Genomic DNA, 57671 nt, shown 5'->3' on the forward strand with positions numbered 1-57671 from the left:
GACCTCGACGGTGATGGTCCCGTTGGCGGAGGCGATCTTGCCCACGTAGTCGGCCTTGGCGGGGAACGCGGGCGGTGGCGGAGTGGCCGGTGAGGGTGGTGGGGCGACCGCCGTCGCGGTGGTGGTCTGCGCGGCGGGTTGCTCCGGCGGTGGCGGCTCCTCCTTGGAGATGTTGACCAGCAAGATGGCCACCCCGAGCACCGCGACTGCGGCGAGGGTCAGTATCGGACCGCGGATCTTCATCATCCCCTCCTGGGAATCGAGCAAAACACCTCTGACGAGGTTTTGTCTGCACAACGGGCGATGCCGGGGGAAGGTTCAGCGCGAACCTCAAAGCCGGCGAATGCCGGCCCCACAGGCGGTACCGTCATTCGTTGCCAGGGACGGGAGACATCTATGAAGCGCTGCATCGCCGCAGGATCGGCGGCCGTCCTGACGGCCGCCGCGATGATCGTCTTGGCGCCGCCGGCCGCCGCCGGGTGCCTGTACGGAGGACCGTTCATCAGCAAGTGCGACGGGCCCGTGCAGCCCGACGGCACCTGGCAGCGATGCACGGCGGTGCCGCAGGTGGTTCCGCGTGGCGCCAGTTCCTATCTGGTGCCGGTCAAGCGCTGCGACATGATGGGCCCTGGCCAGCCCGCGTGGGATTTCGCGTTCGCCGACCCGCCGACGCACATCGACTAGGTACACCTAGCCGGGCAGCACGGGTAGCGCGTCGGCCACCATCAACGGCCGCACCTCGGTCCACGCCGGGTCGTTGTCGGCCGCCGAACCCGACAGTTGCAGCACCCCCCGCGCGTCGGCGACGTACACCGTGGACGGGTTTGCGGTGACGGTGGTGACCGGCATCAGCAGGTTGCGGCTGGGGCCGTCGGAGTTCACCCCGTCGAGGTTGACGTAGGACACCGGGTGCTGCGGGTCGGTGCGGCTGACGACGATGTCGTCGCCGGTGCGCCAGGACAGCGACACGGCAGTGTTGCCGAGGCCGAAGCCCAACCGCCGCGGATAGGTCAGCGCGTAACCGCCACCCGCGGTCTGCTCGACACCGGCGAGGATCACCTGGCCCTCGATGACCATCGCCGCGCGGGTGCCGTCGCGGGACAACTGGAGTTCGGTGATGGCACCCGGGTAGCGCGCCGACACGACGCCGGAGTCGACCGGGATCCGGGCCGGCTGCCCCGAGGCGTCCTGGATCGCGCGCACCACGTTGATGCCGTCGACCACCACCCAGATCGCGTCGTCGAGCGCCCAACTCGGCCGCGACAGCGTGCGCCCTTCCATCGCTTGTGTCGCATTGCCATTCAGCGGTCCAACCCACAGCGACGAGGCCATGTCGGGCGCGCCGGGCCGCAGGGTGACGATCGACGCCACCTCCTGGCCGGTGCGCGACACCGCGGCGGCGGTCTGGCCCGGCAGCTGGCCGAATTGACCTGCCACCCTGGTCGCCCGTTGACCGTCCAGCGACATCAGCGTTCCGCCCACCAGCGCGTGCAGACCGGCGGCGGCGCCGTCGGCCGCGCCGGGGTCGGTGGCCGCGACGTCGGAGGTGTTCCAGCCGTCGGCGAACCGATCGTCGAGCGCGGCGCCGTCGGCGTTGATCACGTAGGGGCCGTTGATCCCTGCCCGCGACAGCGTCCAAATGATCTGTGCGGCAAGCAGTTGCCTGCTGTGCGGGTCGGTGGTGGACAGGTTCTCCAGGTCGACGCGGGCGCCGCCGTAACCGCGGCCGACGCCGGTCTTGCCGCCGTCGGCGCGCGTCACCGGCCCGCGGAGTTTGAGTGGCGGGCCGAGCAGGTTGCGCACCGTGTTGGTCATCTCCGGTCTCGGGCCCGCGATGAGCTTGCTGACCAGTTCGGTGGCCAGTTGATCGGCGTCGGACACCGCGACATAGCGGGGGTCGGGTACGACGGTGTGCCCTGTCGGGTCGGCGAAGTACAGCGTGTTGCGTTTGTAGGTGGACTGAAACTGTTGCCAGTCGAGGAAAACACCGTTGGGCAGGCGGTCGATGCGCCACCCGCCCGGGGTCTTGATCAGTTCGATGGGGCCGGGGTCCGGCAGCGCGCCCTCCCCCGTCTCGAAGACGCCGACGTCCGACAGTGATCCGAGGATGTCGGCGCGCATGCTCACCGACACGCGTTCGGGTCCACGGGTCTCGACGAAGACCACGTTGTCGATCAGCAACGCGCTGCCTGCGTCGTCCCATGCGCGAGAAGCGGATTCGGTGAGGAACTGCCGCGCCGCCAGGTGCCGGTTCGCGGGATCGGCTGTCGCCTTGAGGAACTCACGCAGCAGGACGTCGGGATCCATGCCGGGCGTCGGTTTGGGCAGGCTTGGCGGCGCGGGCCGGTCCACGGTGCCGATGGCTTGCGGCGCAGACGAACTCGGCACGCCGGCGCAGCCCGCGAGCACGACCGCCAGCAGCCACACGACTGCCAGCAGCCGTTTCACACGTTCTCCGTCGCGGGTTCGCGATCGCGGGATCGGCGCGGGGGGCGTTCGCGCCCAATGGGTTTCATCGGCAGCGGGCTTGTGGTGACCTTGTGGCCGCGGACCAGCGGCAGGGTGAGCCGGAAGCAGGCGCCCTTGCCGGGTTCGCCCCACGCCTCCAGCCGGCCCTGGTGCAGGCGCGCGTCCTCGATGCTGATCGCCAGGCCGAGGCCGGTGCCGCCGGAGCGCCGCACCCGCGACGGGTCCGAGCGCCAGAACCGGCTGAACACCAGCTTCTCCTCACCGGGCCGCAACCCGACGCCGTAGTCGCGGACGGTCACCGCGACGGTGTCCTCGTCGGCGGCCATCCGGATCCGCACCGGTTTGTGCTCGGCGTGGTCGATGGCGTTGGCGATCAGGTTGCGCAGGATGCGTTCCACCCGGCGCGGGTCGACCTCGGCGATCACCTCTTCGGCGGGCATGTCTTCGATCAGCTCGATGTCGGCTTCCTGGGCCAGGTGGCCGACGTTGTTGAGTGCGCTCTGCACCGTCGAGCGCAGGTCCACCGACTCCACCGACAGTTCGGCGACGCCGGCGTCGTGGCGCGAGATCTCCAGCAGGTCGTTGAGCAGCGTCTCGAACCGGTCCAGCTCGCTGACCATCAGCTCGGTCGAGCGGCGCAGCGCCGGGTCCAGGTCCTCGCTGTGGTCGTAGATCAGGTCGGCGGCCATCCGCACCGTCGTCAACGGGGTGCGTAGCTCGTGGCTGACGTCGGAGGTGAACCGGCGTTGCAGGTTGCCGAACTCTTCGAGCTGGGTGATCTGCCGGTGCAGGCTCTCGGCCATGTCGTTGAACGACACCGCCAGCCGCGCCATGTCGTCTTCACCGCGCACCGGCATGCGCTCGGTGAGATGGCCTTCGGCGAAGCGTTCGGCGATGCGCGACGCCGACCGCACGGGCAGCACGATCTGGCGCGCCACCAGTAGCGCGATCGCGGCCAGCAGGCCGAGCAGCACCACGCCACCGGTCAGCATGGTGCCCCGCACCAGCGCGATGGTGGATTCCTCGCTGTTGAGCGGAAAGATCAGATACAGCTCGAGATTCGTGACGGGCGAGGACGTCGGGCTGCCGATGACCAACGCGGGGCCGGAGAAGCCGTCGGTGTGCACGGTCGCGTACTGGTAGCTGACCTGGCCGGCCTTGACGAAGTCGCGCAGCGCGTTGGGCACCTGTTGCACCGGGCCCGCCGCGGTCGCCGCGCGGGGGCCGTCGCCGGGGACGACGAGGACCGCGTCGAAGGCGCCGGCGAGTCCGGCGCCGGTGTCGGCCTTGCGGTCGATCAGGGTGTTGCGCGCCAACTGCAGGCTGCTGTCCAGCGAGCGGGTCTCCTCACCGCCGACGATGCCGCTGACGGTGTTGCGGGCCCGTTCGATCTCTTCGGTGGCCGCGCGCACCTTCACCTCGAGGATGCGGTCGGTGATCTGGCTGGTCAGCACGAAGCCGAGCACCAGGATGACGGCGAGCGACAGCCCCAACGTCAACACCACCACCCGCAACTGCAGGGAGCGTTTCCACGCCAGACCCATCGCTCGACTCAGCGCAGCGAATCCGCGTAGAAGTGGTGCCGAACGCCGATGGATGCGCCGCCGCGAGCTGAAGATCACCGCGACCGCCGAGCGGTCAAACTCACGGCGGTCCGGCCTTGTATCCCACTCCCCGAACGGTCAGGACCACCTGCGGGTTCTCCGGGTCTTTCTCAACCTTGGCCCGCAAACGTTGGACATGTACGTTCACCAAACGGGTGTCGGCGGGGTGCCGGTATCCCCACACCTGTTCGAGCAGCACATCACGAGTAAACACCTGCCGTGGTTTGCGCGCCAACGCCACCAACAGGTCGAACTCCAGCGGCGTCAGGGAAATCTGCTCACCCTGGCGAGTCACCTTGTGTGCGGGCACGTCGATGTCGACGTCGCCGATCGACAGCATCTCGGCGGGCTCGTCCTCGTTGCGGCGCAACCGGGCGCGCACCCGGGCGACCAGCTCTTTGGGCTTGAACGGCTTCATCACGTAGTCGTCGGCGCCCGACTCGAGGCCGAGCACCACGTCGACGGTGTCGGTCTTGGCCGTCAGCATGACGATCGGCACACCGGAGTCGGCGCGCAGAACGCGGCACACGTCGATGCCGTTCATGCCTGGCAGCATCAGGTCAAGCAACACCAAATCGGGCCGCAGCTCGCGGACCGCCGTGAGTGCCTGCGTGCCATCGCCGATGACCGCGGTGTCGAAACCTTCCCCGCGCAGGACGATGGTGAGCATCTCGGCCAGCGACGGGTCGTCATCGACAACCAGAATCCTTTGCCTCATGGTGTCCATGGTGGCACCAGATTGCAATAAAACGCCGGTAGCGCACCCGCGAGTCGGCTATTGACCCAGCTCTGCGGCCAGCGCGGCGGCGTTCACGTCGGATCCGGCTGTGATCCAGCGCCCGCACCAGTGCGCCGCGGCCAGCGCGGAGTACACCTCGCCAGTGCGGCGCTGCAGCCCGTCGTCGCGTTCGTAGGCGTCCTTGGCCCGGTCGGATTCGGTGTTGGCGCGGTGCTCGGCGCGTTCGGCGGCGAGTTCGGCGGGCACATCGAGCAGCACCTGGACGTCGGGCTTCGGCAGGTGCAGACGCTCGTATTCGAGGGTGCGGACCCATTCGACGACGTCGCCGTCGGCGCCCTGATGCAGGCGCGCGGCGCTGTAGGCGGCGTTGGATGCGACATAACGGTCGAGGAGCACGACGTCGTAGGCGGCGGTAAGGTGGCCGATCTCGTCTTTGGCGCCCGCGCGGTCGAGGGCGAACAGGACGGCCATCGCGGATACCGACTCGGCGAGGTCGCCGTGTTGTCCGCGCAGCGCCTCTGCGGCGAGGTCGGCTTCGATCGAGCGCCCGTAGCGCGGGAAGGCCAGGCTCGCGACGGACTTGTGGGCGGCTTCGAACGCCGAGCGCAGTCCGTGGGTCAGCGTGCGCTTGCCCGCGCCGTCGACACCCTCGATCACGATGAGCACGTCGGGAGCCTAACCGGCGACCTGGCTGGCGCGCCCTGGCTGGCGGGAACGACTTGGGTGTCGGAAGGGACGCCGCGGCGAAACCATCGCGTTGATGGTCGCCCCTGGCCGTCAGCAACGGACCGACGGATTACGAAGAGTACTACCGATTGAACCCGGAACAATACGAACGGTTCCCCGCAGAGAAGAGTGCAGCGGTTGAATTCGCCGAATCCTGACTGGTCCTTTTGACTTAACCCTGTATGCCGCGGAAGAAGTTTCGCGAATCATGGAAGTAATGTCCAGCGACCGAGAATTGCAGAGCCGACGCGAGCGCTACTTCGTAGTCGCGGAGTGCGAAGCGAAGATGGGCCGTCGACTCCAACGCCCGCCGCCTGTGGACCCGAACCGAATGTCCTGTGAAACTGCTTGCGACTAGGGCGCATTAGCGCCAGTTGTGCGCAAACTGTGAGCCATGATTCTCACTCGCCTCGTCACCACCGTGTGCGCCGGCGCCGGGATCGGCGCGGCGCTGTTCATCGCCAGCCCGCTCGCCCACGCCAACCAGGATCCCGCCGCCGATCCCCCGAACTGCACCGCCGCCGACCTCGAAGGCGTACGCGCGGGAGTCGACGCCTCCACGTCGGCCTACTTGTTCACCCACCCCGACCTCAACAACTTCATGTCCAGCCTCAAGGCCTTGCCGCGCGAGCAGGTCGCGGCAAAAGTCAAGGGCTACATGGCTTCTCACCCAGACGAGCAGACCGACATGAAGAACATCCGCCAGCCGCTCCTCGACATCAAGAACCGCTGCGGCGCACCATCGAGCGCCTAGGCCGCATACCCGCGCGCTGTCGCGAAGTCCATCAGCAGCGCCCGCAGATTGGCTCGGCCACGGTGTAGCCGCGACATCACCGTGCCGAGCGGCACATCCAGGATCTCGGCAATCTCCTTGTACCGGAAGCCTTCTACGTCGGCGTAGTAGATCATCAACCGCTGAGCCTCGGGCAGCGTCTGCAGAGCGTCGCGCACCTCGTCGTCCCCCATCTCCTCGAGCACGGCCAGCTCAGCCGACGGGTTCCTCACCGGCGTCGGCCAGACCTCGGCCACGTCGGCGGACAGCACCTCCTCCACGCGACGTTGCGCGCTGCGATACGAGCTGATCCAAATGTTGGTCATGATGCGGAAAAGCCATGCGCGAACATTTGATCCGTCGCGGTAGCCATGAAAACCCGTGTACGCCTTGACCATCGTCTCCTGCACCAGGTCCTCAGCGTCCGCGGGACGCCGCGTGTACCGCAGCGCCGCGCTGAGCAGCGTGGCACCTCAACCGTAGTTGAGGTCAAGGCATATTTCGCTCGGGCCCCAAACGCGAGACTGAGGAAGGATCAGTAGCGGTAGTGCTCCGGCTTGTACGGGCCCTCGACGTCGACGTTGATGTACTCCGCCTGCTCCTTGGTGAGCTTGGTCAGCTTGCCGCCGAGCGCCTGAACGTGGATACGCGCCACCTTCTCGTCGAGATGCTTGGCCAACCGGTACACCGCGTTGTCGTACTCGTCGTTCTTGGTCCACAACTCGATCTGCGCGATCACCTGGTTGGAGAAGCTGTTGCTCATCACGAACGACGGGTGGCCCGTCGCATTGCCCAGGTTCAGCAGTCGCCCCTCGGAAAGCACGACGATCGACTTGCCGTCGTCGAAGATCCACTGGTCGACCTGCGGCTTGATGTTGAGCTTCTTGGCGCCCGACCGCTCGAGTGCGGCCATGTCGATCTCGTTGTCGAAGTGGCCGATGTTGCCCAGGATCGCCTGGTCCTTCATCGCCTTCATGTGGTCGAGGGTGATGATGTCCTTGTTGCCCGTGGCGGTGATGACGATGTCGGCCTGGCCGATGCCGTCCTCGACGGTCACCACGTCGAAGCCGTCCATCAGCGCCTGCAGCGCGTTGATCGGGTCGATCTCGGTGACCGACACCCGTGCGCCCTGGCCGGCCAGCGACTCAGCACACCCTTTGCCGACGTCGCCGTAGCCGCAGATCAGCACCTTCTTGCCGCCGATCAGCACGTCGGTGCCACGGTTGATGCCGTCGATCAGCGAGTGCCGGGTGCCGTACTTGTTGTCGAACTTGGACTTGGTCACCGAGTCGTTGACGTTGATCGCCGGGAACGGCAGCTCACCGGACGCCTCGAACTGGTACAGGCGCAGCACGCCGGTGGTGGTCTCTTCGGTGACACCCTTGACCGACTCGGCGATCTTCGTCCACTTGTTCTTGTCGGTCTCGAAACGCTCGCGCAGCACGCCGAGGAAGACCTTCCACTCGGCCGGATCGTCGTCCTCGGCAGGCGGTACCACACCGGCCTTCTCGTACTGCGCGCCGCGCAGCACCATCATGGTGGCGTCACCGCCGTCGTCGAGGATCATGTTGGCAGGCTCGCCCTCCCAGGTGAGCATCTGCTCCGCGGCCCACCAGTACTCCTCGAGCGTCTCGCCCTTCCACGCGAACACCGGAGTGCCCTTCGGCTCCTCCGGGGTGCCGTGCGGGCCGACGACGACGGCCGCGGCCGCGTGGTCCTGAGTCGAGAAGATGTTGCACGACGCCCAGCGAACCTCAGCGCCCAGCGCGACGAGGGTCTCGATCAGCACCGCGGTCTGCACCGTCATGTGCAGCGAGCCCGAGATCCGCGCACCCTTCAGCGGCAGCACATCTGCGTACTCGCGCCGCAGCGCCATCAGCCCCGGCATCTCGTGCTCGGCGAGCCGGATCTCCTTACGGCCGAAGTCGGCCAGGGAAAGATCGGCGACCTTGAAGTCGATGCCGTTGCGAACATCGGCGGTCAGCCGCTGCTCAGTCGTGGTCATAAAGGTTCCTTCTCGTGGCTCGTGGGCGCGTCGCACTTACTTAGCTTTGTTACATATTAGGCCGCGATCGGGCGCGGCGCCGTCGCGCTAGCTCTGCTCGATCACACCGTAGCGTTCGGCAAACGGCGTCATGAGTCTAGCGAGGTCCCGCGCGACATCGTGGTCGGCCTCCGGCGGCATGGAGACGTAGCTCATCGCGAGCCTGACGATGGCCCGGGCCAGCACGCCGGCATCCTCCTCGCTGGTGCGCACCCAGCTATCCATGAACGACTCGGTCAACCGCGCCGAGCAGCGCGTGATGATCGGCGCCGAGTCGGTGGTGATCAGCTGCAGCAGATCCGGTTTGGTGGTGCCGGTGAGAAGCGAGATCACCAGGGGGTCGGCGGCGGACTCGGCGAAGAAATCGCGGAACCCCTGCAGGAACGCGGCGTAGATGTCGCCGACGTTGCCGCCGATGGCTTCCTCGATTTGGTCCACCAGCCGGTCGGCGAGCCGCAGCGCGTAGCCCTGCGCAAGACCCTGCCGCGACCCGAACTCGTTGTAGATCGTCTGTCTGCTGATGCCGGCCGCCTTCGCGACGTCCGACAGCGTGATCGAGGACCAGTCACGGCTGAGCAGCAACTCCCGCATGCCATCCAAAATCGAATCGCGCAGCAGCACTCTCGACGCCTCGGCGTACGGAATGCGCTGCGCGCTTCGACTTTCGTTCACAGCCGCAACCGTAGCGGTCACGGGCGGACAACCTCCACCATCTCGAAATCGGATTTCGCCGCGCCACAGTCCGGGCAGCTCCAGTCGTCGGGGATGTCGTCCCACCGAGTGCCGGGGGCGATGCCGTCCTCCGGCCAGCCCTTCGCCTCGTCGTATTCGAATCCGCACTGCACGCAGACGAACAGCTTGTAGTCGGTCATTGGTTCACTCCAATCATTTCGAAGTCGACTTTCTCGCGTACTGCACAGTCGGGGCAGCACCAGTCGTCGGGAATATCACTGAAGGGCGTACCTGCCGGAAACCCTTCCCGCGGAGCGCCTTTCGCTTCGTCGTAGACGTAGTCGCAGCCGGGGCAGCGGTAGGCGGTCATGCCTGCGCTCCATACTTCGCCAGCACCTTGTCGCGGACCCGCGGGTGCACGTTGACCCGGGTGATGTCGCCGTCGTAGTGCGCGAGCACCCGATGGTCCATCACCCGGCGCCACAGCGGCGGGAAGTACGTCAGCGCGATCATCGACGCATAACCGCTCGGCAGGTTCGGTGCGCCCTCCATGCTGCGCAGCGTCTGGTAGCGCCGCGTCGGGTTGGCGTGGTGATCGCTGTGCCGCTGCAGGTGATACAGGAACAGGTTGGTCACGATGTGATCGGAGTTCCAACTGTGCACCGGCGCGCACCGCTCGTAGCGGCCGCTTCGGGTCTTCTGCCGCAGCAGTCCGTAGTGCTCGAGGTAGTTCACCGTCTCCAACAACGAGAACCCGAACACCGCCGAGATGACGATGTAGGGCATCAGCGCCCAGCCGAAGACCGCGATCAGCGCGCCGTAGAACACCACCGACATCGCCCACGCGTTGAGCACGTCGTTGGACCAGTGCCACGGACTCTTGCCGGCCCGGCGCAGCCGCTGCGCCTCCAACTGCCACGACGAGAGAAGGCTGCCGAACACGCTGCGCGGCAAGAATTCCCAGAATGTCTCGCCGAAGCGGGCCGACGCGGGGTCCTCGGGCGTCGCGACGCGGACGTGGTGGCCGCGGTTGTGCTCGATGTAGAAGTGGCCGTAGCACGTCTGCGCCAGCGTGATCTTGCTCAACCAGCGTTCCAGCGAGTCCTTCTTGTGGCCCATCTCGTGCGCGGTGTTGATTCCGACGCCGCCGAGCACACCCACGGACAGCGCCAGGCCGATCTTGGCGGGCCAGCCAAGACCGCCGTCGAAACCGAGCCAGCTCAGATCCGATGAGGTGAACAGGTACGCGCCCAAAATCACGCTCGCGTACTGGAACGGGATGTAGATGTAGGTGCAGTAGCGGTAGTACTTGTCGTTCTCAAGCCGCTCCATCACCTCGTCGGGCGGATTCTGCCCGTCCGGGCCGAAGCGCAGATCAAGTGCAGGCAGCAGCACATAGAGCAGGATCGGCCCGATCCAGAACGGCACCTGCGCCGCGACAAGCCAGCCCCACTGGTTGAAGGCCCATACCAACGGCAGCATCACGAACAAGGCCGTCGGGGCGATCAGCCCCATCAGCCACAGATAGCGCTTCCTGTCCCGCCACTGGGCGATGTCGATATCGGACATTTGCGTGGTCACTGCGTGCCTCCTCGGTGAGTCCCATCACGACGCTGACTTGACTCTATAGACGATTTTGTCGCCTGTCTAGACACGGAGATAGGTTTTGTAAAACACCGTAGGCACGCCGGACTCCCGATTTCGGTGTGATTAGTCGCGCTCAGCGCTACCGATCACACCGAAATCGCAGCCAAAGCGCGCAACTCGCCGCCAGCTGACCTGATCACGCGGAGACGGCACGCTCCCGGCGGCCCAGCACCGAATGGCTGCGGCCGTACACGAAGTAGACGATCACGCCGATTGCCATCCAGATCAGGAACCGGATCCAGGTCAGCCCGGTCAGGTTCAGCATCAACCAGACGCAGGCGATGATCGACGCGATCGGCAGCAGGGGCACCCCCGGCGCCCGGAACCCGCGCTCGAGGTCCGGCCGCGTGCGACGCAGCGCGATCACGCCCGCCGAAACCAGCACGAACGCGAACAGCGTGCCGATGTTGACCATCTCCTCGAGCTTGCCGATCGGGAACACCGACGCCGTGATCGCGACCAACACCCCGACCAGCAGGGTGATGCGCACCGGCGTGCCGTGCGTACCGGTCTTCGCCAGCGGACGCGGCAACAGGCCATCGCGGCACATCGCGAACAGCACGCGGGTCTGACCGAGCACCAGCACGATCACCACGGTCGTCAAACCGGCCAGCGCGCCGATCGAGATGACCTTGGCGGCCCAGTCCACACCGTTGACAGCGAACGCCGTCGCAAGGTTTGCCTTCTCCCCCGCATCGCGCAGTTCCGTGTAGCTCACCATGCCCGAAAGCACCACGGCCACTGCGACATACAGCACCGTGACGATCGCCAGCGACGCGAGGATGCCGCGGGACACGTCGCGCTGCGGGTTCTTGACCTCCTCGGCCGTCGTCGCGACGATGTCGAAACCGATGAACGCGAAGAACACGATCGACGCACCGGCAAGCACGCCGTACCAGCCGTAGTGGCTGCCTTCGGCGCCGGTCAACAGCGAAAACAGGGACTGTTCCGTGCCGCTACCGCCTTCGCCCGCCTCCGCAGGCGGGATGAACGGCGAGAAGTTGGCTGTCTTGATGTAGAACGCGCCGACCACCACGACCAGCAGCACCACCGCCACCTTGACCACGGTGATGGCCAGGCTGACCTCCGCCGACAGCTTGGTGCCCCACGCCAGGATCACGGTGACGAAGGCGATGATCAGCAGCGCTCCCCAATCGAGTTGCAGCCCACCGAAATCCGCCACACCGCCACCGAATCCGAACACCGTGCCCAGATAGCTCGACCAGCCCTTGGCCACGACGGCGGCGGCGACCGCGAATTCCAAAATCAAATCCCAGCCGATGATCCACGCGACGAACTCACCGAACGTCGCATAGGAGAAGGTGTACGCGCTGCCTGCCACCGGCACCGTGGACGCGAATTCGGCGTAGCACAAGGCGGCCAGCCCGCACGCGATCGCCGCGATGACGAACGAAATGGAAATCGCCGGGCCGGTGATGTTGCCCGCCGTCGACGCGGTGATCGTGAAGATGCCCGCCCCGATCACCACGGACACGCCGAACACGGTCAGGTCCCACCACGTCAGATCCTTGCGCAATCGGGTGTCGGGCTCATCGGTGTCAGCGATGGATTGTTCAACCGACTTCGTTCGCCATCTGCCGGCCATGAGCACGCCTTCCCTGGTCCGTAGTCCGGAATGTACCGAGTACTGTGCACCCGATGGGGCGGACTACTAAACACGCAGTTGTCATCGGGGCCAGCCTCGCCGGCCTGTGCGCGGCCCGGGTGCTGTCGGACTGTTACGAGCGGGTCACGGTCTACGAGCGCGACGAGTTGCCCGACGCCCCCGCCCACCGATCCGCGGTACCCCAGGATCGACACGTGCACCTGCTGATGGCGCGCGGCGCCCAGGAGTTCGAATCACACTTCCCCGGCCTGCTGGCCGACATGGTCGCCGACGGTGTCCCGATCCTGGAGAACCGGCCCGACTGCATCCACTTCGGTGCGGCCGGCCATGTGCTGGGAACCCACCATCGACTGCAGAGTGAATTCACCGCCTACGTGCCGAGCCGCAAGCACCTCGAATGGCAGATCCGGCGCCGGGTGAAGGCCATCGACAACGTCGACGTCGTCCGGGCGGGTGTGCGCGAACCCCGTTTCGACGCAACGCGACAGCGGGTCACCGGCGTCCTGCTCGATTCGGGAGACGCGGTGGAAGCCGACCTCGTCGTCGACGCTGCGGGGCGCGGCACCCGACTGCCGGCGTGGTTGGCGCAGTGGGGTTTTGAGCGGCCCCGCGAAGACGTCATCTACGTCGGCATCGGTTACGCCACCCATCAACTGCGCATCCCGGACGGCTTGATCGCCGAGAAGGTCGTCGTCGCGGGCGCCTCTCGTGAACAGCCGCTCGGGCTCGGCATGCTCTATTACGAGGACGGCACCTGGGGCCTGACCACCTTCGGGGTCGGCAAAGTCGAACCGCCGCACGATTTCGCGGGCATGTGCGCACTCGCCGACCAGATCGTGCCGCCGCACGTCGCCGCCGCCATCCGGCGGGGCGAGCCGATCGGCGAGGTCGCGCTGCACAAATACCCCGCCAGCCGGTGGCGTCGCTACGACAAGCTCAGCCGGTTCCCCGCGGGCATCATCCCGTTCGGCGACGCCGTCGTCAGCTTCAACCCGACGTTCGGTCAGGGCATGACGATGACGTCGCTGCAAACCGGACACCTGCGCCGCCTGCTGCAGACGCCGGCCGCCGATCTCGAACGCGAATTCAGCCGCGCCGCGGCCAAGACCACCTTCCCGGTCTGGACGATGAACGCGATCGGCGACCTGGTGCTGCACCGCGCCACCGGGCCGACACCGTGGTGGTACCCCATGGTGGGCAACCTGTTCGACCAATTCCTCGGCGCCGCCGAAACGGATCCTGTTCTCGCCGAATGGTTTCTGCGCCGGTTCAGCCTGCTCGACAGCCTGTACATGGTGCCGTCCGCCCGACTGGTGGGCCGCACCATCCGGCACAACATGCGACTCTGGCTGGCCGAGAAGCGGCGCCCGGCCGTTGCGCGTGCAACCACCCCTGTCAGCTGACCTGCAAACCGGTACTCCCCCGCCGGCAGTTGGAGTTACTGTCGAGTAGGTCCAGTTGCTTGGGGAGGCAGACATGACCGCTACCGGGGAAATCAGCGAGAAGCACGCCAGGGAGGTCGCCGAACACGCGCGAGCGGCCGAGTGGCTGGCGCCCAGCTTCGGCAAGGAGTTGTTCCTGGGCAGGCTGCGGTTGGACCTGATTCACCCGCATCCGACCGGGTCTGCGCAAGCCGCCGAGCGCGGTGAGGCATTCCTGGCCAAGCTGCGCGACTTCCTGGACACGCATGTCGACGCTACGGTGATCGAACGCGATGCGCAGATCCCTGACGACGTGATCCTCGGCCTGAAAGAACTCGGCGCGCTCGGCATGAAGATCGGCACCGAATACGGCGGCCTCGGCTTGTCGCAGGTGTACTACAACAGGGCGCTCGCGCTGGCCTGCTCGGTTCACCCCGCCTTCGGCGCATTGCTGTCCGCGCACCAGTCCATCGGGGTGCCGCAGCCGATCGCGATGTTCGGCACCGAGGAGCAGAAGCAAAAGTGGCTGCCGCGGTGCGCGCGGGAGATCAGCGCGTTCCTGCTGACCGAGCCCGACGTCGGCAGCGACCCCGCGCGTCTGCACGCCACCGCCGTCCCGGATGGCGAGGACTACGTGCTGAACGGGGTGAAGCTGTGGACCACCAACGGCGTGATCGCCGACCTGATCGTGGTGATGGCCAAGGTCCCCAGGAGTGAAGGTCATCGCGGCGGCATCACCGCATTCGTCGTCGAGGCCGACACCCCGGGCATCGTGGTCGAGAACCGCAACGCGTTCATGGGATTGCGAGGCATCGAGAACGGGCTGACCCGGTTCACCGATGTGCGGGTGCCCGCCGCCAACCGGATCGGCGCCGAAGGCGACGGACTGCGGATCGCGCTGTCCACGCTGAACGTCGGGCGGTTGTCGCTGCCCGCAACGTGCGTCGGGGGGGCGAAGTGGTCGGTCAAGATCGCCAGGGAATGGTCGAAGGCGCGCGTGCAGTGGGGCAAGCCGGTCGGTGAACACGACGCTGTCGCAGGCAAATTGGCCTTCATGGCCGCCACTGCCTACGGCCTGGAGGCGATGGTCGAACTGTGCAGTGAACTCGCCGACGCCGGCCACAACGACATCCGCATCGAGGCGGCGCTGGCGAAACTGTACGGCTCCGAGATGGGCTGGCTGGTCGCCGACGAACTCGTCCAGATCCGCGGCGGCCGCGGCTTCGAGACCGCCGAATCGCAGGCCGCCCGCGGCGAGCGGGGAGTGCCAGCCGAACAGGTGTTGCGCGATGCGCGCATCAACCGGATCTTCGAAGGCTCGACCGAGATCATGCATCTGCTCATCGCGCGGGAGGCGGTCGACGTTCATCTCTCCGTGGCAGGCGACATCATCGACCAGGACGCCGATATGCGGCGCAAGGCCCGCGCCGTCGCCAACGCGGGCCGCTTCTATGCCCGCTGGCTGCCCAGCCTGGTCGCCGGAAAAGGGCAGCTACCAACATCATTCGGCGAATTTGGGCCGCTTGCGACGCACCTGCGGTACGTCGAGCGCGCCAGCAGGCGGATGGCTCGCAGCACCTTCTACGGGATGTCGCGCTGGCAGGGCAGGCTGGAGCACAAGCAGCGGTTCCTGGCCCGCATCGTCGACATCGGCGCAGAGTTGTTCGCGATGACGGCCGCGTGCGTGCGTGCACAACGCGACCGGACCGATCCCTCGGCGGTCGAACTCGCCGACGCGTTTTGCAGGCAGGCCAGGATGCGGGCCGACCGGTTGTTCGACGAACTCTGGCACAACACCGACGACAGCGACCGCCAGCTGTCACGACACCTGCTCGACGGTCGGTTCACCTGGCTGGAGGCAGGCATCCTCGACCCGTCGATCGAGGGTCCCTGGATCGCGCAGGAGGGGGCCGCCGGTTCGACAGCGGACGTGCACCGCGTCATCGGTGGTGCGTCGAGTCGGGGTGCGGCCTGATACTGGTGACATGGCCTCGCAGATCCGGCCGCTGGAGGACGTGGGCGGCTTCGGCATCGCATACTGGTTGCCGCCGGGTGGCAGGGACAATGGTGTGTGGGCCGATATCTGGGTGGCCATCGCCGATCTCGACGCAGAGGACGCCGGCACATTTCTCGATCTGCTGGCCGGCGCGGACGTCGGTGGCTACGTCGCGGTGCCCGGCGGCAGGCGGGCGCGAGCGCGAGGGCCGGTCTGCTCGCGGGTGTGGGTCGACGCGATGCAGTACGGGCTCGCCGAGGACGTGCTGATCCGGTTCATGCGGGCCAGGTAGCCTTCGGTGCCATGAGGACGACGCGATGAGCGCTGGTCTGTTCGGACTTCTCGACGACGTCGCCGCTCTGGCCCGGTTGACCGCGGCGTCGGTCGACGACATCAGCGCGGCCGCGGGGCGCGCCACGGCAAAGGCGGCAGGTGTCGTCATCGACGACACCGCGGTGACACCGCAGTACGTGCACGGCGTCACCGCGGACCGCGAACTGCCGATGATCAAGCGAATCGCGGTCGGGTCGCTGCGCAACAAGCTCCTCTTCATCCTGCCCGCCGCGCTGCTGGCTAGCCAGTTCGTTCCGTGGGTCATCACGCCGATCCTGATGCTCGGCGCGACCTATCTGTGCTACGAGGGCGCGGAGAAGGTGTGGGGGTGGATCACCGGCTACGACGCGCATGCCGCGCCCACGGCCACCGGCGGCGGGGATGCCGAGAAGAAGATGACGGCAGGCGCCATCCGGACCGATTTCATCCTGTCCGCCGAGATCATGGTCATCGCGCTGAACGAGGTGTCCGACCAGCCTTTCTGGCCGCGGTTCGTGATCCTGGTGATCGTCGCGATTGTGATCACGCTCGGCGTGTACGGCGTCGTCGGGCTGATCGTGAAGATGGACGACATCGGCCTGAACCTGGCGCAGCGGACGTCGAACTTCGCCAAGAAGGTAGGGCGGGGTCTGGTCTCGGCGATGCCCAAACTGCTGTCGGCGCTGTCGATCATCGGCACGGTGGCGATGCTCTGGGTCGGCGGGCACATCCTGCTGCAGGGCACCGACACGCTGGGGTGGCACGCCCCGTACGGCCTGGTGCACCACGCCGAGGAATGGGTGCATCACGCCGTGCCCGGCGCCGGTGCGCTGCTGGCCTGGCTGCTCAACACCGCGGTGTCAGCGATCGTCGGCATGGTGATCGGCTCGATCGTGGTGGCGATCATGCACCTGCTGCCGTTCGGCAAGAAAGCCGAACACTAGATCCCGACCGTCGCCCTGAACAACTTCGTCGGCGTCTGCGCCACCAGGCGGATCGGACCGTCATCGGCGGAAACCCACGCCGCCGCTCCGCGTTCCAGTGTGACCGCGGTCGACTTCGCATGTACCACCGTCGAACCCTCGGTGCAGAGCAGGATCTGCGGCCCGTCGTGATGCGCCGGCGCGTCGATCTCGTGGCCGAGGTAATCGCCCTGGATGCACACCACCGACACCGCGAACTCGGGGGCAGGCGTGTTGTACACGAGTTCTGTTCCGTCCCTTGTGATTCGGGGATGGATGACAGCGTCGGTGGCGGGGGTGAAGTCCAGCACCCGCAACAGTTCAGGCACATCGACGTGTTTGGGTGTCAACCCGCCGCGCAGAACGTTGTCCGAGTTGGCCATCACCTCGACACCGACGCCGTGCAGATACGCATGCAGATTTCCCGCAGGCATGTAGATGGCTTCACCGGGTTTCAGGCTGATCCGGTTGAGCAGCAACGAGGCCAGCACCCCGGCATCGCCGGGATACCGCTCGCCGAGTTCGAGCACCGTCCTGGCTTCCGCCGCGAACTTCTTGTTGCCCGACCGAACGTATTCGATGGCACCCTCGATCACCGCGGGCACCAACACGTCGAGGTCGGGCTGCGGCGCGGTGATCCACGTGGTGAACAGCGCGCGTAGGCCGTCAGCGTCGGACTGACCGGACAGCAGGTGGACAAACGGATCGAGGTCACTGACCGCCAGCGCACGCATCAGCTCGACGCTGCTCTCGGCGGAGCGGAAACCGGCCAGCGCTTCGAAGTCCCCCAGCGCGACCAATAATTCGGGTTTGTGGCTGCGGTCGCGGTAGTTACGGGTGGGCGCCGAAACCGGAATACCCAACTTCTCCTCGCGCGCGAATCCTTCCGCCGCCTGTTCCGCGCTCGGATGAGCCTGCAGCGACAGCGGTTCGTCGGCCGCGAGCACCTTGACCAAGAACGGCAGGCAGTCACCGAAACGCCCCCGCACCGCGGTACCCAATTGGCCTTCCGGATCGGCCCGCAGCGTGTCGAGCAGCGACACTTCACCGTCATCGGTCTGCAGCCACGCCGGATCACCCGGATGCGCGCCGAACCACAGTTCGGCCTCGGGATGCGCTGTCGGACTTGGCCGCCCGGTGAAATCGGCAATCGCGGTCCGCGAACCCCATGCATAGGTTCGGACCGCTCCGCGTAGCAGATGCACTCGCTTAACCTCGAACCAGTCGCAGGTATGTCGCCGTCATCTCCAACCGTACGGCCAACATCGCCAGTTGTTGTTCCGGTCGCCCAGGGGGTGCGACGGCCGGCGGCGCGTCCACCATCCCCAACGCTTCGGGCACGTCCTCGGCGTTGACCACCGAGACGTCGTCGAGCCCGCCTACTCGTGCGAGCACGACGGGCCGCTCGCTGTCAGTGGCCAACACGAAGGTGCGAAGCCGCCTCGGCAGCGGACCGTCGATCTGCTCATCGTGAAAAATCGACTGTGCGCCACCGGGTTCGTTGCCCATACCCCCGTGCAACGCCACCAGCGCGTCGGCCAACCCGACCGCGGCCACCGACTGGTGCGCGATCCTCAGCAGCACGGCCGCACCGTGGCGGGCCAAGGCCAACGTGGCCGGGTTGTCACCGGCCAACACCACGTCGCGGGCCGACATGCGATCGGCTAGGGTCTTGGCCGGGTTGGTGAACAGTTCGCGCCCCGCGCTGTTGCGAAAGGCCTCGGCGTCGAGTTCGTCGGCCAGCGCCGAAAGGTCAACGTGGGGACCGGGATCCACGGTGTGCAGCACGGCTAGACCTGCCGCGAGATAGCGGGTCAGCCCGAAGTCGTCGCGCACCTGCAATCGGGGTGCCAGCGAGGCCGAGCGGCCTGCGGTCGCATCGCGCAGCGGGCCTTCGTACGGCGCCACCACCGCGATGCGCGCGCCGCGGCGAACCCCCATCGCGGCGGCCGACACCAACCGCTGGTCACCCGGATCGTCACCGGCGAGGATCAACACATCGAGTGCGCCGATCCACGGCGGCGCCTCGGACGCCACCACGATCGGCGCACCGACGGAGCCTCCGAGCGTCGCCGACAGCATCGTCCCCGCGGTCTCGGCGTTGCCGCGGCCCGCCACCCAAATGACGGTGCGCGGAGGTTGATCGGACTTCAGCGAGTCGAGGTCGCCCTCGTCGAGCGCTGCCGCGGTGGCACGCACCTGCGCGCCTGCCATCGACGCCGCGCGCAGCAAACCGTCGCGATCGGCCGCGAGCAGGCCCTCGACGTCGTCGAGGTCCACGGCGGCCTGGGTGCCGTTCACACGGTCGCCTCGTTGCGCGAGGCGATCTGGGCGGCGATGACTGCGACGATCTCGTCGATCTCCTCGGTGGTGCGCGCCTCGACGTTCAGCCGTAGCAACGGTTCGGTGTTGGACATCCGCAAGTTGAACCAGCTGCCGTCGCCCAGATCGACGGTGACGCCGTCGAGATGGTCGATCGAGTGGATGCGCGCGCCGAACGACCTGAGCACCGCGTCGACACAGTTTTCGGCGTCAGTGACGGTGAAGTTGATCTCGCCGGACGCCTCATAGCGCTGATAGTCCGCCATCAGCTCGGACAGCGGCCGGTCCTGCTCGCCCAGCGCCGCCAGCACGTAAAGCGCTGCCAGCATGCCGGAGTCGGCGCCCCAGAAATCGCGGAAGTAGTAGTGCGCGGAGTGCTCGCCACCGAAAATCGCGCCGGTGTCGGCCATCAGCGCCTTGATGTACGAATGCCCGACGCGCGAGCGCACCGGGGTACCACCCCGCTCGGCGACCAGTTCCGGCACCGCACGGGAGGTGATCAGGTTGTGGATCACCGTCGCGCCGATCTCCCTGTTCAATTCCCGGGCGGCGACCAAGGCCGTCACCGCCGAGGGTGACACCGGATGCCCCTTTTCGTCGACGACGAAACAGCGGTCGGCGTCGCCGTCGAAAGCCAAGCCGATGTCGGCACCGGTTTCCACGACGTGCGCCTGCAGGTCGACGAGGTTCGCCGGGTCCAGCGGGTTGGCCTCGTGGTTCGGGAACGTGCCGTCGAGTTCGAAGTACAACGGCAGCAGCGTGATTGACGGGATCGCGCCGAGCACCGCGGGCGTGGTGTGGCCGCCCATGCCGTTGCCTGCGTCCACGGCCACCCGCAGCGGGCGCAGCTCGGCCAGACTGACCAGCGTCCGCAGGAATTCGCCGTATTCGGTCAACACGTCGCGCTGGGAATCCGCGCCGCGCGGGCCGTCGTATGCGGGCACTCCGGCGATGATCTCCTCGCTGATCTGAGTCAGCCCGGTGTCCTTGCCCACCGGCTTGGCGCCGGCACGGCACAGCTTGATGCCGTTGTAGGCGGCGGGATTATGGCTCGCGGTGAACATCGCGCCTGGGCAGTCCAACAGCCCGGACGCAAAGTACAACTGGTCGGTGGACGCCAGCCCGATCTGCACGACGTCCAACCCCTGCGCCATCACGCCGTCGGCGAACGCGGCCGCGAGCGCCGGCGAGCTGGCCCGCATGTCGTGACCGATCACCACCTGCGAGGCACCGTCGCGGACCAGGCGGGCGAACGCGCCGCCGACGTCGGCGACGAAAGCCTCGTCGATTTCCTCACCGACCAAGCCGCGGACGTCATACGCCTTGATGACGCGGTGCACTGCCGCGGCGGGCCGAGACTGCGATGAGCGCTTGCGCGAAGAGCGCGTCACATAGAGCTCCTTGCGAGGGGGACCGTTGGCGCCAGCCTAACCGTCGGGCTGAACGCAGATGGCGCCTAGTCGGGCAACGCCTTGGCTAGTCAGTCGGGTCTGGCAGAACCCGCAGGTGGCCTCGGCGCCTGCCGTTGGACTCCGGCCGTCGAGCGACGGGCGCCATCAGCGCACCACCGTGTACGCCGGTGGCGGGATCGGAGAAGCCGGCCGCCACCCCGTTGATCGGGGCCGAACTGTCGCGGCGCTCGCGGACGGCGTCGGCGAGCGCCACCAGATCGTCCTCGTCGGGATGCGTCGGCAACGGCCCTGCGTGACGCACCAGCTCCCAGCCACGCGGCGCGGTGATCCGGCCGGCGTGTGCGACACACAGATCCCAGGAATGCGGCTCGGACACCGTGGCCAGCGGCCCGACGACGGCTGTCGAGTCCGAGTACACGAACGTCAGCGTCGCGACCGCATAGTGGGGACACCCGGGCCGACAGCAGCGACGGGGAACATTCACGAACGAGAGGTTATCGTGCGGAAACGTGGTAAGCCGCCGGACACGCGCAGCTATCGAAGCCCCGATCTCCAACCGTTACTCTTCGGATGTGGCCGAGCGCAGATTACGCGGATCACGCCGCGGCCGGGAGATGCGCGGTCCGCTGCTCCCACCGACCGTTCCGGGTTGGCGCAGTCGCGCCGAACGGTTCGACATGGCGGTGCTGGAGGCTTATGAACCGATCGAGCGGCGATGGCAGGATCGAGTGTCCGGACTCGACGTCGCGGTCGACGAGATTCCTCGGATCTCGCCGAAGGATCCTGATTCCGTGCAGTGGCCGCCAGAAGTGGTGGCAGACGGGCCGATCGCACTGGCGCGTTTGATACCGGCCGGGGTCGATGTCCGGGGCAACGCGACACGTGCGCGAATTGTGTTGTTCCGCAAGCCGATTGAGCGTCGGGCGAAGGACACCGTCGACCTCGCCGACCTGCTGCATGAAGTTCTGGTGGCTCAGGTGGCCACGTATCTTGGCGTCGAACCTTCTGTCATCGACCCGACGATCGACGACGAATGAGCTAACGAATCAGACGATCCCGCGCTTGAGGCGGCGGCGCTCCCGCTCGGAAAGCCCGCCCCAGATGCCGAAGCGCTCGTCGTGGGCGAGGGCGTATTCCAGGCAGCGGTCGCGGACCTCGCAACCCAAGCAGATTCGCTTGGCTTCGCGAGTGGAGCCGCCCTTCTCGGGGAAAAACGCCTCTGGGTCGGTTTGAGCGCACAATGCGCGCTCTTGCCATTGATCATCTTCGGTAGTTGCCGGAGCAACGTCATATCTCTCGGGTTGGTCGGGCACCAAACTCAATTGAGGACGTCCCGGCACCCCAATCGATGTAGGTCCGGTAATGGTGTGACGGATGTCGCCTACTGAGCCGAGAATCCGGTTGTCGAAACGATCATCTTGCCCGGATTGGGCCTGCTCAAACGCCATGCTCCGCCTCCTCACCTGTGTCTCGTAGATCCCTGCTTTGAGCCCCACTATTTCGATGTGCGGCCATCTCAATTCGAACAAGTGATCGAATCTCGGTCTGCGCCACCGAAACCGGCCGTCCAACCAGGAAATGACACTGCTGTGATTACACACGTGTTAGCTGCCGGGGTCAAGCGCTGGAACAGGAATTCATACCATTTCGTGACACGAATTCGGCGCGTCGTCACGTCGGCGTGTCCGTCACACCACCGCGCCGCACCGGCTTCATTGGGCACCACCTAGTCTCGATCATCATGGTGGACGAGAGGAGCACCTTCTCATCATGAGGGTCACGGTTCTGGTCGGCGGCGTCGGCGGTGCACGCTTCCTGCTGGGCGTGCAGCACCTGTTGGGGCTCGGCCGCTTCAGCGGCCAATCAGGCCTCGGACAGTACTCCGGCTCGTCCGCTGGATCCCAATCCGATAGCGAACTGACCGCGATCGTCAATGTGGGCGACGACTCGTGGATGTTCGGAGTGCGGATCTGCCCGGACCTCGACACGTGCATGTACACCTTAGGCGGCGGCATCGACGCGGAACGCGGTTGGGGTCGTCGGGACGAAACCTGGCACGCCAAAGAGGAACTCGCGGCCTATGGCGTGCAACCGGATTGGTTCGGCCTCGGCGACCGCGACCTGGCCACGCATCTGGTCCGCAGCCAGATGCTGCGCGCGGGTTATCCGCTGTCGCAAGTGACCGAAGCGCTGTGCGACCGGTGGCAACCCGGCGCGCGACTGCTTCCGGCCACCGACGATCGCAGCGAAACCCACGTCGTCATCACGGATCCGGCGGACGGCGAGAAACGCGCCATCCACTTCGAGGAATGGTGGGTGCGCTACCGCGCGCAGGTGCCGACCCACAGTTTCGCGTTCGTCGGCGCCGACAAAGCCACCGCGGGACCCGGTGTGGCCGAGGCGATCGAGTCCGCCGACGTGGTGCTGCTTGCGCCGTCCAACCCGGTGGTGAGCATCGGTGCCATACTCGCAGTGCCAGGCATCCGGGGCGCGCTGCGCTCGACGACGGCCAGGGTGATCGGCTACTCCCCCATCATCGGCGGAAAGCCGCTGCGCGGCATGGCCGATGAATGCCTTTCTGTGATCGGCGTGACCAGCACCTCCGAAGCGGTCGGCGGCTATTACGGTGCGCGTTCCGGTGTCGGCATCCTCGACGGCTGGCTGGTGCACGAGGGCGACCATGCCGAGATCGCCGGCGTCGAGGTGCGATCGGTGCCGCTGCTGATGACCGACCCGCAGACCACCGCCGAAATGGTGCGCGCCGGACTCGATCTCGCTGGGGTGAAGCCATGACGGAGCACGGTTCGGGGGCGTCCGTCGAAATCCTCCCGGTGCGCGGACTTCCGGAGTTCCGGCCGGGCGACGACCTCGCCGCCGCACTCGCCGACGCCGCATCGTGGTTGCGCGATGACGACGTCGTGGTGATCACCAGCAAGGTGGTCTCCAAGTGTGAGGGCCGCATCGTCGACGCACCGACCGATCCGGAGCAGCGGGATGCGCTGCGGCGCAAGCTGATCGACGCGGAAGCCGTGCGGGTGCTCGCACGCAAGGGGCGCACGCTGATCACCGAGAATGCGCTCGGCCTGGTGCAGGCTGCCGCGGGCGTCGACGGCTCCAACGTCGACTCGGGTGAATTGGCGCTGCTGCCGACCGACCCCGACGGCGCTGCGGCGGCGCTGCGCGACGCGCTGCGCGAACGACTCGGTGTCACCGTCGGCGTCGTCATCACCGACACCATGGGCCGGGCGTGGCGCAACGGCCAGACCGACTTCGCGATAGGCGCCGCTGGCCTGACCGTGCTGCATGGCTATGCGGGGTCGAAGGACCGGCACGGCAACGACCTGATCGTCACCGAGATCGCCGTCGCCGACGAGATCGCCGCGGCGGCTGATCTGGTGAAGGGTAAGCTGACCGATATCCCGGTCGCCGTGGTGCGCGGACTCACGTTGTCGGACAACGGATCCAATGCGCGAACACTGCTGCGGCCCGGCGAGGACGACCTGTTCTGGCTCGGCACCGAAGAAGCCATTGCCCTCGGTCGCAGTCAAGCGCAACTGCTGCGCCGGTCGGTGCGCCGATTCGACTCCGACCCCGTGCCGCCTGACCTCGTCGAGGCGGCCGTCGCCGAGGCGCTCACCGCACCCGCACCACACCACACCCGGCCGGTGCGGTTCGTGTGGCTGCAGGACTCAGGCAGGCGGGTGCGGCTGTTGGACCGGATGAAGGATCGGTGGCGCGCCGACCTGACCGGCGACGGCCGTGCGCCGGATGCGGTGGAACGGCGCGTCGGCCGCGGCCAGATCCTCTACGACGCACCCGAACTCGTCATCCCGTTCATGGTGCCCGACGGCGCCCACAGCTATCCGGATGCGGTCCGCACCGCGGCAGAGCACACCATGTTCACGGTCGCGGTGGGCGCCGCGGTACAGGCGTTGTTGGTGGGGCTGGCCGTGCGTGGCGTCGGCAGCTGCTGGATCGGTTCGACGATCTTCGCCGCCGACCTGGTGCGCGAGGAGCTGGACCTGCCGTCGGACTGGGAACCGCTGGGCGCCATCGCGATCGGCTACCCCGAAGAGGAGTCCGGACCCCGCGATCCGGTCGACACCGACGGCCTGCTGATCCGCAAGTGAGCCTGCACGAATCGGCGGTCAAGACGCTGACACACTGGCGCACAACGGATCCCGCGCAGGACACACTGCGGCATGCTGTGCTGGCGTTTCTCACCGCAAGACCCGACGGATGCCTACGCTCGTGTGCGCCCGGCCATGTGACCGGGTCCGCGCTGGTGCTCGACCACACCGGCACCCACGCGCTGCTAACACTGCATCCGCGGATCGGGCGATGGCTGCAGTTGGGCGGGCACTGTGAGGACAGCGACACCGATATCGTCGCCGCCGCATTGCGCGAGGCCACCGAGGAATCGGGCATCGACGACCTCACCATGGATCCCGAGCCCGCCGCGCTTCACGTGCACCCGGTCACCTGTTCGCTGGGGCGACCGACGCGTCACCTCGACATCCAGTTCGTCGCGCACGCGCCCGCGGACGCCGAAATCGCGGTCAGCGACGAGTCTTTGGACTTGCGCTGGTGGCCGCTCGACGCGCTACCGGATGATTGCGACTTCGGTCTCACCCAACTGGTGGACGCCGCGCGTCGTCGAGTGGCCACTTATGAAACGCGCCAACGCGATTCGCGTGCGATAACTGGCCACTCGGCGGAAGGCCACGCAAGCTAGACGTCGGTCGAGTAGCGGATGCCGCCGTCGGGGATGGTGACCCCCGGCCAGACCCGGGCGCCTCGCAACAACTCGCACCGCGCGCCGATGTCCGCGCCGTCGCCGATGACACCGTCGCGGATCAGCGCCCGCGGGCCGATGCGAGCGCCGAAGCCGATGATCGAGCGTTCGATCACCGCGCCCGCACCGATGCACGCACCGTCGAAGATCACCGCGCCGTCAAGGCGCGCACCCGCACCGATCTCGGCGCCACGGCCGACCACCGTGCCGCCGATCAACAGTGCACCCGGCGCGACCGCCGCGCCGTCGTGCACCAGCTTCTCGCCCCGCTGTCCACCGAGCGCAGGCGAAGGCGCAATGCCGCGGACCAGATCCGCAGAGCCGCGCACGAAGTCGTCGGGGGTGCCCATGTCACGCCAGTACGTCGAGTCGACGTAACCGCACACCCGAAGACCGTCCGAGAGCAGACCGGGGAAGATTTCACGCTCCACGGACAACGCGCGGCCCTTGGGGATCTGCTCGATCACCTCACGCTTGAAGACATAGCAGCCGGCGTTGATCTGGTCGGTCGGCGGATCCTGCGTCTTTTCCAGGAACGCGGTCACCACACCGTCGGAATCGGTGGGCACACAACCGAATGCGCGCGGATCGCCGACGCGGACCAGATGCAGTGTGACGTCGGCGCCGCTGTCGCCGTGCGAGTCCAGCAGCGCCCGCAGATCCGCACCGGAGAGCACGTCACCGTTGAACACCAGCGCGGTGTCGTAGCGCAGCTTCTCCGACACGTTGGCGATGCCGCCGCCGGTGCCAAGCGGTTCCTCTTCCACCACATAGTCGATCTGCAAACCCAGCTTCGACCCGTCGCCGAACTCCGACTCGAACACCCCCGCCTTGTAGGAGGTGCCCAGTACGACGTGCTCGATGCCCGCATCGGCGATACGCGACAGCAAATGGGTCAGGAACGGCAACCCCGCGGTCGGCAGCATCGGTTTGGGCGCGGACAGGGTCAACGGGCGCAGCCGCGTGCCCATGCCGCCGACGAGTACGACCGCGTCCACCTCCGCCGGATTGACCACTAAGCCCGCCCCTTCCTCTGCTTGCGCCGGGTATTGCGAACCACCAGGCCCGCCCGCGCAGCCAGCGCGCCCCTGATCGCCCACCGCAGTGGCGCCTGCCACAGGTTCGGATGCCGATCTGCCAGGAAAGTGTAGGTGCTCGTATGGTGGGCCGCCAAGTTGCGGGCCGGATCGCGCCCCGTGGCGTGGCCCTTGGCGTGCAAAATCTCCGCCGACGGCACATAGATGTTCTGCCAGCCCGCCTTGCTGAGGCGATCTCCCAGGTCGACGTCCTCCATGTACATGAAATAGCGCTCGTCGAAGCCGGCGACCTCATCGAAAGCGGCGCGCCTCAGCAACAAGCATGACCCCGATAACCAGCCGACGGGACGTTCGCTGGGTTCGGTGCGCTCCTGGCGGTATTCGGCCGTCCAGGGGTTGGTTTTCCAGAACGGGCCGACGACGGCATGCATGCCGCCGCGAATCAGGCTGGGCAGGTGGCGGGCCGACGGGTACACCGAACCGTCCGGATCACGGATCAGCGGCCCCAACGCGCCCGCCTTGGGCCACCGTTCGGCCGCCTCCAGAAGCAGGTCGATGCTGTGCGGACCCCACTGCACATCCGGGTTGGCGACCACGAGAAATTCGGACTCCGGCATGATCTCCGCGACCGCGCGGTTCACCGCGGTGCCGTAGCCGAGGTTGCCGTCCATGCGCAGCAGTCGGGTGCTGGGATAGCGCTGCGTCGCCTCCTCGGGCGCACCGTCTGTCGAACCGTTGTCGGCCATGATCACCGTCACGGGCCGTTCGGTGGCATGCGAGAGGGACGCCAGGAACCGATCGAGGTGTGGGCCCGGTGAATACGTCACCGTCACCACGGCCAGGCCGTCGCTCACGCGGCCCCCGCCAGATCGTCGCTCACGCGACAGAAACCAGTTCGTCACTCATTGGCTAGAGGGTAGCCGCATCCGAATCGGCCACCGCAGCAACGGCAACCAACAACAGTGTCTGCGCGTCAGCCCGGTAGTCTGTCTAACGGCCGCTAAGGGGTATGGAGACGGCGGCCGGGAAAGGACGAGCAGTATGCCCGCGTTCGACTACGTCATTCTCGGTGCAGGAGCCGCCGGCTGTGTGCTGGCCAATCGGCTCTCGGAGGATCCCCGAACCGAGGTGCTGCTGGTCGAAGCCGGCCCACCGGCCCGCGGCCCGTACTTCGCCATCCCGATGATGGGCGCGGGCCTGTTCGAGCAACGGACCGACCACCCGGACCCGCACGCCTACGAGGGCTACAAGCACAGCTTCGTCTACCAGCTGCAGCCCTACGGCGCCGCCGACAAACTCAACGAACGCTGGGTGCGCGGCAAAGCGGTCGGCGGCTCCACCGCCATCAACGGCCTGGTGTACAACCGGGGCAACCGCGAGGACTACGACGAGCTCGAGCGGCTCGGCAACCACGGCTGGGGTTGGGACAACATTCTGCCGGTCTTCAAAGCCTTCGAGGACAACCAGTTCGGCCCCTCACCGACACGGGGGGTCGGCGGCCCACTGCACATCTCGCAGCCGAGGTTCCCAGATGAACTGAGCCAGTACATCATTGACGCCGCAGCCAACACCGGCCTACACAGCGTCGAGGACTACAACGAATCCGACGACGAACGCGTCGGACCCGCGATGGCCATGATTCGCCGCGGACTACGGGTCAGCGCGGCCAAGGCGTTCCTCGACCCGGTGCTCAAGCGTCCCAACCTGCACCTGGCCACCGACACCTACGCGCAGCGGTTGATCTTCGAGAACGGCCGCGCCGTCGGCGCCGAGATCCGCACCGGCGGCAACACTTCCGAGGTGCGCGCCCGTCGCGAGGTGATCGTGGCGATGGGCGCGCTGCACACACCGAAGATCCTGCAGCTATCCGGCGTCGGCCCCCGCGATGTACTCGAAAAGGCCGGTGTGCCGGTGTATCTCGAGCGCGACAACGTCGGCCGCCGGATGACCGAGCACTTCTGCGCCATCGTCACCTACCGGTTGAAGGACGACCTTGGTTACAACCGGCAGCTGCGCACCACGGTCGGCAAAGCCCTTGCGGCGCTGAAGTTCGCGGCCACCCGCAGGGGCCCGCTGGCCACCCCGACCGGCGACGTGATGGCGATCTTCAAGACCAGGCCCGAACTCGACCGCGTCGACGGGCAATTCCTCGCCCGGCTGATGTCGGTGGCCGATGTCAGCGGCGGTGAACGCGGTCAAATCGATTCGCACGGCGGCGTTTCGTGCGCGGCTGAGATCCTGCGGCCGACGTCGGAGGGCCGGGTATGGATCACCTCACCCGATCCCGGCGCCGCGCTGTCGATCGAACCCAATTACCTGGCCACCGACTACGACCGCACGACGATGGTCGGTGTGGTCCGCAAGATCCGGCAGATCTTCGAGCAGTCGCCGCTGGCCGAACACGTCGAGAAGGAGACGACGCCGGGTAAGGGCGTGCAGACCGACGAGGAGATCATCGACGCCACCATCAAGACCGGCGCCACCGGCAGCCACGCGGCAGGCACCTGCATGATGGGGCCCACCGACGACGAGATCGTCGACGATCAGTTGCGCGTCCGCGGTATCGACGGGCTGCGCATCGTCGACTGCTCGATCATGCCGAAGCAGATGTCGGGCAACCTCGCCGGACCGATGCTGGCAATGGCCGGGCGCGCCGCGGAGTTGATCCTGGACACCGCGCCCGCTGAAAAGGCCCGTCGCGCCTGATCACTGCGCCATCGCGGCGATCACCGCATCGCGCCATGGACGCAGCGGCGTGAGACCCGCCTCGGTCGAGCGCCGCCCCGACAGCGCCGAATAGGCCGGCCGCGGCGCCGGACGCGGATGCCGGTCGGTGCCCACCGGACGAACCCGCGCCGGATCGGCGCCCACGGCCTCGAACACCGCTTGCGCCTGCTCGAAACGACTGACCGCGCCCTCGTTGGCGGCGTGCAGGATCGGCTCGCGGATCGAGCCGTCGTCGGCGAGTTGAAGCAGGGCGTCGACGAGATCGCCGACGTAGGTGGGTGATCCGATCTGATCGGCCACCACCTCCACCTCGCCGTCACCGTCCGCCAACCGACGCATGGCAGCGGCGAAGTCCTTGCCGTCGGCGCCTTCATACACCCACGCGGTCCGCACGATGTGCGCATCAGGCATCGCGGACAGCACCAGCACCTCACCTGCCAGCTTGGTGCGGCCGTACACGCTGAGCGGCCCGGTTTCGTCGTCGATCTCGTAGGGGTGACGCTGATCGCCGGCGAATACGTAGTCGGTGGAGATGTGGATCAGGTCGGCGCCTGCACGCGCGCAGGCCTGGGCGATGTTCTCGGCGCCGACGGCGTTGACCGCGTGCGCCCGGTCGGGCTCCTGCTCGGCGGCGTCGACCTGGGTGTACGCCGCGCAGTTGATCACGACGTCGCCGGCTTGGATATGGCGTTCGGCGGCGGTCGCATCGGTGATGTCCCATTCGGCCGAGGTCAGCGCCAGCACGTCGCGGCCCTGCTGGCGGGATTTCGCGGCCAGACGACGCCCCACCATGCCGCCGGCACCGGAGATAACAATTCGGTCAGACATGCACTCGAGTCTGGCACGCCGACGCTGGCTACCCCGTCTGCGGAGGCGTCGCAAGTAACCTGGGCAGATGCCCGCTCGCCTGACCCGCGTCATCGCTGTTGCGGTGGCCCTGGCCATCGTCGTCGGCACCGGTGTCGCGTGGGGAAAGATCCGGTCGTTCGAATCCGGCATCAACCACTTCTCGTCCATCGCGCTCGGCGAGGGCGGCGCCGACGGCGCGATCGATATTTTGCTGGTCGGGTTGGACAGCCGCACCGATGCGCACGGCAACCCGTTGTCGGCGGAGGAGCTGGCGACGCTGCGGGCAGGCGACGACGAGTCCACCAACACCGACACGATCATTCTGGTTCGCATCCCGAACAACGGAAAATCGGCGACGGCCATCTCCATCCCCCGCGACTCCTACGTCCAGACGCCGGGCGGGAACAAGATGAAGATCAACGGCGTCTACGGTTCGGCGTACTTCGAGAAGAAGACCGAACTCGTCGAGCAGAACGGCATGGACCCGGCGAAGGCCGAACCGGAAGCGACCGAAGCAGGCCGCGAAGCCTTGATCAAGACGGTCGCCAACCTGACCGGAGTCACCGTCGACCACTACGCCGAAATCGGCCTGCTCGGTTTCGCGTTGATCACCGACGCGCTCGGCGGCGTCAACGTCTGCCTGAAAAACGCTGTGTACGAACCCCTTTCCGGTGCCGATTTCCCGGCGGGGTGGCAGAAGCTGAACGGCCCGCAAGCGCTGAGCTTCGTCAGGCAGCGCCACGACCTCCCGCGCGGCGACCTGGACCGGGTGACCCGACAGCAGGCGGTGATGGCGTCGCTGGCGCACGACGTGATCTCCAGCAAGACGCTATCGAGCCCGGCGACCCTGAACCGCCTGCAGGACGCCGTGCAGCGCTCGGTGGTGCTGTCCGACGGTTGGGACATCATGGATTTCATCGAGCAACTGCAGAAGCTGGCGGCAGGCAGCGTCGCGTTCGCCACCATCCCGATCGTCGAAGAGGCCGGCTGGAGCGACGACGGGATGCAGAGCGTGGTGCGCGTCGACCCGGCGCACGTCAAGGAGTGGGTGGCCAGCCTGCTGCACGACCAGGACCAGGGTAAGACCGAGCAATTGGCTTATACGCCAAGCAAAACGACCGTCGACGTGATCAACGACACCGACATCAACGGTCTGGCCGCGGCCGTATCGCAGGTGCTCACCAGCAAGGGTTTCGCGTCAGGCAACGTCGGCAACAACAACGACGGCGGCCACGTCACCGGCAGTCAGGTACAGGCCGCGAAGGCCGACGACCTCGGCGCACAAGCGGTCGCGAAGGAACTCGGCGGCATCCCGGTGGTCGAGAACGCATCGGTGGCGCCCGGTTCGGCGCGAGTGGTGCTGTCCGGTGACTACACGGGGCCGGGGTCCAGCGGTGTTGATCCGTCCCTGGGTACCGTCGACCAGGCCGCCGCGGAAAGCTCCGATGCGGGCGATGCCGAGCCTGCGCCGTCGCCGATCCTCACCGCGGGCACCAACGACCCGGAGTGCGTGAACTGACCACGCTGACATCGGCACTGCTGGACCCGCTGATGGCGGCCGACCCAATGGGCCCGCGCATCACGTACTACGACGACGCCACCGCCGAACGCATCGAACTGTCGACCGTCACGCTGGCCAACTGGGCGGCCAAAACCGGCAACCTGCTGCGCGACGAGTTGGGCGCGGGGTCCGGCAGCCGGGTCGCGGTGCTGCTGCCCGCGCATTGGCAGACCGCCGCCGTGCTGCTCGGAATCTGGTGGATTGGCGCGGAAGTCGTAACGGACGGCTTGCAAGAAGGGGGAGCCGACATCGCGCTCTGCACGGCGGACCGGTTGGCGGATGCCGACACAGCCGTCAGCGTCGGCGAGATCGCGGTGCTCTCGCTCGACCCGTTCGGCAAGCCGGTTGCCGATCTGCCGGTCGGCCTCACCGACTATGCAACCGCGGTGCGGGTGCACGGTGACCAGATATCACCCGAGCCTCGGCCAGGGCCTGCACTGGACGGACGTGCGGTCGACGACGTGCTCGCAGCCGCCCAAACTTCCGCGGCCGCACAGGGTTTCACCGGCGACGACCGGGTGATGTCGACGGCCGGCTGGGCGACGGCCGACGAGCTGATCACCAACTTGCTGGCGGTGTTCGCCGCGGGTGCCTCGCTGGTGCAGGTGGCCAATCCGGACCCCGCGGCGCTGGACCGCCGTCGCGAGATGGAGAAAGTCACCCGCGGATAGCGTGCAAGTGCCGCGCTGACGGCCATGATCGGTCGGCGCGAGCTTCTGGTGCTCGGGGCCGCTGCGGGGGTGGCGGTCGCCTGCTCGAAATCGCAGCAGAGCCCGCGTCGCGGTGCCGGAGGCGTCGATGCGGGTCATCCAGACGTGATCCTCGGCATGGGTGCACGAGCCACGGCCGCTGGTGGCGATGCCGGAGGGCGAAGTGGGCCACGCGCAGGTTGCGGCGGTTCGGACCCAGACACCGGAGATGACGCTGCCTGCCAGTGCGCCGGTCAGGTAGTCGACGGCTACGACTGGCCGGTCAACGGCACGCTCAACGATCCGAAAACCAGTGGCGTGCCGGTGAAGCCGAATCAGCGTGTGCGGATCCGGTTCATCAACGATTCGATGATGTTCCACCATTTCACTTGCACGGACACACCTTTGAAGTGATGGACGGCGAGACACCCAAGGCGCGCAAGGACACGGTGCTGGTGCCACCGAAGCAAACCGTCACGGTCGACTTCGACACCGACAACCCCGGCAAGTGGATCAGCCACTACCACAACACCTATCACCTGGAAGCGGGATATGGCCTTCTTCGTGGAGTACGTCTAGCCCTCGGGATAGAACAGAAACAGCACGCACCCCTTCGCCGATTGCGGCACGTGCCAGGAGCCGGCGGGCGCGTGCAGGAAGGTGCCCGCGGGATAGTCGTTCACCCGTCGTTGAACACCCCGGACACCACGTACGCCTCCTCAGGCCCCGGACTGTGGTGGTCCTGCCCGCGCCACACGGCGCCTGGGCGGATCGTCGTGATCGCGGCCTTTGCTCCGTTGGGACCCGTCCACAACAGCCGGACGGTGATCCCGGGAAAAACCTCTCGCTCCGGCACATCCGACGTCTGAACCCATTCGTAGCCGGGAACAAGCCGTGTCGGGCTTGGTCAGAGCGCCGCAACCGAGGTGCGTGCGCGCCCGCGAACAGCGCTTTCAGCGATCCATCACCGACCGGCAGCTGATGACGCGGATCATCCCGCTACAGACCGAAATAACCGCCGCCGCAGAGCTTTACATGTCGCTTGCGGCGGCCGAGCGCAGGTGATCTCGTCGAAGACCGAACGCTGCGGTGACGACGCGCCAGCGCGTCCTACTTCAGCAGCGCACGCGACATGACGACGCGCTGAATCTGGTTGGTGCCCTCGTAGATCTGGGTGATCTTGGCGTCACGCATGAACCGCTCGACCGGGAAGTCGGTGGTGTAGCCGTAGCCGCCGAACAACTGCACGGCGTCGGTGGTGATCTCCATCGCGATGTCGGAGGCGAAGCATTTCGACGCCGATGAGATGAACCCGAGGTTGGCCTCACCGCGCTCTGCCCGCGCCGCCGCGGTGTACACCATCAGCCGAGCGGCCTCCAGCTTCATCGCCATGTCGGCGAGCATGAACTGCACGGCCTGGAAGTCGGCGATCGCCGTACCGAACTGCTTGCGCTCCTTGACATATGCGATGGCCGCGTCCAGCGCACCCTGCGCGATGCCGACGGCCTGCGCGCCGATGGTCGGGCGGGTGTGGTCGAGCGTCGCAAGCGCCGTCTTGAAGCCGGTGCCCGGTTCGCCGATGATCCGGTCTCCGGGGATGCGGCAGTCCTCGAAGTACAACTCGGTGGTCGGCGAACCCTTGATGCCCATCTTGTGTTCCTTGGCGCCCACCGAGAAACCGGGGTCGTCCTTGTGCACCACGAACGCCGAGATGCCGTTGGCGCCCTTGTCCGGATCGGTCACGGCCATCACGGTGTACCACGTCGAGTGTCCGCCGTTGGAGATCCAACACTTGGCGCCGTTGAGCACCCACTCGTCGCCCTCCTGGCGCGCGCGTGTGCGCATCGACGCGGCGTCGCTACCCGCCTCCCGCTCGGACAACGCGTACGACGCGACGGCCTCACCCGACGCGATCGACGGCAGCACCTGCTTCTTGAGCTCCTCGGAACCCCGCAACAGCATGCCCATGGTGCCCAGCTTGTTGCAGATCGGGATCAGCGACGACGACGCACACACCCGCGCCACCTCTTCGATGACGATGCAGGCGGCGATCGAGTCGCCGCCCTGGCCCCCGTACTCCTCGGGAATGTGGATCGCGGCGAACCCCGACGACGTCAGCGCCGCCAGCGCTTCATCGGTGTATCGCGCCTTTTCGTCTACGTCCGCGGCGTACGGCGCGATCTCCTTCTCACACAGATCCCGCAGCACCGCGCGCAGCTCGATGTGCTCGTCGGGAAGCTTGAAAGCGTCAAACGACGGATTACCAAAGGCCATGGCGACTCCTTGCTACTCGCCGGTAACCTTACCGTTTTCCTCCGGACACGAGCTGAAGCCCTCGCACCATTGAACGGTAGGTGCTGTGGTACAGCGTCCGGGCCAGCCGGCTCTTGCGGAGGATGTCCTTGGCGCCCTGTGGCGCGACCAGCCCGACCTCGTGACCGGCGAATTCCGACGTCGCGGTCGTCAGCCGGAGCTTGCCCGCCAGCGCCGCCTCGACCTCGCCGCGGTAGAACTCGCTGTGCTCGGCCTGGGTGAAGAACACCTTGTTGAAGCCGATCAGGAACGGCACCAGCTTGGCACCCCCGTTGAGGTACCGCAGCGTGCCGGTGGCGACGCCGGGCCAGTACTCGTTGAACACATCGTCGGCGATCACAATGCCGCCGTCGGCCAGCGTCGCCTCGGCCAGTTTCATATCGCTGTAGACGATGTCGTCGGTGTGCCCGCCGTCGACGGAGAAGAAGCGGATGTCGCCGCCTGCGAGCTCACGCAGCTTGCCAGGGTCGAGCTTGGTCGAGTCGCCCTGATGCACCGAGACGTCCTCCATCGAGGACCACAGCGTGACGTTGTTGGCGAACTTCTCGTAGTCGCCGTGCCCCGAGCCGTCGACGTTGAGATCCTGGTCGCCGAAGATGTCGATGGCCACCGACCGGTCCCCCGGCCGCTGCAGCAGGCGCAAACCGATGAACAGCTTGCCGTGGTGCACGCCGATCTCGGCGACCGCACCCGACACCTGCTTTGCGCGCTGAGCCGCGTCGAGCACATCGAGGACCAGAAGAATCTCTGGTTCCAGGAAGCCTGCGACGAACCGCTGGCCAATTGCCCGGTACCGATTGAAGTTTGGCTGCATCGGTAGGCAGCCTACTGCCCGAGCAGCCGATTTCGCAGTGCGGCGTCCTTTTGCAACACCATGTCCGCCAGGTTGCTCTGGAATTCGGCCATCCGCGTTCGCAACGCCTCGTCGGACGCCCCCAGGATGCGCACCGCGAGCAGTCCGGCGTTGCGGGCGCCGCCGATCGACACCGTCGCCACCGGCACGCCTGCGGGCATCTGCACGATCGACAGCAGCGAATCCATGCCGTCGAGCTTGGCCAGCGGCACCGGCACCCCGATCACGGGCAGCGGTGTTGCCGAGGCGACCATGCCGGGTAGATGGGCGGCGCCGCCCGCGCCGGCGATGATCACCTCGATGCCGCGGCCCGCCGCACTCTGCGCGTACTCGAGCATGCGGGCCGGGGTGCGATGTGCGGACACCACGCCCACCTCGAACGGCACGTCGAATTCGGCCAGCGCGTGGGCGGCCTCCTCCATCACCGACCAGTCGCTGTCGCTGCCCATGATCACGCCGACCCGCGGGCCACTAGTCATGGTCATGCCCGCTCCACCCGTCCGTCCACTCCGCATGCGACAACCAGTGTGCGGCCCGCATCGCACGCTCCCGGACATCGGCGACGTAGTCGTCGTCGTCCAGCGATCCGCCTGACGCGCCGAGAATGTTGACGTGGCCGATCTTGCGGTTCGGCCGCTCCCCCTTGCCGTACAGGTGAACTCGGGCCTCCGGGATCCGGCCGAACAAGTGGTGCAGCCGCTCGTCCATGCTCATCGCCGGGGTCTGCTGCGCGCCAATCACGTTGCCCATCACCGTGACCGGCGCGATCGGCGACGTCTCACCGAGCGGATAGTCGAGCACCGCCCTCAGGTGCTGCTCGAATTGCCCTGTGCGCGCACCGTCCATGCTCCAGTGCCCCGAGTTGTGCGGACGCATCGCCAACTCGTTGACCACCAGCGTGCCGTCCACCGTTTCGAAGAGTTCCACCGCCAACACTCCGACGACGCCGAGCTCGTGAGCCAGTCGCAATGCGAGTTGCCCTGCAGCGCTGGCTAATTCGGTATTCAGCCGGGGTGCGGGAGCGATCACCTCGACGCAGATCCCGTCGCACTGAACGGTTTGCACCACCGGCCACGCCGCGCCCTGCCCGAACGGTGACCGCGCCACCAGCGCAGCCAACTCGCGGCGCATCGCGACCTTCTCCTCGACCAGCACCGCCGTGCCGTCGGCCAGATAACGGCTCGCGACCTCACGCGCCTCCGCGACGTCGCGCGCCAGCGTCACCCCGCGCCCGTCATACCCGCCGCGGGCCTTCTTGACCACCACGTCGGTGCCGACGCGGGCCGCGAACGCGTCGACGTCGGAGAGTTCCGTCACCTCCGCGAACCGCGGCACCGGCGCGCCGACCGCCTCGAGGCGCCGACGCATCACCAACTTGTCCTGCGCGTGAATCAGCGCCGAGGGCGGCGGCGCCACGTTCACACCGTCGGCGACCAGCTTTTCCAGCAGGTCGGTAGGCACGTGCTCGTGGTCGAACGTCAGCGCATCGGCCCCGGCGGCGGCCTTCCGCAGCGCCTCCAGGTCGGTGTGCGCCCCGATCACGACGTCGGGGCTGACCTGGGCGGCCGGGTCGTCGGGGCTGGCGGCCAGCACGCGCAGCGTCTGACCCAGCGCAATCGCCGCCTGATGGGTCATCCTGGCCAGTTGCCCGCCGCCGACCATGGTCACCACCGGAGGCGTCTTCGGGTCACGTGGCATGCCCCTTATGTTGTCATGGCCGTGACACGTTCCTTTACCGACTGTGACCTGCACGGGTACGCGTGGCCTGTGGTATTTCCGTACACTGCGCTGTTGTGTCCTTCACCGATGCCACGATCGCACGGCTGCCCCGCCCGGTCCGGCCGTACTTCGAGCGGCATCACGAACTGATCAAGTTCGCCATCGTCGGGGCGACCACCTTCGTCATCGACTCGGCGGTGTTCTACACCCTCAAGTTGACCGTGCTCGAGCCCAAGCCGGTGACCGCCAAGATCATCGCGGGCATCGTGGCCGTGATCGCGTCGTACATCCTCAATCGCGAATGGAGCTTCCAGAACCGTGGCGGTCGGGAACGCCACCACGAAGCGCTGATGTTCTTCGCGTTCAGCGGTGTCGGCGTGCTGCTGTCCATGGCCCCGCTGTACTTCTCCAGCTACGTGCTGCAGTTGCGTGTCCCCGACGTGTCGCTGACCGTCGAGAACATCGCCGACTTCGTCTCCGCGTACATCGTCGGCAACCTGCTGCAGATGGCGTTCCGGTTCTGGGCGTTCCGCCGCTGGGTGTTCCCCGACGAGTTCGGCCGTCACCCCGATTCGGCCATCGAATCCACCTTCACCGCAGGCGGTCTGGCCGAGGTGCTCGAGGACGAGTACGAGCGTACGCATGAAGACGGTAAGGTCACGCCGCTGCGGCGGCCCACCCGGCGCGCCCGCCGGCTGGGTCAGCTCGGAGATTCCTCCGAGCCAAGGGTGTCGAAGACTTCGTGATACAGCAGTGAGTGCACGCGTTCCACACGTGGAATGTCGTGGAACTCAAGGGGATCCTGCGACGCCGATTCGATGATCAGCGTCCCGGTGCGCAACACCCGGTCGGTCAGCCCGTGCCGAAACTCGACGCTGTTGATCCGCGCCAGCGGAATGTCTATACCCGCCCTGGTGAGCAATCCGTGCCGGAACATCACCCGCCGGTCGGTGATGACGAAATGCGTTGTCCACCAATCGAGAAACGGCCACACTGTCAACCATCCAATGATCACCAGCCAGATCACCCCGATGACGATGAGGATGACGTTGCGCGCAGTGCGATCCCAATTCGTCTGGTTGACGTAGCCCGCACCGAACGCGGCCAATGCCGTGACGATCAACAGGATCAGCACCGGGCCGATCAACCGTTTCCAGTGCGGATGGCGGTGCAGCACGACCTGCTCGTCGCCGGCGAGCACGTTGTCCGGGTAGCCCACGGCAGCGACTCTACCCAGCCGAACCCCCGTCGAGCGGGAGTTAACCCGACTTGCAGTCGTTGACCGCCGGTTTGCCCGCGAACCGATCGGCCAACCAGGCCAGCACCGTCTCGCCCGTCGGCGGGTTGTGGCCCCCGTCGGGGTCGAAGTCGATGGTGATCGTGCCACCCATCTCGCATGCCCGCGCAATCCCGGCCTTGGTCCACTCCGCGTCGATGTACGGGTCCTGGCCGCCGTACCAGACGTACAGCGGTGCAGACAGCGGCTTCTGCGGTATCGCCCACTGCTTCAGCAGGTCCCGCAGATGGATCGCCGCATCGGCGTTGTCGGGCGCGAAATCGTTGGGGCCCAACCGCTTGATCGCCTCTCCGCGTTGGTAAGCCGTGTCTTCGCTGCACGCCGACATCGCGTTCCAGAATTCTTTGGCCGTGCCGTGGCGGTACAGGTCGCGGTCGAGGTCTGGGTGCAGACGCGCGAGTGATTCGATGATCGCCTGCGTCACCGCGCCCTGCTCGCGGCTCAGCTTGCCCTCCTGAGCCTTGTCGACGAGCGCCGACAGATCGGTCGGTGGTGACGTCGCGGCGGCGCCCACCAGGGTCAACTCCGGGGCGTAATTGGCCGCCTGTTCGTCTGCCGCCCACGCCGCGCCGCCACCCTGCGAACCGCCCATCGCGGCCCACTTGGTGGAGATGTCGGGAAAGGTGCGGCGCAACGCCCGCACCGCGTCGATCATGTTCAGGCCTGCGGTCTTCGAATCCGCATAGGGGTGAACACCTTTGGCGCCCAGGCCTTGATAGTCGGGGAAGGCGACCGCGTATCCGAGCTTGGTCAGCACCCGCACCACGCCGATATAGGAGGAAAGGTCAGGGGACAGTGACGGCGCGCATTCGTTGTCGATGCCCAGCGTGCCGTGCCCGAAGCCGACCACCGGCCACCCGCCGTCGGGTGGCTTGCCCTTCGGCACGAACACCGATCCCGACACCACAGTCGGCGCTCCGGTGTCGCCGGAGGTGGACCGGTACAACACCCTGGCGGCCTGCAAGTCCCTGCCCATGAAGGTGCGGGTGACTCCCGGCATCGTGGTGGCCGACACCAGGCTGCCCGGACCCGATCCGGTCAGATCCGCCGACGCCACGCGCACCGGCGGGCCACCCGACGACGGAAACAGATCGAGAAATTTGATGGCCGACGGCTGAAGATAAGGAAACAGCATCACCGCGGCCGCGATCCCGGCCACCAGAACAAGCGCTACACCAGACCAGAGCACTGAACGGCGCATGCGCCTCCTTGGCTTTCTCCTCGTCGGCAATGTGTCCAAGACCCGCGCACAACCTACCCGACCGACCTCGCGTCGCCGGAAGCGAACGCGGCACACCGATTTCAGCGCAGGTGCACGATGTCTCCGGCGGATACCGGGACCTCGTCGCCGTCTGAATCGATGTGCAACCGGCCCTGCTCGTCGATCGACCGCGCAACACCGACCACGTCCCGCCCGCCGGGCAGAATCGCACGCACCTGCGAGCCGATGGTCACGCTGCGTGCCCGGTACTGGGCGATCAACTCGGCGTCGGCGCCGCCCGCCGCCTGCCAGCGGTCGATGCGGCGGCCCAACTCCCGCAACAACGCCCGCGCGAGTTCGGTGCGATCGGGCGCCTCGACTCCCAGGCTGCGCAGCGACGTCGCCTGCGCGTCCGGAACTTCGTCGTCGCGCAGCGTCACGTTGAGTCCGATGCCGATGACGATGAACCGCTGGGCCGCGGCGACCTCGGTCAGGATGCCTGCCAACTTCCGACCGCGTGCCAGCACGTCGTTGGGCCACTTGAGTCCCGCCTCGACACCGTCCACTGCAGCCACCGCGTCCACGACGGCCACGCCGGTGGCAAGAGGCAGCCAACCCCACGCGTCGGGCGATACCGCGCCGGGGTCGACACCCACCGACATCGTCAACTGGGCGCCGGGAGACGTCCACACGCGGCCGTTGCGGCCCCGCCCTGCGGTCTGATGTTCGGCGATCAGAACCGCCCCCGCGATGGTTTCGCCGGCGGCCGCGCGGGCGAGCAGATCGGCGTTGGTCGACTCGGTGCGCTCGACCACTTCCAATTGCCGCCACGGCGCCGCTAGGCTTCCGCGAAGCGCCGCCGCGTCAATTGGAGGAGAGGCATTCAAATTTGCCATGGTTCGAACTTATATCCAGAGCGCGAAGTCCGCTTTTTAAGCTTTCGTAAGCGTAAGTAAGAGAATTTCAGCACAGGCGTCAATTTAGGATTAGCTGTAACGTACCCGCGCCCACTTCCGGTTTGCGGAGTCGCAGGCATAGTCGTGCAAACTGTGGTGTTGCTGTGAGCCTGCGGGTCAGCACCGCAGCCTATCAATATGCGCCGGTTCCGGCGAACACAGTGCGCACGGTCTTGGCTGCGATGAGCAGATCGTTGGCGATCGACCAATTTTCCACGTAGGACAGGTCCAGTCGGACCGAATCCTCCCACGACAGATCCGAACGGCCGCTGACCTGCCACAGCCCGGTGATGCCCGGGAGCACGAGAAGTCGACGGCGGACCTGATAGTCGTAGGTGTCGACCTCGCGGCGCAACGGCGGCCGCGGTCCCACCACGCTCATGTCGCGGCGCAACACATTGAAGAACTGGGGCAGCTCGTCGATGCTGTAGCGGCGCAGCACCCGGCCCACCTTGGTCACCCGGGGATCCTGACGGATCTTGAACAGCACGCCGCCTGCGCTTTCGTTCAGCGCCTCGAGGGTCGAGATCTGCTTGTCGGCCCCCTCGACCATGGTGCGGAACTTGATCATCTGGAACGGCTCGCCGTCCAGGCCGATGCGCTCGGAACGGTAGAACACCGGTCCCCTGCTGGTCAGCTTGATAGCGATGGCGGCGAGCGCCATCACGGGCAGCGCGCCCATGAGCACGGTCAGCGAAACGCAGATGTCGAACGCGCGCTTCTGCAACCGCTTGGTGCCGCTGTACTGGGGCTTCTCCACGTGGATCAGCGGCAGGCCCGACACCGGCTGCATGGTCAGCCGGGGCCCTGCGACGTCGACGACGCCGGGCGACACCACCAGATCTACGCCATGTTTGTCCAGCTGCCAGGACAACTCGCGGATCCCCTCCGGGCCGAGATGCTCGGTGGCGGTCAGCGCGACGGTGTCGGCACCGGTCTCCAAGATGGCGCGTTCGACGTCGTTCTCGTCGCCAAGCACAGGCAGCGTCCCCGCACCGGGGATTTCGATCGTCCCGCCGGTGCCGCGGCCGGTCAGGCAGACGCCGATCACCGAGTAGCCGTAGCAGACCTCGCGCGACAGGCACTGCACGAGGCTGCGGACCGCCCGCGGATCGCCGACGGCGAGCACGGAGATCAGGGCCCTGCCCCTGCGCCGCTGCGTGGCCAATGCGCGCCGGCACAGGCTGCGGCCGAGAAGAAGTGCGAACAGGCCGAGCGGAAGCGCAACGGCAAGATATCCGCGCGCGTACTCCGGGCGGAAAATCATCAAACCGACCGCGATGACGCCGACGGTGGCCAGCGTCGCGGAAAACACCCGGCGATATTCCTCGACACCGGCGCCGATAATCCGGGGCGAGCGGGTGCGGTACGCCGCCAGCAGTGTCAACCAGATGGTGCCGACGATCAGCGAGGCCAGGGTGTAATAAGCCATTGCGAGGTCGAACTCGGTGAATGGCTGTCCGAGGCGCACCATCTGACCGCAGACCAGCGCGATCGCGACCACGACGACATCGGTGATGATCAGAGAGAGCCGGTACCGCCTTTGCCAGTTGGCGCGGGAAGCTGGGGGGATATCCGCCGCCGGCGACTCGGCGGGCGCCAGAAACGTCTCAACCGCGGTCACAGCAGTGCGTACCTTCCGTTTGCTAAGAATCGGTAGCCGAGGCAGATCATAGCGGCCACTGGTTAACTATTGCACTACTGTCAAGAGTTCGCTGAGCGAACCGGAAAAGATGCTGGTCAATCACAATTCCTCGGATGGCCGCATTGCCCGTTACGACGTTTTGATCGGCCAAGATATGCTTCGGCGGCCGTTGAGCGAGCCAATAATAGCGCGTACCGATCCGTACTAAGAAGTCGTAGCGACGTTCCGAAATTGCATTGCCCAGCGACACCTGTTGAATCGGCCCGTGACCGAAATTCGTTACACGAGATCTTGCGCTGTGTGGTCGCTGGGAGCCCTCCGGCAGGCTGCTGGACCACTTACGTCCTAACGCCGCGACGGCTCCGTAGCTTCCCTAGGACGACCCAGGGGCGCCCGGCATGGGGACCGCCGGCACGTCGGGTGTACCGATTCGGGCGGCCAGCCAAGGAAGCGCGATCGGAAATGCACTCGCCGCCGACGGCCAATCGTGCTTGCCCGGATCGGACACTACGGCGCACTCGACGCCGTAGTCACTGGCCAATTCGCACAGGTACTGCGCCGCCGCGGCGTGATCGCTGGGGCTCTTGGGCGGGTCGGGCAACGGCACCGTACCGGGATTCGGATCCGGCGGTCGGTACATGTTCGGCACATCCTCACCGACGACGAACCATCCGGCGGTCGAGGGGTACGGCCCATGCGCCTGGATCACGCTGGCGGGCTCCCACGATGTGAAGGCCTCTTCATCGCCGTTGAACAACCGGGCGATCGTCTCGTCGCGACCTCCGCCGTCGCGGGGAAACAGGTCGCCGCCGATGTCGACGAATGCGCTGAACAACTCCGGGTACTTCATCGCCAGCGTCACCGCGCAGGTGCCCCCCATCGAGAAGCCCGCGACCCCCCAGTTGGCCGGGTCGGCGCTCACCCCGAACTTCGAAATCATGTAGGGCACAACGTCTTTGGTGAGGTGGTCAGCGGCGTTGCCACGTTGGCTGTTGACGCATTCAGTGTCGTTGAGGAAGGCGCCCAGGACGTCGACGAACACCACCACCGGTGCGTTGCCGCCATGCTTGGCCGCGAAGTCGTCGAGGGTCTTCTGCGCGTCGCCCGCCCGCAACCAGTCCCCCGGACGGCCGATCACCCCGCCGATCATCATCACGACCGGCAGCTTGGGCGGCGGGTTGCTGGCATACCAGGCCGGCGGCAGGTAGACCACCTCGTCGCGGTGCTTGAAGCCGGATCCGTCGTCGGGGATGGTCACCGTCATCACGGTGCCCTTGTCCGGGATCCCGCCCTTGTCCTGGATCGCCTTCACGCCCGCCGCGTCGGTCTGCCCGGCCACCGGCTTGCCTGCGAGTTGGTCGTACGCGGTCTGCAGCGTCGGGACGTACCCGGTCCACATGTTCAGCGCCAGCGCGACGCACAACAGGCACAACGGCACCGCGAGCACCGAAGCGCCGCGTCGCCACCAGTGGGTTCCGCGCCACCCCGCGACCACCACGGTGAGGGCGACACCGCCGAGCACCACCCAGATCCAGAAGTAGTACGGCGCCAACCGGCCGCTCGACAGATCCGACCACTGGATGTACCAGTACGTCAGCGCCGCTGCGATGAACCCGACCACAAGCGCGACCGGCAGCCAAATCAGCCGCCACCGCCGGGTGCGCCAGCCGACGGCGTAGACCAGCACCGCGGCGGCGACGGCCTGTATTGCCAACGGTGCCCATCCGTTCAGCAGCGAGATCGGGGCAAGCGCCATCGGATCCGAATGGGGCATTCCGCTACCGTACCTGCGTCATCTACTCGTCCGTATCCGTCGACAGTGGCGCCTGGTCAACAGAGCTGCAGTCGCCCATCGCCTCCGCTTTCGCAAACGCCGCGTACTGATACGCATAGATGAATTGCCAACGCGCCAAGGAATAGTCGTATCGCCGAGGAACCGCTTCCATCACAACCGCGTCCGAATCCGGGGAGAAGCACTGCTGAAAAATCAGCCGCGCCCGCGGCAAGTGGTAACGCCATGTGACGACGATGATCTTCGACCACGACCGTTTGAGCGCCAACCTGTGCATCATCTGGGCCTCGCCGCGGGTGTTCATCTGCGGCGCACGCGCGCAGATCACCTCGATCGGCGGCTGGGGCTTGCACACCCGGTCCATCACCGGATCGTCGGTCGGATACGCATTCGAGATCACCACGGTCGGCGCCCATCCGCCGCGGGCCAGTTCGATGCCGTAGTCCTCGCGCCCGTCATGCTCGCCGCCGAGCACCACCACCGCATCCGCCTTCTGCAGCGCGTCGACCTTCGCGTTGGTGAACACGGCCATTCCGGAGATCCCCATCAGCACAGTGAGTGCGACGAGGATCGCGGCGACTATGACCGCCGCGCGCCGTAGCTCATCGAGCGCCATAGTGGGCCAGGTCCTCGACTGCGATCGCGCGGTAGGCCAGCCACATCGCCCGGCCCATCTCGCGCTGGCCCGCGGCGTTGTAGTGCCGATCGGTTCCGCCGTTGATCGCCGCACGAGCGCCGGGAACGAACGCCGTGCGCGGCCGCCGGTTCGGGGTGTCGGCGTGCACGGCGTTTATCGGGCCGTAGTCCTTACCGCTGTGTTCCATTTCCTCAGCGACCATCTGGCCGACGAGGAAGGGCAACTCGGCGCCGTAGCGGCTGCGCAGGTCGTCGATGACCGAGTCGAGCTTGGTCGCATAGACCTGCGCCGCCATCAGCGGCACGTCGGTTTCGCCCTGGTGCCACAGTATCGCGGCGACGGTGCTGCCGGGGTAGCGAGCCAGCGCCGCGTCGATCGCGCAGACTGCGTTGCGGTGAAGGTTTCTGCGGGTGCGGGTGTCGGCGGGGTCCCACGTCCAGCCGTTCTTGGGCGTGAACGAGGTGTCGCCGCGGGCACCGGGGATCAACAGCACCGAACGGCCCGTCTCGGCGGCCAGGTGCTTGCCGAAGGTGACGCTGAATCCCACACCACCCGCGGGTATTTCGTGCAGGAGCGGGTCGACGGCCAGCACCGCGGTGCCCTTCGACGGTCCGCACATCGCCCACTGGTGCACGCGCGGATCCGGGCGATCGGGCCCGTCGAGGTCGAGCCCGAGACCCATCCCGACGGCGTTGGACTGGCCGAGCACCGGCACGATCAGATAAGGCGCCTGCGGCGGGTCGACGGAGATGCCCGCGGGCGCCAGTCGTCGCTTGACGGCGGATTTGGCCTCGATCAACGTGCGCCGCCACAGCGGGGCGTCGCCGTCGGGATTCCTACGGGCACTCACTGACCACCGGCTTCCCAGCGAATCGGTCTGCTAGCCAATCGAATTGAGTGCTGATGTCGACGTTGCCGTGGCCCTTGTCCGGCTGCAGGTCCCACACGATCGGGCCGCCGAGGGCGCACGCCCTGCCGATCGCGTCGGTGGTCCACTGCGGATCGATCAGGGTGTCCGCGTCGCCGTACAGGATCGACAGCGGTGCGGTGACCCGCTGCTGCGGCACCGCCCACTTCTCGAGCAGTGCCCGCATCTTGTCCGCCGCTTCCTGCGAGTGCGGCATCAGGTCGGTGTCTTTGAGTTCGGCGGCTGCGGCGTTGCGGTCCAACGACTTAGGACCCGAGCACGACGTCAGGATGTCCCAGTACTTGGCTGCCGCGCCGCCGCGGTAGTCATCGCGATTGAAGTCCGGATGGAGCCGGGCCAGCACCTCGACGAGCGGGAACCAGGCCGGCGCCTGATCGGTGGTCAACGTCTGGGACATGGCCTTGTCGACGATTCCGCTGACGTCGGCGGCAGGCGACATCGCGACGACACCGACGAGGTCGAGTTCCGGTGCGTACGTGGCGGCCTGCTCGTCGGCTGCCCACACGGCTCCGCCACCCTGGGATCCGCCGAACGCCGCCCATCGGTTGGAGACGTCGGGGAAGGTGTTGCGCAGGGCACGCACCGAGTCGATGATGTTGAGACCCTCGGTCTTGTTGTCGGTGTACGGATGCACCCCCGGCGCGCCGAGCCCCTGATAGTCGGTGAACGCGACCGCGTACCCCCGCTTGATCAGCGAGGTGACCCAGACCGTCATGTTCAGCAGCTTCGGCGACAGCGACGGCGCGCACGGTTCGTCGATACCCGTGGTGCCGTGCCCGAATGCCATCACCGGCCAACCACCCGCCGGCGCAGGCGTTTTCGGCACGTACACCGACCCGGACACGACCGTCGACTGGCCGGTGTCACCGTTGGTGGAGTGATACAGCACGCGCGCCGACTTCCACAGCGAGCTGTCCGGGTCCTTGTCGAGTTCGGGCATCGCCGTGGCGCTGACCAACGAACCGGGTTGCGACCCGCCGATGTGCGCGGTCGCGATCTGCGCCGTTTCCGCGGACGTGCCGTCGAAGCGATTCACGATGTCCGGCCCGAACACCCACGCCACGACGATCGACGCGGCGGCCAGAGCTATCCCGAGGCTCACTCCCAGGGTCACGGTTGATCTGCGCATCAGCGCCACCGATACCGGTAACGCCTCGCAATGTTCATCGCGGGTTGTTCAACGGCGTAGTAGGTGAGCGTGGACACCACCATCGTCACGGCCAGCACCAGCCCGATGTTGACGCACATGCCCACCATCGAGTCCCCCGCCAACAGGCCGAACCGGTACAACATCAACATCACCGGGAAGTGCAAGAGATAGAGCGACAACGATACCTTTCCGACGTACCGAAACGGCGCGAGCTCGAGCGCCTCGCCGAGCCCGGAGCGCTCACCGCGCGCCAGCGGCGCGACGATGAGCATGATCAGCAGGGCCGACGCGAGCGCGATTCCGCTGAGCCCGAACAGGTTTCCGGCGGCGATCAACGCCAGCGAGCCCACCAGCGAGACCGGGATGCCGATCGCTGAATACCTCCGGACCCGGCTGCTCATCCGCTCACTGATCGTGCGCTGTTCCATCGCGACCATGAGCATCGCTGCGAGCATGCCGAAAGCGAAGTTGTCCGCGTTGGCCAAAAAGCTGCGCATGTACACCGCCACCCAGTTGGGTCCCCACTGGATGAGTTCGGGGTCGGTGATGCCGAAATGCGCTACGACAAACGGGGCCAACGCCTTTCCGAGAAATCCGATGACGATCAGGATGACCGGGGCGATCAGCGCGACGCGCATCGGTCGCATCGACGACCGCTTCCTGGCGGCGAAGAGCAGATAGCCGAGCAGCGGCAGCGACGCGTAGAACGCGAACTCCAGAGTCAGCGTCCAAGACGGGTTCAGACCCGTCAGCGCGTACTCGGGAATGTAGGTCTGCACCAACGTCAGGTTGGCCAGCAGCTGCCACGGGTCGGTGATCATGCCGGTGCCCTTGTCGGTGCCGATCGGCTGCAGCGCAGGGTTGTCGACGTAGACCACCTGGAAGACGTAGTTGCACAGCAGGAAGATCACCAGGTAGCCGGGCACGATGCGGGCGAACCGGTGGATGGCGAAGTTGCGGGTGCTGGGAATGGTTGCGACAGAGGGATCTTCGGTCAGACGGCGAACGTAGGGCAGGAACAGCAGGAAGCCGCTGAGCACGTAGAAGAAGATCAGGCTCATGCCGACGAGCGTGATCTTGGTGCTCGCCGCGGTATGCGGCGAGAAGTTGCCCGCCACGTGCATGACGGCGACCCCGACGGCGGACAGGCCACGCGCGCCGTCGAGTCCGATGATACGTGCGCCGATGCCCGCCGAGGCGGCGACCTTGGCGTCGGTGGCGGATTTCCCCGAAACCGTCACGCAGGCGGCTCCCCCGCATTCGCCTCGCCTGCGCCGTCGTCCCCTAGCCCCTGTTCGGCGGTCGCGCCCAACCGCTGCGCGGCGGTGAACGACGTGCAACTGTTCGGCGCGGGCTCACCGCGGAAGCGGTCGTTGATCCAGCCGAACGCCGAGGACACGTCGATATCGCTGTGTCCCTTGTCGGGCTGCGTCAAGATGTCGATCACATCGCCCATGCCGCACGCCGCGGTCAGCGCTTTATCGGTCCACGGGGACGGCACCAGGTTGTCCTTGCCGCCGTAGATGACCAGCATCGGCGCTGCGGCAGGGCCCTGCGGCAGGCTCATCTTCTGCAGATAATCACGCAGCGTATCGACGGCCTCAGGAGAACTGGGCCGCAGATCGTCGGGGGTGATCTGATCGGTCACCTTGTCGCGCTCGGCGGCCTTGGGCCCCGAACAGGCCAGCAGCGTGTCCCATTTGTCGGCGACGATGCCGCGCCGGTAGTCGTCGAGGTTGAGTTCGGGGTGCGCCTTCTTCAGCCACGACAGGATCAGCGGCAACGCCGGCGCCTGCTCGGGGGTCAGCTGGCCTGCGGCCGCCGCGTCGGCGAAGCCGGTGATGTCGGCCGGAGGGGCCAGGCTGACCGAGCCGACCAGCGCGAGCCCGCCGTTGTAGTTGGCGGCCAGTTCGTTGGCGGCCCAGGTCGCCTGCCCGCCCTGCGAAAGACCAAGCGCCACCCACTCTTTCGATGCGCCGGGAACCAGCTTGCGTGTCGCCCGCACCGCGTCGATCACGTTGTAGCCGGCGGTGGTGGCGTCCAGATACGGGTGGTACGTCTTGTCCAGCCCGAGGCCCTGGTAATCCGGCATGGTGACGACGAAGCCCGCCTTCACCAACGCGGTGACGACGGTCGAGGACTTCAACAGCGTCGGCGACAGCGACGGCGCGCACTCGGGTTCGATGCCGGTGGTGGCGTGCGCGTAGGCCACGATCGGCCAGCCGCTTTCCGGTGGCTTGCCCGGCGGCACGAACACGGTGCCGGTCACCTGCTCGGTGCCCCCGGTGATGCCGGAGGTCGAGGTGTATTCGATGCGAGCGGCCAGCGAGGTGGCGGCCCGCAACCGGCGGTCGATGGTCGGCAGTGTGGTGGCATTCGACAGGGCGCCGGGCTCCTGGCCCGCGCCGCTGTAGTCGGCGTCGAGGTGCATGCCCTGGGCCGCCGCGTGCTCCTGCTGGGGCGCCTGGTCCTTGCCGCAGCCCGAGACGGCGATGCCGGCCACCAGGGCCAGGCACGCCAATGCGGTTCCGATCGGAGCGCGGTTCATGCATCCCTTCCCGCGACAGCCTCGTCGATGACGCGGCCGACATGATTTTTGCCAAGCAGTTTGTTTCTCGCCAAGCCGTAGCCGAGCACCAGAACCGCGCTCAGCGCCAGGCCGAGCGCACCCGCATGGAACATGAACTGCCACATCGAACCTACTCGCTCCGGCGCACCGCCGCTGTCGACCAACGTCAGGTCGACATTGGAGGTGTCGATGCCGCCGATCTCACGGGTGAGCTGCATCAGATTGGCCGCGACCGCGTTCGCGGTGCGGCGCGTCAGTCCTGGGTCACCGCCGATGACGACGATGTCCATCAGCGCGGAGTTGGTCACCACCACGGTGATCTTGCTGGCCAGATCGCTCGGTGTCTGCTCGAGGCCCAGTTGATCGATGGTCCGCATGGTGACCTGCGGGCTGCGGGCCAGGCTCTGAATGGTGAGCGTGCGCGAGACCGAGTTGAGATGCCCGTAGTAGGCGTCGACGGGTGTCGCGCTGCCCTTCGTCGTCGCGAACACCTTGGCCGTCGACTTGTACACCGGGGCCGAGCTCTCCCAGGCCAGCCAGCCGGCGCCGACGGACAGCACTGTCGCGCACAGGATCACGATCCAGCCGTTGCGCAGCATCTGCAGGTAGTCGCGCACCAGCGGCGCGCGGGCGGGCGCCCTCATGACGCACCAACGCAGATGTCGGTCGGCTTCACCCCGTTGAACCGGTTGGTCAGCCAGCTCAGCGACGTCTGGATGATCTGGTAGTTGGTGGTCGAGGTGTCGCCGATCTGCTTCATCACCACCACCTGGTCGCCCTTTGCGCACGCGCTCTTCAGCGCCCGGGCGATGCCTGCCTGCGGCACCAGGGTGTCATCGGTGGCATAGACGACCAGGACGGGCGTGGCCGCGGGTCCGGAGTTGCCCGGCAACGCGGCGGCGCTCAGCAGATCGCGCAGCGCATTGGCCGCAGCGTCGTCGCGGGGACGCAGGTCGTCTGCCTTGACCTGGTTGGCGATCTTCTGCGCCGCGTTCGGATCGGTGGGCGCGCAGTCGGTCAGCACATCCCAGTTGTCCTTGGCGACACCGGATCGGTACTGGTCGAGGTCGAATCCGGGATTGTGCGCTGCCTCGTTGGCCAGCAGCACCATCATCAAGCGCTCCTGCATCCCGCTCAACGCACCCTTGTTCGCGACGTCCACCAGCGGTGAGAGATCGGCGAACGGCGAAAGCACAACGGCGCCAACCATATTGAGCCCAGCGCCGTAGTCGCGGGCCCGCTGCGCCGCGGCCCATGCGGCAAGGCCGCCCTGGCCGCTGCCGTCGGCGGCCCAATTCGCACTGGTGTCAGGCGACACCCGACGGGCGGCGCGGACCGCGTCGATCATGTTGTTGCCCAAGGTGGTCCAGTCGGTGGCGTCGTGGTCCTGGCCCTTGATGCCCAGGCCCTGATAGTCCGACATCACGACCACGTAGCCGCGGTTGAGCAGCGTCACCATCGCCGACGAATAGCCGCCGAGTTCCTTGGCCATCGACGGCGCGCACTTCATGTCCAGACCCGTCAACGAGTGCCCGAACGACACGATCGGCCATCCGTCTTTCGGCGGCTTGCCCGCTGGCACCGCGACGATGCCGGAGACCTGCGTCTCGTCGCCGGTGCTCGACGTCGAGCGGTACACCACCCGCACCGCGGTCGCGTTGGCGCTCTGCAGCACCACGCTGCTCGTGTACGGCTTAACGTCGACCAGCGACCCGGGACCGTCGTCGGTCAGGTTCGGCGGAGGCAACTCGGCCGCGCCGACGAACGGCGGGACCAGCGACCGTTGGGGGCGGTCGTAATCGGGTGGCGGCGCCGGTGGACTCGGGGCGCAGCCAGCCAGGATCGACGTCGCGCCGATAACGGCTGCGACAAGCCGCAACCGCACGATCAGTCGCTTCCGTGCCTGGCCCTGGGGCGCCGCTGGCCGCCGGACCCGACCAGCTGGCCTTCCTGCGTGCCGATCACCGCGGTGTCATCCGAGCCTTCGTTGCCGCGCTGCTCATCGCTGCGCGGTCCGCCGTTGGCGGCGGCGTCGCGCTCGACCTGCTTGCGGTGCTGGCGCTTGGTGAGCATGCCGATCCGGTCGAAGGTGACGACCGGCCCGAGGATCTTGACGTTGGCGGCCTTGAGAGCCTGAATCGCTTGGCGCAGTGCCGAACTGGTGGTGCGGCCGATGCGCGACAGCACGAGCACACCGTCACACAACGCACCCACGTTGGCGCCGTCGGCATAGGTGTTCAGCGGCGGCGTGTCGACGATCACGTAATCGAAGCCGCGGGAGAGATCTTCGAACAGTGCGCCTGCCCGGTCGTTGGCCCACAGCTCACCCGGCCGCGGCGGCTTGGGTCCGGCGGGAAGCATCGCGATGGCATGCGCGCCGACCGACACGTCGCCGATCAGCGCCTGGGGCAGCGCGTGCTCACCGGAGAGCACGGTGCTGACCCCACGCTCGGATGCAGCCATCCTGGCTTGCGGTTCCAGCGTCAGGCGTTCGGCCAGCGTCGGATTGCGCAGGTCGCCTTCCACCAGCACCACCGAGCGGCCCGATTCGGCCAGCGCGGCGGCCAGGTCGATGGCCGTGGTGGTGCGGCCTTCTCCGCTGCCGGCGCTGGTCACCGCCAGGCTGCGGGCGGGGGTGCCGCCGCCTGCGGGCACCGCGAAGCGCAGGTTGGTGCGCAATTCGCGGATGCGCTCGGCGTAGAGGCCGTTGCCGTCCAGATCGACGACCTCGACGCGGGGCCGCGTCGAATCCTCCGGCAGCGCACCGATCAGGTTGGTGCCTGCGGTGCCCTCGACGGAGTCGCGGCCGCGCAGTCGCTTGTCGAACACGCCCCACAGCACGGCGGCGATGATGCCGAGCACCAGGCCAGCGGCGGCGCCGAGGCCGATGATCGTCCAGAAGCCGAGTCCGGTCGCTTCGGTCGGATAGCTCGCTTCGTCGACGACGACGACACCCGCGGCGGGGCTGCCGCCGCGGCGCGAGGTCTCCAGCTCACTGACCAGTCCGACGAGCTGATCGGCCACCGCGTTCGCATAGGTCTGGGCCTGGGCGGGGTTGGGATCGCTGACCGCCACATCGAGCAGGACGGTTTTACCTTCCGGGGCGGCGACAATCTTGCTGCGGAGTTCTTCCGGAGAAATGGGCGCCTTCAGCTGGTCGACTGCTCGGGCCGCGACTTGTTCACTGGTCGCCAACCCGGCATATGAATTCACCCGTTCTTGAGAAAAAAGATTGTTCTGATATGCCTCCGTGACAGATGTGCCGTTCTGAGTTGCCACGAACAGCCGAGCCGTTGACTGATATTCGGGGGTCAGGAAAAGCGTCGCCACATACCCGCCGCCCGCGCCGACGATCGTCAGGACCACTACCAGCCACCAGTACCTGCGAAATATGCGCAGGTAATCCATGATCTCCAAGATCCAGCCCTTTCGAAAAACTCGGCAAACAATGTCTAGGGTATCGGGTTGCGCCGCCCGAGGCGTCTATGAAGTTCTCGGCCCAAGCTGGTGTCACGTCGTTCGACCTGACACCATAGACCTCGTGAAGCCCCGCTGGAATCCGCTCGGCAAATACATATTAGCCGCCGCAACTGTTGCTGTAGTCCCCCTGGGGGTCTGGGCAGTCATCACACAGGGCAGGCTGGCGACCTTTGGGCTGGTGGCCCTCCTCGCGTTCGTCGTCGGGGTATACATCGGTTTGCGGCATCCACTGTGGCTTTATTGGGGCTTAGCCGTGGTGATGGGCGCTATTCCGTTCGGCTACCTGCCCGGCGTCCACGTGCCGATGTATTTGCTGTTCGCCGCCGGGGTACTGCTGGCCGCGCTCATTCATACCACCGAGCGAAGCCGGCTCACCAGACTCGAAATTGCGGTTTTGCTGCTGATTGTCGCAGCAGGCATTTCGGTGATTGCCACGGGCGTCACCCTCTTCAGCCTGATGTCGTTCACCCGGTGGGCGATCGCCTCGCTGTTGATCGTCGGACTGCTTCGACTGTCACGGGAGAACCTGGCCCGATTCGGTCGGGTTTTCGTGGTCTCAGCAACGGTCAACGCGCTCGCCGGCATCGCGATGTCCACCATCGACCAGCAGCAACGCCTGCTGAAACCGCTGAAGATCTTCGGCTACGGCGTCGGCGCCGAATTGCGCCAGAACACCGCGCTCTACGTCTACTCCGACGAGGGGTCCGGCGTGGTGGGCAAGACCATCCGACTGGGCGGCACCTGGGTGCTGCCCAACAGCGCGGGCTTCTGCCTGACGATCGCGCTACTGCTGTGCCTGATCCTTTTCCGCGGGTGGATCCGGACGTCGCTGGCCGTGATCCTGTTCGCGGCCATGTTGCTCACGTTGAGTAGGGCCACCCTGTTCAGCGTCGCGGCGGGGCTGCTGTTGGTGTTCCTGTTCCACAGCATGCGCCGCCGCGACCGGCAGCTGGCCATCGGAGCCGTGCTGCTCGGCGCTGCGGCAGTGTTTCTCACCCCGATGATCCGCGACCGCGTCTTGGCGTCGTTCGCCAGTGACGACAAAGGGCGGTCGGACCGGGTGGCCGCACTGCACAACTTCCCGCATCAGCTATCGGGCCATTGGGTCTTCGGGCTCGGCTGGGACAGGCCCGAATTCCGCAGCGGACAAGCGGCCCAGAGCCTCAATTACGTATCCAATGCGCCGCTGCTCACTGTGTACCGCGGCGGCATCATCACGGGCTTGATCTTCGTCGCCATTCTGGTCATCGGGTGCGTGCTGGGATACCGCGCCATGCGCTCGGATTCGCTGCCGAATGCCGTTTTCGGCGGCGTTTTCATCGGTATCGCCGTGGTGTACATGAATTTGGCGCAGTCCGTCGTCGACATGCCGGTGATGGCGTTGCAGTTCTCGATGTTCCTGGCGTTCATGGTGTACGTCGAGGAATCCAGCCGCCTGGCCAAAGCCGAAGTGCCATCCGGTGAAATCGCGGTGCCACCAGACGCCAGCGCATTGACCCAACCGGTTCCCGCCACCATTCGGTGACCGACATTTCCATGCGCCATTAGCGAATGGGAGATGCCAGCTACAGCAGCTACCGACGCCTAACGCGCGGCCGGCACTTGTTCGAACAGGCTGGGCACGCCGCGCATCGAATCGGCTGGCTCGACACCGAGCACGTTGGCCAGCAGCGACGGTGCGACATCGAGGACGTCGACCTCCTTGCGCGACGGATCGCACGGGACGCCTGCGCCGTAGGCCAGCATGATCCCTTCCGGGATGTGGTAGGCCGTGTTGTCGCCGCCGACGCGGGACTTCAACGTGAAGCCGAGATCCGACGGCATCACCGTGATTTCAGACTCCGAGCCCACCGGTTTGAGATGCACCGAGATCGAGGACTCCGGCCGCTCTTCGGGGTCGTCGATCACGTTGGCGATCGCGAAGGTGACGGTGCGACCTTCCACTCTGAAGCGGGCGAACAGCGGGCCGAGGTTTTCGACGACGACGGACTCCAACGGCGCCACCGCCGCCTGCGCGGCCGCCTCGTCGGCGAACACCAGCGACAGATGCGGATACATCGTCAAGCCCGGTTCGGCGGGCGGCAGGCCCAGTCGGGACACCAGCTTGGCGTGCTCCTCGAGCACGAACAGGCCGATGTCCGTGAAGCGTGGATCGACCGGGCCCTGCCCCATGCTGGCAGCCAGCACGAGCATCGAATCCGAGTTTGAGGTCAGGTATTTCCGGATCCGGCCGAGCTGACGATCGGTGAAATCCATGGCCGTCATGATGAAGCTGCCGTAGACATCGTCGGCGACGTAATCGTGTTCGTCGGTGTAGCCGGGGATCGCGTCACCCCAGAACCTGTGCATCATGCTCGCGACGTGATTGGTGAAGAAGATGCTGAGGTTGGGCTGATGCTTGCGGTGCAGCCGCCAGTACAGATCGAAGCTGGGCAGCACCTGCATCGAGGCGCGGAGTTGCTTGTAACGCTCGTCGCGCACCTCGCGCACCAGATGACCGGCAAGCGTCGCCGCCGATGTTCCGGTTAGCCCCTGGCGGAGCAGGTCGACGCCGGTCTTCAGCAGTGCCTGCGGGTTCAGCGCCGCATCCGAGGTGAACCCGTTCTGACCCGTCATTGCCAGGTTGAAAGCCTGAAAACTGCGCAGTGACGCCGGATAGGTCTTGGCGTCCTGGCTGAAGGTGTCGGGTACGTAGAAGCCGCCGTGCCGGAACTGCCGCGCCGGCCAGCTCTGCAGCGGACCGAACAGCCCCACGCTCAGGCCTGCGCGCTCGGCAACATCCCAGATCGGATCGCCGCGAAAGGTGCCGGGATCCTGGCCCAGATCAAACGAGTTGTGGTCGTATGTCGAATTGTGCAGCGAAGGCCAGGTCCGCCACGGCTGTAGACCTTGCAGCTTCGGGTCGTCGGAATGCCGGGTGGTCAGCGACTGTCCCCCGTCGAGCAGCGCGGCGAGATTAGAGTTCGGGCGACGCTGCACGTAATAGTCGACGATGCTCCACGGAACTTCGTTGAGCTCGTACAGGATCACGTCTCGCTTGCGGCCGGCCATCGGCACGTCCCCCTTGGACTAGGTTGGCGTTAGCTGGATGCGATGACAAGCATGGTATCCGTCCTCGCAAGCCCGCACCTGACGTGCTTGCCCACCCTCGCCGAGAACACGTACCGGAACGGAATCGACCGGGCACTCCTACCCGACGGACGACGGTTGAGAATTTGCTGGTAACGCGTTTGGTGCGCCCTGGCAATCGCGGCAGTCGATGACGCCTTTCTTTTGCGACACGCCTGTTGCCGTCGTAGGCGTGAAATTGCTGGTCGATAGCTCAAACTAGCCGTGGATCAAGATCGAACAATCCCGCATTCCTCGCCGACAGACTCTTGGAGACTCACGTGCCGCGCGCGCATTATCGGGGATCTCACCGCACCTTCTTTATGGTCGTTACCGCTATCGCTATTGCGATTGTCTGCGTAATCGCAATCGTCGCAGTAATGCCAGGGCAAAAGCCGCGGCAGGTGACAGTAATTGACGCCGCCGCAATTAATCCGCTGCCCACCACAATTGGTTTCGCCGACGCCGACACGTACGGAATGACGCAGGCCGACGTCGACAAAACGGCCGCCAAATGGGCGCTGACGAAGGTGGACACCGTGCGGGTGATGATCCCGTGGGCGGGCATTGAGCCCGTCCGGGGAGGCGCGCTGAACTGGGCCAACGTCGACAAGGTCGTCAATGCCGCGGTGGCGAAGAACCTGTCCGTGATGGGGTTCATCAACTCGACTCCGGAATGGGCGGTTGCAGCCGGCGGGCGGCCACTCAGCGGGCGGCCCGCGTCACCCGACGTCTACGCCGACTTCGCCGCGAAGGTGGCCCAGCGATACCAGGGCAAGATCGCCGCCTACGAAATCTGGAACGAACCGAACGCGATCACCTTCTACACCCCTGCCCCCGATCCCGCCGGCTACACCGACTTGTTGAAGGCCGCCTATCCGAGGATCAAGGCCGTCGACCCGTCCGTCACGGTCATCGGCGGCGTGCTCGGCGCGGTGATCGATTTCGGAAGCGCCACCATCAACCCGGTCCGATTCGTCTCCGAGATGTACGCCGCCGGTGCGAAGAACTTCTTCGACGCGCTGTCGTTTCATCCGTACCACTACACGCTGAGGTTCTCCGACGGCGTTCCGCTCGCGAATTCACCGGTCAACCAATTGATCGGAATGCGTCAGGCGATGGTCGCCAACGGTGATGCCGCCAAGAGAATCTGGTGCACCGAGTACGGCCAGCCCACGTCGAAGGTGAGCGAGGCCGACCAGGGTGCCTTCATCAAGGACATCCTGCTCAAGTGGCAGGAGATGCCGTACACGGGCCCACTGCTGATCTACACGACGCGCGACCGGGCCACCGGCAGCACCGACGTGCAGGACACGTTCGGCGTCTACCGCAGCGACTGGACGCCGAAACCGGCGCAGCAGATCATGCTGTTCGCGCCGGGCAAGTCGTTGGAGTTCACCCGGTTCGCCAAACAGACCAGTCCCGACCTCGGCGAGGTGCTCAGCCCGGTGTTCCGGGCGACCCCGACGGTGTGGGCCCAGATGCGCACCGTGCACACGCTCTACGAAAACACCGAAGGCCGGTTCGTTCATCGCCACACCCACCCCGATCGCCCAACTGGTGATTCCCAAGAAGGTCGCACCGACCACCCAATTCGCAAACGGCACGCAGCAATTCGAGAACGGCATCAAGGCGTGGTG

The 57671-nt window shown here is 66.6% G+C and carries 53 protein-coding genes and 3 pseudogenes (2 of these 56 cut by a window edge); 17 read left to right on the forward strand and 39 right to left on the reverse strand.

What is annotated here, in order from left to right; all coding sequences use genetic code 11:
- Nucleotides 1–243, reverse strand: the start of a protein-coding gene (locus tag A5724_RS21460) for a hypothetical protein (RefSeq protein WP_067807240.1). The gene continues 408 nt to the left of window position 1, outside the view; only the first 243 of its 651 coding nucleotides appear in the window; the start codon lies at nt 241–243; its stop codon lies off the left edge, out of view.
- A gap of 153 nt (nt 244–396) precedes the next feature.
- On the opposite strand from A5724_RS21460, the gene A5724_RS21465 reads away from it, so the two are divergent.
- The gene (locus A5724_RS21465) at nt 397–684 is read left to right on the forward strand and encodes a hypothetical protein (protein WP_067806819.1); all 288 of its coding nucleotides are present in this window, start codon (nt 397–399) and stop codon (nt 682–684) included.
- A 6-nt stretch (nt 685–690) separates the two neighbouring features.
- Here the strand turns inward: A5724_RS21465 and lpqB are convergent, their stop codons facing one another.
- Genes lpqB through A5724_RS21485 form a run of 4 tightly spaced genes read right to left on the reverse strand, consistent with a single transcriptional unit; the run spans nt 691 to nt 5478 of the window.
- Nucleotides 691–2439, reverse strand: coding sequence for an MtrAB system accessory lipoprotein LpqB (gene lpqB / locus A5724_RS21470; RefSeq protein ID WP_232004936.1), 1749 nt, complete (start codon nt 2437–2439; stop codon nt 691–693).
- A gap of 5 nt (nt 2440–2444) precedes the next feature.
- Nucleotides 2445–4091, reverse strand: coding sequence for an MtrAB system histidine kinase MtrB (gene mtrB / locus A5724_RS21475; RefSeq protein ID WP_067806824.1), 1647 nt, complete (start codon nt 4089–4091; stop codon nt 2445–2447).
- A 22-nt stretch (nt 4092–4113) separates the two neighbouring features.
- Nucleotides 4114–4800: a two-component system response regulator MtrA gene (gene mtrA / locus A5724_RS21480; protein WP_014814652.1), complete on the reverse strand. Its 687-nt coding sequence runs from the start codon at nt 4798–4800 to the stop codon at nt 4114–4116.
- Between the two features lie 48 nt (nt 4801–4848).
- Nucleotides 4849–5478, reverse strand: coding sequence for a dTMP kinase (locus tag A5724_RS21485; protein WP_067806827.1), 630 nt, complete (start codon nt 5476–5478; stop codon nt 4849–4851).
- Between the two features lie 454 nt (nt 5479–5932).
- Here A5724_RS21485 and A5724_RS21490 point away from each other — a divergent pair, with 454 nt between their 5' ends.
- Nucleotides 5933–6292 carry a heme-binding protein gene (locus A5724_RS21490; RefSeq protein WP_067806830.1) on the forward strand — a complete coding sequence of 120 codons (360 nt, stop codon included), beginning with the start codon at nt 5933–5935 and terminating at the stop codon, nt 6290–6292.
- Here A5724_RS21490 and A5724_RS21495 read toward each other — a convergent pair.
- The 7 genes and pseudogenes from A5724_RS21495 to A5724_RS21520 form a co-directional block, all read right to left on the reverse strand.
- A pseudogene (locus A5724_RS21495) lies at nt 6289–6774 on the reverse strand (sigma-70 family RNA polymerase sigma factor); the annotation flags it as partial. The gene A5724_RS21490 and the pseudogene A5724_RS21495 overlap by 4 nt on opposite strands.
- Before the next feature lie 71 nt (nt 6775–6845).
- Nucleotides 6846–8315, reverse strand: coding sequence for an adenosylhomocysteinase (gene ahcY / locus A5724_RS21500; protein ID WP_067806836.1), 1470 nt, complete (start codon nt 8313–8315; stop codon nt 6846–6848).
- 87 nt (nt 8316–8402) lie between these two features.
- Nucleotides 8403–9047: a TetR family transcriptional regulator gene (locus A5724_RS21505; protein WP_067806839.1), complete on the reverse strand. Its 645-nt coding sequence runs from the start codon at nt 9045–9047 to the stop codon at nt 8403–8405.
- Entirely contained in the window at nt 9044–9226 is a 183-nt protein-coding gene (locus A5724_RS21510; protein WP_067806841.1) for a rubredoxin, read from the reverse strand. Before A5724_RS21510 ends, A5724_RS21505 begins: the two co-directional genes overlap by 4 nt.
- On the reverse strand, nt 9223–9396 hold the full coding sequence (locus A5724_RS33255; protein WP_082965185.1) for a rubredoxin: 174 nt from the start codon (nt 9394–9396) through the stop codon (nt 9223–9225). Before A5724_RS33255 ends, A5724_RS21510 begins: the two co-directional genes overlap by 4 nt.
- Nucleotides 9393–10595, reverse strand: a complete 1203-nt coding sequence (locus A5724_RS21515) for an alkane 1-monooxygenase (RefSeq protein ID WP_067806844.1) — start codon at nt 10593–10595, stop codon at nt 9393–9395. The genes A5724_RS33255 and A5724_RS21515 overlap by 4 nt, the downstream gene beginning before the upstream one ends.
- 214 nt (nt 10596–10809) lie before the next feature.
- Complete coding sequence (locus A5724_RS21520) at nt 10810–12279, reverse strand: amino acid permease (RefSeq protein WP_067806846.1); 1470 nt, start codon at nt 12277–12279, stop codon at nt 10810–10812.
- A 53-nt stretch (nt 12280–12332) separates the two neighbouring features.
- On the opposite strand from A5724_RS21520, the gene A5724_RS21525 reads away from it, so the two are divergent.
- The 4 genes from A5724_RS21525 (at nt 12333) to A5724_RS21540 (ending at nt 16973) form a co-directional block, all read left to right on the forward strand.
- On the forward strand, nt 12333–13703 hold the full coding sequence (locus A5724_RS21525; protein ID WP_067806850.1) for an NAD(P)/FAD-dependent oxidoreductase: 1371 nt from the start codon (nt 12333–12335) through the stop codon (nt 13701–13703).
- Between the two features lie 73 nt (nt 13704–13776).
- Nucleotides 13777–15696, forward strand: a complete 1920-nt coding sequence (locus A5724_RS21530) for an acyl-CoA dehydrogenase family protein (RefSeq protein ID WP_067806853.1) — start codon at nt 13777–13779, stop codon at nt 15694–15696.
- A gap of 10 nt (nt 15697–15706) precedes the next feature.
- A complete protein-coding gene (locus tag A5724_RS21535) occupies nt 15707–16009 on the forward strand; it encodes a hypothetical protein (RefSeq protein WP_067806856.1) in 303 nt (100 codons plus the stop codon).
- A gap of 25 nt (nt 16010–16034) precedes the next feature.
- Nucleotides 16035–16973, forward strand: coding sequence for a DUF808 domain-containing protein (locus tag A5724_RS21540; RefSeq protein ID WP_067806859.1), 939 nt, complete (start codon nt 16035–16037; stop codon nt 16971–16973).
- Here A5724_RS21540 and manA read toward each other — a convergent pair.
- From manA to A5724_RS21560, 4 genes are all read right to left on the reverse strand, one after another.
- Nucleotides 16970–18196 carry a mannose-6-phosphate isomerase, class I gene (gene manA, locus A5724_RS21545; RefSeq protein ID WP_067806862.1) on the reverse strand — a complete coding sequence of 409 codons (1227 nt, stop codon included), beginning with the start codon at nt 18194–18196 and terminating at the stop codon, nt 16970–16972. The two genes, A5724_RS21540 and manA, sit on opposite strands and share 4 nt — an antisense overlap.
- 4 nt (nt 18197–18200) lie before the next feature.
- Nucleotides 18201–19292, reverse strand: a complete 1092-nt coding sequence (locus A5724_RS21550) for a TobH protein (protein ID WP_067806865.1) — start codon at nt 19290–19292, stop codon at nt 18201–18203.
- Nucleotides 19289–20704 (reverse strand): phosphomannomutase/phosphoglucomutase, encoded by a 1416-nt coding sequence (locus A5724_RS21555; protein ID WP_067806868.1) that lies wholly within the window; start codon nt 20702–20704, stop codon nt 19289–19291. Before A5724_RS21555 ends, A5724_RS21550 begins: the two co-directional genes overlap by 4 nt.
- 85 nt (nt 20705–20789) lie before the next feature.
- Nucleotides 20790–21209 carry a DUF3499 domain-containing protein gene (locus tag A5724_RS21560; RefSeq protein ID WP_067806870.1) on the reverse strand — a complete coding sequence of 140 codons (420 nt, stop codon included), beginning with the start codon at nt 21207–21209 and terminating at the stop codon, nt 20790–20792.
- Between the two features lie 130 nt (nt 21210–21339).
- Between A5724_RS21560 and A5724_RS21565 the strand changes: the two genes are divergently transcribed.
- On the forward strand, nt 21340–21762 hold the full coding sequence (locus A5724_RS21565; protein WP_067806873.1) for a metallopeptidase family protein: 423 nt from the start codon (nt 21340–21342) through the stop codon (nt 21760–21762).
- 9 nt (nt 21763–21771) lie between these two features.
- Here A5724_RS21565 and A5724_RS21570 read toward each other — a convergent pair whose 3' ends face one another.
- Nucleotides 21772–22041: a WhiB family transcriptional regulator gene (locus A5724_RS21570; RefSeq protein ID WP_197518751.1), complete on the reverse strand. Its 270-nt coding sequence runs from the start codon at nt 22039–22041 to the stop codon at nt 21772–21774.
- A gap of 454 nt (nt 22042–22495) precedes the next feature.
- Here A5724_RS21570 and cofD point away from each other — a divergent pair, with 454 nt between their 5' ends.
- Genes cofD through A5724_RS21585 form a run of 3 tightly spaced genes read left to right on the forward strand, consistent with a single transcriptional unit; the run spans nt 22496 to nt 25460 of the window.
- Nucleotides 22496–23518 (forward strand): 2-phospho-L-lactate transferase, encoded by a 1023-nt coding sequence (gene cofD / locus A5724_RS21575; RefSeq protein WP_067806876.1) that lies wholly within the window; start codon nt 22496–22498, stop codon nt 23516–23518.
- Nucleotides 23515–24855: a coenzyme F420-0:L-glutamate ligase gene (locus tag A5724_RS21580; RefSeq protein ID WP_067806878.1), complete on the forward strand. Its 1341-nt coding sequence runs from the start codon at nt 23515–23517 to the stop codon at nt 24853–24855. The genes cofD and A5724_RS21580 overlap by 4 nt, the downstream gene beginning before the upstream one ends.
- Nucleotides 24852–25460 (forward strand): NUDIX hydrolase, encoded by a 609-nt coding sequence (locus tag A5724_RS21585; RefSeq protein ID WP_082965187.1) that lies wholly within the window; start codon nt 24852–24854, stop codon nt 25458–25460. Before A5724_RS21580 ends, A5724_RS21585 begins: the two co-directional genes overlap by 4 nt.
- Here A5724_RS21585 and A5724_RS21590 read toward each other — a convergent pair.
- On the reverse strand, nt 25457–26536 hold the full coding sequence (locus tag A5724_RS21590; protein ID WP_067806881.1) for a sugar phosphate nucleotidyltransferase: 1080 nt from the start codon (nt 26534–26536) through the stop codon (nt 25457–25459). The two genes, A5724_RS21585 and A5724_RS21590, sit on opposite strands and share 4 nt — an antisense overlap.
- Nucleotides 26536–27411, reverse strand: a complete 876-nt coding sequence (locus tag A5724_RS21595) for a glycosyltransferase family 2 protein (protein ID WP_067806884.1) — start codon at nt 27409–27411, stop codon at nt 26536–26538. The genes A5724_RS21590 and A5724_RS21595 overlap by 1 nt, the downstream gene beginning before the upstream one ends.
- A gap of 187 nt (nt 27412–27598) precedes the next feature.
- On the opposite strand from A5724_RS21595, the gene A5724_RS21600 reads away from it, so the two are divergent.
- Nucleotides 27599–29263 carry a GMC family oxidoreductase gene (locus tag A5724_RS21600; protein ID WP_067806886.1) on the forward strand — a complete coding sequence of 555 codons (1665 nt, stop codon included), beginning with the start codon at nt 27599–27601 and terminating at the stop codon, nt 29261–29263.
- Here the strand turns inward: A5724_RS21600 and rfbD are convergent, their stop codons facing one another.
- On the reverse strand, nt 29264–30112 hold the full coding sequence (rfbD, locus tag A5724_RS21605; protein ID WP_067806889.1) for a dTDP-4-dehydrorhamnose reductase: 849 nt from the start codon (nt 30110–30112) through the stop codon (nt 29264–29266).
- Between the two features lie 67 nt (nt 30113–30179).
- Between rfbD and A5724_RS21610 the strand changes: the two genes are divergently transcribed.
- The 3 genes and pseudogenes from A5724_RS21610 to A5724_RS34720 form a co-directional block, all read left to right on the forward strand.
- On the forward strand, nt 30180–31652 hold the full coding sequence (locus A5724_RS21610; protein ID WP_067806892.1) for an LCP family protein: 1473 nt from the start codon (nt 30180–30182) through the stop codon (nt 31650–31652).
- Nucleotides 31649–32365 carry a TIGR03089 family protein gene (locus A5724_RS21615; protein WP_067807246.1) on the forward strand — a complete coding sequence of 239 codons (717 nt, stop codon included), beginning with the start codon at nt 31649–31651 and terminating at the stop codon, nt 32363–32365. Before A5724_RS21610 ends, A5724_RS21615 begins: the two co-directional genes overlap by 4 nt.
- A 288-nt stretch (nt 32366–32653) precedes the next feature.
- A pseudogene (locus tag A5724_RS34720) lies at nt 32654–32962 on the forward strand (multicopper oxidase domain-containing protein); the annotation flags it as partial.
- Here A5724_RS34720 and A5724_RS34725 read toward each other — a convergent pair.
- The 5 genes and pseudogenes from A5724_RS34725 to A5724_RS21645 form a co-directional block, all read right to left on the reverse strand.
- A pseudogene (locus A5724_RS34725) lies at nt 32959–33239 on the reverse strand (cupin domain-containing protein). The pseudogenes A5724_RS34720 and A5724_RS34725 overlap by 4 nt on opposite strands.
- Before the next feature lie 254 nt (nt 33240–33493).
- Nucleotides 33494–34657 (reverse strand): acyl-CoA dehydrogenase, encoded by a 1164-nt coding sequence (locus A5724_RS21630; RefSeq protein ID WP_067806898.1) that lies wholly within the window; start codon nt 34655–34657, stop codon nt 33494–33496.
- A 28-nt stretch (nt 34658–34685) separates the two neighbouring features.
- Nucleotides 34686–35510: a class I SAM-dependent methyltransferase gene (locus tag A5724_RS21635; RefSeq protein WP_067806901.1), complete on the reverse strand. Its 825-nt coding sequence runs from the start codon at nt 35508–35510 to the stop codon at nt 34686–34688.
- A gap of 11 nt (nt 35511–35521) precedes the next feature.
- The gene (gene purE / locus A5724_RS21640) at nt 35522–36034 is read right to left on the reverse strand and encodes a 5-(carboxyamino)imidazole ribonucleotide mutase (RefSeq protein WP_232004923.1); all 513 of its coding nucleotides are present in this window, start codon (nt 36032–36034) and stop codon (nt 35522–35524) included.
- Nucleotides 36021–37247, reverse strand: a complete 1227-nt coding sequence (locus A5724_RS21645; RefSeq protein WP_082965188.1) for a 5-(carboxyamino)imidazole ribonucleotide synthase — start codon at nt 37245–37247, stop codon at nt 36021–36023. Before A5724_RS21645 ends, purE begins: the two co-directional genes overlap by 14 nt.
- Nucleotides 37248–37342: 95 nt before the next feature.
- Here A5724_RS21645 and A5724_RS21650 point away from each other — a divergent pair, with 95 nt between their 5' ends.
- Entirely contained in the window at nt 37343–38014 is a 672-nt protein-coding gene (locus A5724_RS21650) for a GtrA family protein (protein WP_067806904.1), read from the forward strand.
- On the opposite strand, the gene A5724_RS21655 is transcribed toward A5724_RS21650, so the two are convergent.
- The 13 genes from A5724_RS21655 to A5724_RS21715 form a co-directional block, all read right to left on the reverse strand.
- Entirely contained in the window at nt 37969–38487 is a 519-nt protein-coding gene (locus A5724_RS21655) for a PH domain-containing protein (protein ID WP_067806906.1), read from the reverse strand. The genes A5724_RS21650 and A5724_RS21655 overlap by 46 nt on opposite strands.
- Nucleotides 38488–38527: 40 nt before the next feature.
- On the reverse strand, nt 38528–39766 hold the full coding sequence (locus A5724_RS21660; RefSeq protein ID WP_067806908.1) for a lipase family protein: 1239 nt from the start codon (nt 39764–39766) through the stop codon (nt 38528–38530).
- A gap of 101 nt (nt 39767–39867) precedes the next feature.
- Nucleotides 39868–40662 (reverse strand): biotin--[acetyl-CoA-carboxylase] ligase, encoded by a 795-nt coding sequence (locus tag A5724_RS21665; RefSeq protein ID WP_067806910.1) that lies wholly within the window; start codon nt 40660–40662, stop codon nt 39868–39870.
- A 193-nt stretch (nt 40663–40855) separates the two neighbouring features.
- Complete coding sequence (locus A5724_RS21670; RefSeq protein WP_232004924.1) at nt 40856–42346, reverse strand: sugar transferase; 1491 nt, start codon at nt 42344–42346, stop codon at nt 40856–40858.
- Between the two features lie 394 nt (nt 42347–42740).
- The gene (locus A5724_RS21675; protein WP_067806912.1) at nt 42741–44141 is read right to left on the reverse strand and encodes an alpha/beta hydrolase family protein; all 1401 of its coding nucleotides are present in this window, start codon (nt 44139–44141) and stop codon (nt 42741–42743) included.
- A 22-nt stretch (nt 44142–44163) separates the two neighbouring features.
- Nucleotides 44164–44775 carry a YdcF family protein gene (locus A5724_RS21680; RefSeq protein WP_067806915.1) on the reverse strand — a complete coding sequence of 204 codons (612 nt, stop codon included), beginning with the start codon at nt 44773–44775 and terminating at the stop codon, nt 44164–44166.
- Nucleotides 44762–45646 carry a sialate O-acetylesterase gene (locus A5724_RS21685; protein WP_082965189.1) on the reverse strand — a complete coding sequence of 295 codons (885 nt, stop codon included), beginning with the start codon at nt 45644–45646 and terminating at the stop codon, nt 44762–44764. The genes A5724_RS21680 and A5724_RS21685 overlap by 14 nt, the downstream gene beginning before the upstream one ends.
- Entirely contained in the window at nt 45633–46853 is a 1221-nt protein-coding gene (locus A5724_RS21690; protein WP_067807263.1) for a lipase family protein, read from the reverse strand. The genes A5724_RS21685 and A5724_RS21690 overlap by 14 nt, the downstream gene beginning before the upstream one ends.
- A complete protein-coding gene (locus A5724_RS21695; RefSeq protein ID WP_067806918.1) occupies nt 46853–48115 on the reverse strand; it encodes an acyltransferase in 1263 nt (420 codons plus the stop codon). Before A5724_RS21695 ends, A5724_RS21690 begins: the two co-directional genes overlap by 1 nt.
- Nucleotides 48112–49422 carry a lipase family protein gene (locus tag A5724_RS21700; protein WP_067806921.1) on the reverse strand — a complete coding sequence of 437 codons (1311 nt, stop codon included), beginning with the start codon at nt 49420–49422 and terminating at the stop codon, nt 48112–48114. Before A5724_RS21700 ends, A5724_RS21695 begins: the two co-directional genes overlap by 4 nt.
- Nucleotides 49419–50087 (reverse strand): YveK family protein, encoded by a 669-nt coding sequence (locus A5724_RS21705; protein WP_067806925.1) that lies wholly within the window; start codon nt 50085–50087, stop codon nt 49419–49421. Before A5724_RS21705 ends, A5724_RS21700 begins: the two co-directional genes overlap by 4 nt.
- Complete coding sequence (locus A5724_RS21710) at nt 50084–51328, reverse strand: lipase family protein (RefSeq protein WP_082965190.1); 1245 nt, start codon at nt 51326–51328, stop codon at nt 50084–50086. The genes A5724_RS21705 and A5724_RS21710 overlap by 4 nt, the downstream gene beginning before the upstream one ends.
- Before the next feature lie 2 nt (nt 51329–51330).
- Complete coding sequence (locus tag A5724_RS21715; RefSeq protein WP_232004925.1) at nt 51331–52851, reverse strand: polysaccharide biosynthesis tyrosine autokinase; 1521 nt, start codon at nt 52849–52851, stop codon at nt 51331–51333.
- Between the two features lie 133 nt (nt 52852–52984).
- On the opposite strand from A5724_RS21715, the gene A5724_RS21720 reads away from it, so the two are divergent.
- A complete protein-coding gene (locus A5724_RS21720; protein WP_197518745.1) occupies nt 52985–54448 on the forward strand; it encodes an O-antigen ligase in 1464 nt (487 codons plus the stop codon).
- Nucleotides 54449–54507: 59 nt separating this feature from the next.
- Here the strand turns inward: A5724_RS21720 and A5724_RS21725 are convergent, their stop codons facing one another.
- Entirely contained in the window at nt 54508–55974 is a 1467-nt protein-coding gene (locus A5724_RS21725; RefSeq protein WP_156752399.1) for a hypothetical protein, read from the reverse strand.
- A 461-nt stretch (nt 55975–56435) separates the two neighbouring features.
- Between A5724_RS21725 and A5724_RS21730 the strand changes: the two genes are divergently transcribed.
- Nucleotides 56436–57671 carry the 5' portion of a cellulase family glycosylhydrolase gene (locus A5724_RS21730; RefSeq protein WP_197518746.1) on the forward strand. Its footprint extends 84 nt past the window's final position, so only the first 1236 of its 1320 coding nucleotides appear in the window; its start codon is at nt 56436–56438; its stop codon lies beyond the right edge, outside the window.

This window comes from Mycobacterium sp. ACS1612, assembly GCF_001667505.1.
Lineage (GTDB): Bacteria > Actinomycetota > Actinomycetes > Mycobacteriales > Mycobacteriaceae > Mycobacterium.

What these genes read in the sequence shown, in the direction of transcription:
- A5724_RS21465 (WP_067806819.1), top strand. Translation starts at nt 397, where the DNA reads ATGAAGCGCTGCATCGCCGCAGGATCGGCGGCCGTCCTGACGGCCGCC.
- mtrA (WP_014814652.1), bottom strand. Translation starts at nt 4,800, where the DNA reads ATGGACACCATGAGGCAAAGGATTCTGGTTGTCGATGACGACCCGTCG.
- A5724_RS21490 (WP_067806830.1), top strand. Translation starts at nt 5,933, where the DNA reads ATGATTCTCACTCGCCTCGTCACCACCGTGTGCGCCGGCGCCGGGATC.
- ahcY (WP_067806836.1), bottom strand. Translation starts at nt 8,315, where the DNA reads ATGACCACGACTGAGCAGCGGCTGACCGCCGATGTTCGCAACGGCATC.
- A5724_RS21510 (WP_067806841.1), bottom strand. Translation starts at nt 9,226, where the DNA reads ATGACCGACTACAAGCTGTTCGTCTGCGTGCAGTGCGGATTCGAATAC.
- A5724_RS33255 (WP_082965185.1), bottom strand. Translation starts at nt 9,396, where the DNA reads ATGACCGCCTACCGCTGCCCCGGCTGCGACTACGTCTACGACGAAGCG.
- A5724_RS21515 (WP_067806844.1), bottom strand. Translation starts at nt 10,595, where the DNA reads ATGTCCGATATCGACATCGCCCAGTGGCGGGACAGGAAGCGCTATCTG.
- A5724_RS21520 (WP_067806846.1), bottom strand. Translation starts at nt 12,279, where the DNA reads ATGGCCGGCAGATGGCGAACGAAGTCGGTTGAACAATCCATCGCTGAC.
- A5724_RS21525 (WP_067806850.1), top strand. Translation starts at nt 12,333, where the DNA reads ATGGGGCGGACTACTAAACACGCAGTTGTCATCGGGGCCAGCCTCGCC.
- A5724_RS21530 (WP_067806853.1), top strand. Translation starts at nt 13,777, where the DNA reads ATGACCGCTACCGGGGAAATCAGCGAGAAGCACGCCAGGGAGGTCGCC.
- A5724_RS21535 (WP_067806856.1), top strand. Translation starts at nt 15,707, where the DNA reads ATGGCCTCGCAGATCCGGCCGCTGGAGGACGTGGGCGGCTTCGGCATC.
- A5724_RS21540 (WP_067806859.1), top strand. Translation starts at nt 16,035, where the DNA reads ATGAGCGCTGGTCTGTTCGGACTTCTCGACGACGTCGCCGCTCTGGCC.
- A5724_RS21565 (WP_067806873.1), top strand. Translation starts at nt 21,340, where the DNA reads ATGCGCGGTCCGCTGCTCCCACCGACCGTTCCGGGTTGGCGCAGTCGC.
- cofD (WP_067806876.1), top strand. Translation starts at nt 22,496, where the DNA reads ATGAGGGTCACGGTTCTGGTCGGCGGCGTCGGCGGTGCACGCTTCCTG.
- A5724_RS21580 (WP_067806878.1), top strand. Translation starts at nt 23,515, where the DNA reads ATGACGGAGCACGGTTCGGGGGCGTCCGTCGAAATCCTCCCGGTGCGC.
- A5724_RS21600 (WP_067806886.1), top strand. Translation starts at nt 27,599, where the DNA reads ATGCCCGCGTTCGACTACGTCATTCTCGGTGCAGGAGCCGCCGGCTGT.
- rfbD (WP_067806889.1), bottom strand. Translation starts at nt 30,112, where the DNA reads ATGTCTGACCGAATTGTTATCTCCGGTGCCGGCGGCATGGTGGGGCGT.
- A5724_RS21610 (WP_067806892.1), top strand. Translation starts at nt 30,180, where the DNA reads ATGCCCGCTCGCCTGACCCGCGTCATCGCTGTTGCGGTGGCCCTGGCC.
- A5724_RS21630 (WP_067806898.1), bottom strand. Translation starts at nt 34,657, where the DNA reads ATGGCCTTTGGTAATCCGTCGTTTGACGCTTTCAAGCTTCCCGACGAG.
- A5724_RS21635 (WP_067806901.1), bottom strand. Translation starts at nt 35,510, where the DNA reads ATGCAGCCAAACTTCAATCGGTACCGGGCAATTGGCCAGCGGTTCGTC.
- purE (WP_232004923.1), bottom strand. Translation starts at nt 36,034, where the DNA reads ATGACCATGACTAGTGGCCCGCGGGTCGGCGTGATCATGGGCAGCGAC.
- A5724_RS21645 (WP_082965188.1), bottom strand. Translation starts at nt 37,247, where the DNA reads ATGCCACGTGACCCGAAGACGCCTCCGGTGGTGACCATGGTCGGCGGC.
- A5724_RS21660 (WP_067806908.1), bottom strand. Translation starts at nt 39,766, where the DNA reads ATGCGCCGTTCAGTGCTCTGGTCTGGTGTAGCGCTTGTTCTGGTGGCC.
- A5724_RS21665 (WP_067806910.1), bottom strand. Translation starts at nt 40,662, where the DNA reads ATGGCAAATTTGAATGCCTCTCCTCCAATTGACGCGGCGGCGCTTCGC.
- A5724_RS21675 (WP_067806912.1), bottom strand. Translation starts at nt 44,141, where the DNA reads ATGCCCCATTCGGATCCGATGGCGCTTGCCCCGATCTCGCTGCTGAAC.
- A5724_RS21680 (WP_067806915.1), bottom strand. Translation starts at nt 44,775, where the DNA reads ATGGCGCTCGATGAGCTACGGCGCGCGGCGGTCATAGTCGCCGCGATC.
- A5724_RS21690 (WP_067807263.1), bottom strand. Translation starts at nt 46,853, where the DNA reads ATGCGCAGATCAACCGTGACCCTGGGAGTGAGCCTCGGGATAGCTCTG.
- A5724_RS21700 (WP_067806921.1), bottom strand. Translation starts at nt 49,422, where the DNA reads ATGAACCGCGCTCCGATCGGAACCGCATTGGCGTGCCTGGCCCTGGTG.
- A5724_RS21705 (WP_067806925.1), bottom strand. Translation starts at nt 50,087, where the DNA reads ATGAGGGCGCCCGCCCGCGCGCCGCTGGTGCGCGACTACCTGCAGATG.
- A5724_RS21715 (WP_232004925.1), bottom strand. Translation starts at nt 52,851, where the DNA reads ATGGATTACCTGCGCATATTTCGCAGGTACTGGTGGCTGGTAGTGGTC.
- A5724_RS21725 (WP_156752399.1), bottom strand. Translation starts at nt 55,974, where the DNA reads ATGGCCGGCCGCAAGCGAGACGTGATCCTGTACGAGCTCAACGAAGTT.